Here is a 49,527-nt window from a genome sequence, read left to right as displayed (position 1 = left end):
TAGTATGAATAGAGACAATCCGAGTTGCATCACTTGGATCTAAGCGATCGCTTGCTGCTTTGCCTTCAAACCCAGGTCCTGCTGGATCTAAACCTACTATTTGAGCAAGAGAACGCTCTGTAGATTCACGGTAGAAAGAAATAATGTAATTAATTACTTTCTTACATTTGTATTTAATTACATAATTACATTATTGCAACTGTAACTCAGACTAAAAACCCTGCTTCTTGTGTGAAATATGAACGCTCACAAGATAGAAGTTGTTTTAACTGAAGATGGAACTCTGACGCTACAGGGCTTACCCTGAAATCTTACATCTGGACAGAGCTAATGTCAGGCAATAAATCACAGCAAAAACAGCAGGAGTAACTACTGCGGCAAAACGCCTGACACCAAACGGAAGATGTCCCTCTGGTGCTTCTAGGTCAAAGATGACATCCTCAAAACTTATCCACTTGTGTTTTGCTCTCCAGCCCACACGCTCACCGAAACTGAAAATAGTCTCATAATCAGCATTAGGATTACCACCTACACTTTCCCAAATACGCTTTTGGACACTGAAACCAAACCGCCCATTGCTGTATTTAACCCAAAGTTGGTCGAGCATTTTCAAGTCAGCACAAGGAAAGTATTTCACATGGTCATTGTCTAATATGTCTTGATCAACTCCATCTATATTAATCACCTCAAGCATTAAATCCATCGTTTCTTCATCTGCTTGTTGCCATTGCCCTACTGCTAGTAAATTCTGCAATTTTGTATAATCTACATTACTTAATTTTTGATTATTCATTTTGGGGATTATTAATACTATTGCCGGTTAATCTGGCGCTGAATGCTTGACTGTATCCGTTTTTAGCTCGATGTCGTTTAAACTCCTTTTACCGCCAAAGACCGCGATCACGCGTTGGGCTAATCTAGGGCTGAATGCCTTACAGCCTTTACTTTTGTCCCGATGTCGCCTAACTACTATTAACCGACATTCTCCCTCACTCAATAGATGCTAGAACTTCGCTTGGCACGTTTTTGCTGGTACATCAACTCATCTGCCTGCAATACGAGTTTTTCCAATGAAACATCTTCATTAATAACGCACTCTTGAACTCCAATACTCATTGATAGATGATAACTTCTACCTCGATTCTGATTAAAGAAATCAACGTTAGTTTGCAGGCGAGCAGTAATTACATTCGTATGATCTGAACATTTAGGAATGAATACGACAAACTCATCACCCCCCATCGAGCAATGATGTCAGAATTTCGATAAGTTTGACTTAGTAGCTCTGCTGCGTCAGCTATTACACGATCTCCAACTTCATGTCCAAACGTATCATTGATTTTCTTCAATCCATCTATATCTATAAATAAAAGACAACAGGACTTTTGTAGCCGATGGGCTAGTTTTAATTGCTGATCTGCAAAGAGAAAAAAGCCTCGTCGATTGTACAGTCCAGTTAACTCATCCGTTAGAGATAAGCGCCTAACTTCTGCCTCAACTTTTTGATGCTCCTCTATTTCTTTTTCTAGTGCAGAAGTTCGATTGCGGACTCTTTGTTCTAATTCATTATAAATCTGCACGTTTTCCATTGCGACAGCCGTTGTGTCTGCCAATGCCTGTAATAGCTTTACTTTTTCTCCCGTTAGCTGATGTAAGGTTGCCCAATATGTTCCAATTGCACCGATGGGGTTACACGCTCGGATTGGCACCATTGCCAAGCTTTTTACAAAAGTCGGTTGGTAAGCTGTAAATGGAATCCGTTCATCTCCATAAATATCACTAATCACAACGGGCTGACGGTTTCGCATTGTATGCCCACTAATGCAAATACTCATCGGGAAGCGTTGCCCTTTCCATAAGGGAGCGATCGCATCTTCATCTGCGTAATAACATTGATCTCCATCTCGTAGCACAAAACTAGCCCCATCTGCCCCAGTCAACTCACGCGCAGATTTTCGCACAATCTCCATAATTTGCTCTAGCGTCCGTGCTAGTGATAATGCTTGAACAACCTCAATTAAATGCTCCATCCCCTGAACATAAGATATTTCCGCTTTGACACCATTAGAGTCACAAACGATCGCAGGTGAAGCAGAGCTTTGAAAATTCATGCGCTGACACCGATAAAAAATGATCAAAAATTAGTTGAGACTGCGATCGGGATCACAATGTCCTCATTCTAAAAAATTTCCTATTTTATTCTATTAGAGATATTACGGATTTCTTTAATTATGTATCTAAAGAAAGGTTGCAAAACTATCTTGATATGTTATTAACACAGCCAAGAAGCGGCAATGAGTTCGCCGACTCAACACCTTTATCATCGACTCAAAACAAAATGATGGGGTATATGGGGAATAGGCGATCGCTTCCAGCGGGCAGGTACGCCATCGCGCTTTAGCCCTGCAATGTCTTGGGGTCGCTCTCAGCCAAGCTCATTACAAATCGCCCCAATCAAAATTCAGGAAGCGTCGAGCATTCAGCTTGGTATATTTCTCCGTGTGTTTGATATCGCGGTGTCCCAGGAAGTCTTGAATTTCCCTAGTGTTGTAACCCTGATTCACCAGATAGTAACCGCAAGCATGGCGTCGACTTCTCCTTATTTGCACCTTTGAGACATTTGTCGTAACCAAGCATGTCCGCGTCTAGATGAGTTAGCTCAACGAATTGAGCCATCTGCTAGTTGGAACGACTTGGTATTACCAGACAAAGAGCAGCAAATCCTGCACGAGATTGCTGCTCATGTAGCACAACGGGCAAAGGTGTATAAGAACTGGGGATTTGGCAGTAAAAGTGGGCGGGGACTAGGGATCAGTGCCTTATTTTCAGGGGCTAGCGGTACGGGTAAGACAACAGCAGCAGAGTTGTTAGCTAAGGAGTTGCGATTAGACCTTTATCGTATTGATCTAAGTTCAATTGTGAATAAATATATTGGCGAGACAGAGAAGAATCTGCGACGAGTATTTGATGCGGCGGAAACTGGTGGCGTGATTTTATTATTTGATGAAGCAGATGCTCTCTTTGGAAAGCGATCAGAAGTAAAAGACAGTCATGATCGCTATGCAAATATGGAGGTCAGTTACTTATTACAGCGCATAGAATCTTATCATGGTTTAGCGATTTTAACTACTAACTTGAAAAGTTCAATCGACCAAGCTTTCTTGCGCCGCCTCAGATTTGTTGTGCAATTCCCATTTCCAGATGCCAAGCAAAGAGCAGAGATTTGGCAGCGTGTTTTCCCCAGTCAAACACCGACTGAAGGGCTAGACTTCACCAAGTTAGCCCAACTGAGTGTCACAGGGGGTAATATCCGTAATATTGCTTTGAATGCAGCCTTTATTGCCGCAAATTCTGGCGAGTCATTGGGAATGAAACACATTGATTAATTTAATGTCACATAAGAAACATGAAGCTTACAAACGTAGTCTCCGACAAAAAATGAAACGGACTGGTATGGATAACGATTACATGATTCGAATTCTCAGTTCCGGTTTCATTGACTCTACATTAAATTCCTCTCAGCCCTTATGTCAAGCCTAATTGAGATGCTCTTACCCTGTTTAATTACCCAGTCGCCCAAAAATAGTCACCTTTATCTACGAAGCTACAAGATTTTTCTCCAGAATCTTAATAGGACTAAGGTACTAAAGCCCAATAAACCTAGCTCATTAGTGGGTTCAGGAACAGAGGTTAATTTAAAATTGTCAACTAAAAGTCCAGAATCAAAATCGTTATCTCCCACATCTATAACCCCAAGTCCTAAGGTGTATGTTGCTGTGGTGGGCAACTTTAAGGAAAAAGTGCCAAAACCAGTCTCTTGAAAAAAATCTGTCAGAGAAAATTCCGATGTGGTATCAGTTACATCAGCTAATTCTAATAATGAACTAACTGAATTATCTGAGGAACTGATTGAAACAAAAGAGAAGTCTGAAAAAGTAACTGGTGGTAAGACCTCATTGGTCAAGAAATTCCAATCAAAGCTCAAAATATCTCCAGATTTAGCTGTGAATTGTTGTTGAATAGCGGAGCCTTTAATCACTTCTTCTCCGTCAAAATTATTCAACGAATTATCTTCTAATACCAGAAATTTTTCTATAATTGAACCATCAAATGTAGCACCACCAGTTGACAATAAAGCTTGGAAATTTCCCTCTGTTGAACCACTACCAAATGTTGTGGTTTCAATACTAGTAGATCCTAGTGTTGTCCATCCCGTAAAATTGCCACTTTCAAAGCCACTGTTGGCCAGTGTTACATTCGTTGAAGGGCTGGGAAAAGGAAATGTTTTTAATGAGAATGTATATGAACCAGATTCAAAGTGGTCTCCTCTCAGGAAAATGTCTCTCAAACCAGATACGGCAAAGTTCAGGCTGCCGCTAGTGGGTATCTCTCCGGTTAGTATCGGTAGAACATTTCTATCAGATTGATCATCGTTGATTGCGATGATATTACCAAAATCATCCAACTGGCCTAGAAGTGGATCGAATGATTGTGAATCTACCTCTACAGTAAATAAATTTCCAGTATCCAAATTTGAAAAATTGTAAAAGTCAACGTTTTCATTTTCTAGTTGTCCTTCTACACTACTGATAGCAGATGAGAGAGTGTTTTCGGTAGTAAAATAATTATCAGTTTTGCTTAGGGATACTGCATAAACAGGTGAAACAATACCAAGAAAACAGACGGAAATAGAATAACTATTAATAGCTAGCGTGGAGAGTACTTTCATGAAATTTACCTCAAATTTTACTACTTGATTTATTGAATCAGTAGTGGTCTAAGCTATTACCTCGTAAGGCAACATCATCTCATTGTCCTCATGTCCAAGCATATGGCAGTGCCAAACGTAGGTTCCAACAAACGAGTTGCCGAACGGTAAGTTCTCTGCTGCTTGAGCTCCAAATGGAACGATCAGGCGGGTGACCTCATAGGGATTGACTAGTACTGTATCTTTCCATCCGGCTTCGTTTGCTGCTGGCGGTCTTGCCGGCCCGATCGCAAAAGACGTAGGATCAGGTGGTGGATAACCACCTGGCATCGTGGAGCCACCCATTCCATGACTTGAAATGACTGTACGAGGCCCGGTAGCATAGTATGCTTTGAGATACTTGGTGGGATTAATCTTTTGTCGATTCAATATCTGGAATGGGACTAGATGCAAGTGCATTGGGTGGGCAACAGGCTGAAGATTGATGATGTTCCACTGCTCCACGGTGTCCACTTTCGGCCGCTCCATGAGTTCCGGGTTTTTGAGTGGCTCATCCCAGTAGAGATAGTTCATCAACAATACAATCGGCCCATCTGGCCCTGCAATCTCTACCAGTGTCAGGAACCTTTGGCGTGTAGGTTTAACAACAATTGGTTTTATCGGTGGCTTATACAGTCGCAGTATATTAGGGACTGGCTTGGGAGCAGCAGCACCCGCGTTCACTGTGAATTGCATAATTTCGGGCAATTCGGGACTAAATATGATGAAATTTGCCCTGCCAAATGGATATGGTGAAATGGCATCATTTTCTAGGACAATTTTGTCTCCCGGCAGACTTTTGGAGAAATCGATCAACACATCAGCCCGTTCACCAGGAGAGAGCAGCAGACGGGATAAATACACCGGAGCATTGAGCATACCCTGGTCGGTACCGATTTGGATGATTGGCTGTTTTGATGACAGCTTGAGATTGTAAGTCCGTGCGCTTGAGCCATTGACAATCCGAAATCGGTATAAGGTACGGTCTACATTCAGATTCGGCCACGCTTTACCATTGACAGTAGCGACATCAACGACATACTCTACTAACCAGGGTGGCTGATTGGGGTGAGACACGGAGCCATCGCTGTTGAAAGAACGGTCTTGTATTACCAGCGGTATTTCATAGGGAGCGCCAGCTGGCAAGCCCAGTGGTCCATTGCCACCCACAGGATCGTCAATGTCCCTGATGAAGTAAAACCCAGCAAGACCGGCTAAGACATTCAAACCAGTAATTCCCATCGCATGATCGTGATACCACAGTGTGGCTGCTTCCTGATTGTTGTTGAAGTTGTACAGGTAAGTCTGCCCTGGTGTAAAGGTATCCTTTGGGTATCCATCACTTTTAGCTTCAGTGTTGCTACCATGCAGATGCAACGACATTCTTGGGCTGGTTTTGTCAGACTCTAGAGTACCATGCAACCCCGTGTCAACTGCTTGCAAAAACGGATGGTCTCCAACAACATTGTTAAATACGTTGATGCTAAGGGGTGTGTTTCTTGTAACTTCGATAGTTGGCCCAAGAATAGATAAACCACCATAAGCCAAGGTTGGTCCTGCCCCTAAGTTGCTGTGGAACGAGTGCGAACTCCGGGCGATGGTCAAAGTGCTGGGTGGAGAAGCTGCGAATGGGATGGGTAGAGGTTCGGTAAACTTTGTGATCTCCGCAGGGATGCTTGCATGAGTTCTATTTCCCTTAAGCATGGTAGTAGCAAGGAATGCTGTTCCACTAGCTGCACTTGCAAAGATAAACCGTCTTCTGGTTAATATTGGTACTTTTTTTGTATGGGGGTACATAATATAGGACTCAGATTTTATTTTTGAAAAAATACTAAGACTGAAAAGCCTGATTGATCAGAGTTTCATCTGAAATCCTGTCTTCAAAATAGGGAATAGGGAAAATAAATTTTCATTGCTCCAAGTGATTACAACTCATGGAGTCTCTTGAGGAATCAGGTAGGATTCCTCAAAAATGCCATTTTCTCAATAAGGTTCTATTTTTTCGCTATAAATACTACTAATTGAGAATACATGACATGATTTTTTTACCTTCCATATACGGTTAAAAAATAAGATGAACGAAAAATCTGATATCTGCGTTGAACACACATAGAATTTACGCATTGTACATAAGTAATATAGACAATTTGGTTATTTCAGCCATTTTTAGCATCCAGCGATATCTAAGACGGGCTACGCCTACGCAAATATAAATATGCGAAGAAATTAGGGTTATGCAAAGCGCTTGAAACAACCAAATACCCTAAAACACATTAGGGTTCATTTGTACAGTGCGTAAGTCACTACACAAACAAGGACTTTTGTGGATTTAGTTTTGTTAATTTTAGATGCGTTTGCCCTGTTAAAGGATAAAAGGCGTTTTCAGTTCGCACCTGATGTGAATTAGATTTGAATATAGTTTTCACTTTCAAAAAATTTTTGACCAGATAAGATCCTGATTTTAGGGAAAAACTTAGCAGAGATTTTCACAAGTTAGTAGCGAATTTTGGCGTTGCATCTGGACTCTGGGAGGGCAGGATGAAGCTGACAAAACAGATTCAGTAGAGGGCGTTGCTGAATTCGGGTATAAATTTATCTGATGCAGAGCAGCCACTGCCTTGAGCGGGTTAAGAAACTTTTACCCCTATGGGGAAGCAAGCTAGCAAGAGCGTCTCGCCTTTGCACAAGCAAGTAGCGTCGCGCAGAAACACAGAGAGTAAGAGTTTGAGATATCGAATTTTGAAATTTCATACTTCAATTCGGCAGCGTCCAGTATACTGAAAAACTTTCCAGAAGCCTGAAGAGTCATTCATTTTCTCTTGGGAATACAATCCTAAGAAATCAGCTTTGAATCTGGCTTTCAAGCACCTCTGTTTTGGATGGACTTTAAACAACCTCTTAAGTTAGTCCTTAAGTTATCGATCTTGATTTCACAAAATCTTGTACGACTGCAAGACTCAGTATCAACAAACTTCAGTTTATTTATCAAAGATTATGAATCGTATTATTCTATCTTATAAATGGTGAGTTCTACCCTTCAAAAAGGTCATTACATTCTTATATTAACGTTAACAAAACATTAATTATTCAAGGTCTGTTTGAGATTTACTAACTTTGCAGTTGAAGATTTGTTATTTTGCAATATCTTGAACAGCATAGATTTGCTTCGCAATGACGTAGCTAAAGTTGCAAAAAAATAAAATGTTTACAACTTACTTCCAGAAATTGTAAAGTTATGATAATATCAATAAGTGAGAGAGTACAAATCACAAACAAAGTTTACATCAACTTGAATTAAAATTTTAGTAGTTAAACCTCTTATGCTTAGTCTACAAAATTTTTTCAAGGTGGGAATAATCTCCTCAAAGTCCTCCTTTAATATGAGGATTTAGGAGAATCTAAAGTTTTGGATACCTCGGTTACCACTTTTAAAATAACCTCTAAGAAGCTTGAAAAGCTGTCCTGAAGCTCAGCTATTAATTTGCTGATTGCTGGAACATATTCTATCTTGCTATTGCAGATAAAGTTTGGTGTTCTAGACTTACTTGCAGATATGATGGCTAGTGCTTGCGGATATCAAAATTCGGGTATTGGTGATTAACAGTATGAATTCAGCAACACCAAAATCCTTATCAAGAATTAAAATTCGCCCGATTTTGGAGGTATCTAGGGAAAATAGAGCCATCAAAGTCTCATAGTCAGTAGTAAAGAACTTTTGGACTAAAGACTTTAAAAAAGTACTTTTTGACTTTTGGGCTAAAACCCTTAGAAAGCAGCTAAAGTACTTTTTCAACAATTTTAGAAACTACCTCACCAAGATTTGTTTTAGAGTATGTTTAAAAAGCCACAAAGTATATTACAATTCCCTCTCCAAAACTCTCACGCTAGTTGTTACAACGGGCGGAAAATAGGCAACGGACTGGCTCCCACACTTCTGAGAGGCTTTGAAACCTGCATTCCTTTGTAGGTCTCATAAAGTTGATCGGATAGGTTGGTTTTGGCTTCAGTTATACAAATGTTTGAAACTAACCAAAAATGCTTGTTGGAAGTCGATTTTAGCGATTATTGAGATAATTTACTAACAACTTGATTATTGCTGGGAATAAGTTTCTTTCATCCTATCTGTAATAACCACAACAGAGGAAGCTAATCATGCGTAATGACTTTTTAATTAATACTGAATCGGGCTGTATTCTGCTTGAGGATCTGGCGGTAAAAAGTAGCAACGGCAATAGAATCTCTCAACGTGGTTTTGTGGGAAGTGGCGATCGCACCACCTCAAACATAAGTCATGCAGACACCATAGCTAGAACCCAGAAGCTTTTAGATCGGGCGATCGCCTATGCTTGGCATACAGTCAGGAGCGATCGCAGACCATTTACCTTAACCTTTATGCAATGGGTATGGCAACTGGCAGGTTCTTACCATCTGACTCACTCCTACGTGCAACTTATAGAAGAAGCTTCTCGGCACTTTGCTGCATCCGGCCGCGAAAGTTTGGCACAATGGGCTGCACATAAAGCCACAGAAGAGGCTGGTCACGACCGACTCGCCTTACTCGACATCCAGTCGATGGGATACAACGCTCAGGGTGTAGTGAAAGCACTCATTCCCCCTAGTGCAATAGTTTTAGTGAATTACTTGGCTAGGAGTGTACAAGCTCTAGATCCAATCGGTTGCGTTGGCTATTCTTATACCCTGGAACGGATAGCGATAGGTATTAAAGAAAAGCATATCCGGTCGGTTGAGGGTTTGCTGCCACCAACCATCCGTGCTACCCGGTGTTTGCGAGTACATAGTAGTGTTGGTGGTGATGTGGAACATGTGGAGGAAACTGTTGAGATGGTTGCACAGCTGGCTTATGAAGAGCGCATCCGCGTGGCGATGGCCTGCTACGAAACTGCATTGCTGTACTTCAATCCTCTTGCGGAAGATTATATTTCAGAGGACGAACTGAAAGATATATTGAAACCGCTAGAGTTACGTAGTGATGTACAAGGGAAAGTTGACATTCACTCCTTCACTCGATAACCGAGGACAGTCTTAGGAAGGATACAGTACACCTCTGGGAAAAATATTTCTTAACATACTGAAATAGTTATAAAAGGGGTGTTTTTTGAGGTTTTTAAGTTGCTCAATCCCTTAGTATTTTGCATTTGTGCAAGAACTATACTGTGGGACAAATATTCCATGAATTGATTTACTTTTAACAATTTCATTGAGGATGCTATCCATGTTACCAACTAAACTATTTACTTACATTGCCTCTAGTTTGTTAGCAAATACCTTGATTGTTGAATCATTGCCGCCAGTATATGCTAAGTCATCTGAGACTACTAAATCTGGAAATCCTGTAGAGAGGCTAGCGCTTAATCCATCATCTGCAACATATACAGATAGTAGAACAGAAATTTACTCAACCCAATCCAACCAAGGCGAAGTAATTCCATCTCCCTTTACCTTTAATACTTCGGGTTTAATGACCACCACAACAATTACAGGTATGGGGCGACAATTTTTGATTCAAGATTTTGATAGTACACTTATGGAGAATGATATCGAAGTTTTAAATGCCATTGAACTTGATCTAGATAGTATTTTAGATACTGAGTTTGAACAAAAAGGCGTTATTTTAATTTCAAGGTGCTGCTTGTAGAATGAGCAGATAAAAAATGTGATTGGACAATTATGATGGCGATAGTGAAGCGCAGATCCCACTTGAATTTAATCGTGAAGCGGTAATTTTCCGATTATCAACTTTCCAAAATTTATCGCTCATGATTTTGAAAAAATCCCTACTTGATCGAATGAAACAGCCCTGCCTTTGGGGATTAGAGGCAGGGTCTACTCCATTAACTTGCAATACGCTGTAATTGAAACGTATTCGATTATGATAGGCTTTTTTGGCGTTGGATAAATGCGGGATGATTTTATGGGTTTTTCTTTGCGTCTTTGCGCCTTTGCGTGAGACATTCATCTCCTTATCGCTCTTCTATGACTCTGGAAAGAGAATAATCCAAGCGATTAGAAATCGCGGCTACACAAACAAAGTCCGCCTGCGCGGACTAACGCCAAAATAGGGTTTCAAATTTAATCTGACGAGAGTAATAAAAGAGCGTTATTCAACAACGCTGCTTTTTCAATCAACTGCTCCCAGCACTTTCAAAGTAGCAATAGTTGCTGTAGCTAAACCTGTAACACCGCTAATGTTCATTCGCTCGTAAGGTTTCTCTGCTTTCAGTATTTTTAAGCAATTACCTGTTGTTACATCCCATAGCCTAATTGTCTCATCTTCACCACTGCTAGCCAAAGTTCGATTATCAGGATTAAAAGCGATTGACCAAATCCTGCCTGTATGGCCTTGCAAGGTTCTGAAGCATTGACCCGTATTGACATCCCATAACTGAACTGTCAAATCCTGATTACAACAAGCTAATGTCCGGCTATCTGGACTAAAGGCAGCTAACTGTAACCAACCTGTATTTACCTGCAAAACGTTAAGGCATTCATTAGTGTAAACATTCCAAAATCTTATTGTCCCATCGGGACTAGTACTTGCCAGTAGCTTACCATCTAGACTGAAGGCAACTGACCAAACCCAAGCCTTATGCCCTTCCAACGCTTTTTTGCATTCACCAGTACTGACATCCCATAACTTCACTGTTTGATCATGACTACCACTAGCCAGCGTTCTACCATCTGGACTAAAGGCAACTGACCAAACCGCTGCACAATGTCCTTCGAGAGTTTTCAAAATTTGACTCGTACTTACATCCCACAACCTCAGAGTTTGATCTTCACTGCTGCTTGCCAGTCTTTGACCGTCAGGGGAAAAAGCAATTGACCAGACTAAAGCACGATGTCCCTGAAAAGTTTTGAGCCACTTACCTTCAGTGACATCCCATAACCTCACCGTTTGATCTTCGCTACCACTAGCGAGCATTTGACCATCAGGGGAAAAAGCAACTGACCAAACCGCTGCATGATGCCCCTGGAGTGTTCTCAAAACTTGACCTGTACTGACATTCCACAACCTCACTGAAGAGTTGTGACTGCTACTAGCGAGCGTTTGACCGTCAGGACTAAAGGCGACTGAAAGTATCTGATCAGTATATCCTTGGAACGTTTTGAAGCATTGACCAGTGTGAACACTCCATAGCCTTGCTGTTTGATCGTAACTGCCACTAGCCAGAAGATCACCCTGTGGACTAAAGGCGACGGAATATACCCAACTGGAATGTCCCTGAAAAGTTTTTTTGCATTCACCAGTACTGACATCCCACAACTTCACAGTTTGGTCATGACTGCCACTAGCCAAGAGATCGCCTTGAGGATTAAAGGCAACAGAATATACTTCATTGGAATGTCCCTCAAACGTTTTGAGACATTCACCAGTACGGACGCTCCATAACTTCACAGTTTGGTCTTCACTGCTACTCGCCACCATTTGTCCATCTGGACTGACAGCAATTGCCCGTATGCCATCACGGTGTCCTTGGAACGTTTTGAGGCATTTATCGGTGTTGATATCCCACAACCTAACTGTTTCGTCATCACTGCCACTCAGCAACATCTGTCCATCTGGACTAAAAGCAACCGAGTGTACCCAACTTGTATGTCCCCGCAGAGTTTTAAGGCATTCACCAGTGGGGACACTCCATAACTTAATAGTCTGGTCATCACTGCCACTTACTAGCGTACTACCATCTCGACTGAAGGCTACTGACCAAACCTCACTATCATGTTCTTGCAAAGTGTGCAAGCATTGACCTGTCTCTACATCCCATAGCTTCACAGTGAAATCACCACTACTACTGGCAAAAATTCTACCATCTGAACTAAAAGCAAGTGATATGACCCAGCTATTATGGCTCTTGCAGATGAGGACTTGTCTACCATCCACAACCTGCCGCAAGTGAATATCACCATTAGTATCACCCAAAGCCAAAAGTTTGCCATCATGACTAAAGGCTACCGACATCACGCCGCCGAAGGTTTCAGCAAAAACAGACCGATCAAAATTGGCATTTTGAAAATTGACATCGTGCAATTTCATACACCGCAGGTCTACTTGCCAAATACTCAAATCAGAAAAATCATAGCCAGTGAGGTCAGTCCCCATATGGCAAAGCAGATTCAGGACATTGCCAGCTGTATAACTTTGTTCTAGGGGTGATGTTTGTCGGAGATTTGCCAAGATTTGGGTTAAGTGATATTCTACATTTTTTTTGCTTCTAAAAATACCAAGCAACCCATCTATAACTGGTTGGACAATTAGGCGAATTTGAATATCCCTTACGTAGTCTTTGGCCGTTGCCTTCATCAAGGCATGACACCTGAACAAATCAATATTCTCAGTGGCAATTTCTTCACAAACTTGATCTATCAATCGCTGAGTCACATACTCCATCACTACAGGTTGTAGCGTGAATAGCCCTGCGCTTTTTTCGATGAGCGATCGCCTCACCAAAGACTCCAAAGATTCTAGCAATTTTTGTGGCGGTATTTGTGATACGATATCTTCGCGTATTTTTGATAGCGAAATTGGCTCACGATTGATTGCTAGCCAATAAATTGCATCCTTTTCTAAATTTGACAACCGTGTAAACTGCTGCTCTAAAAGCTCATGAATATCACCAAAAACAATACTTTCTTGTTGTAAAAAATTCGATGTATCACCACAAAATACATCTTGAATAGTCGTAGCAACCACCTTCAAAGCCAAAGGATTGCCTGCATAACGCTCTACCAGTTGCCCAGATTCTGACTCAGAAGCAAAAACTCCCTTGACTTTTAAAATTTCTTGCCCATCCACCGCCTGCAAACCACCAAGAAGAAATGAACGTACACATAGCGTTTCTCCTTCTAATGCTGCTACTTCTTTCGGTTTTTCTCTACCTGTTAAAAGCAAGCAGCTTTGGTGAGTTACTTCTCCCACTCGTCTGAGCAGATCACCATATCCTTCATATCCTTCTCGGTAAAGTCCGGCTCGACTACCACTTTGCAGAATTGACTCGATATTATCTAATATTAAAAGACAGCGATGCTGCCGCAGATAATCAATCAGTCGGGATATTCTCTCACCTATACTTTCTGGTAAAGAAGCTTCTGTTTCTTGCTCATCGGATAAAAACTGGATCAGGCTAGCTAAAATATTTTTGATGGGCGGAGCTTCCCGCAGCGATCGCCATATGATACACTCAAAATTACCTTTAATCTGCTCCGTCACCTTAATAGCTAAAGCCGATTTACCGATTCCTCCCATTCCTAAAACTGCCACTAACTTGCAACGCTCCTGAACAACCAACTGTTCTAATGTAGCTATTTCTTTTGTTCGACCATAAAAATTTGAAACATTAGTCGCTTCTCCCCAATCTTGGTGGTGACATTGGTCGGAATTTGTATAACAATCTTTATCCAATTTGAGATTAAAAGCTTGGAAGAAAAGCTCAATTGTTCGTTTGTCAACTCCGTCTTCACGAGACAGCACCTTGGAGATTGTCGCAGTGTTTATTCCAATCCGCTCACTTAAATCTTCAAGGGTATACCTGTTTCCATAATTTTCGTTGAATTCGGCAGTAAGTTTAGCGCATTGAAGTTTTTGTAATCCTTCTAGAGTTAGAATAAGACCACGTTTACGTTTCTGCTTTGTAAGTTTCATTAAAGCCACCTTTGAAGCCATCAAATTAACGACTTTGGTATATGATTAATTCATTTACTTTCAATGCGTTTTTTTAGGAATTACAATTTTTCAGTTGCTTTTTCACTACAACTGAATATCTTTAATACAAGAGCGTTAAAATCACGTAAGTATGGATAATATATCAAAAATATATCACAAAAAGTACTTGCGGCTCTAAGGACTTAAACAAAAAAAGTTTAAGACGATCTTAAAAAGTTTAAGACGATCTTATGAGTAGGGGGCTGTTGTAATCTGAAACAATAGACCTGCCTTCAAAATAGGGAATAGGGAGTGGCTAGAGACGCGATTAATCGCGTCTCTACGGAGTGGGGAGTAGGGAAAAGAAATTTTTATTGCTTGTTGTGAGTGCAACTGATGGAGTCTCTTACAAAAGTGAGTTTTTACATGTCATTTACTACTTATCACCCTTTTGTTGACTATTTATACAAGAAGTCTAATGAATAAAATTCGATGGAAGAATAATAATGCAATAGATCGAAAAGTTTTTTCCCTAAAGCCAAGGTTCAGAAATATTGTTGTCTGTAATACTTTTGATTCAGCCAATGTTAAATTAGCAGAGCATGTATTGAGTATGATAGCTTCAGAAATCTGCTGCTCATGCTGCGTTAAGGTACTTCCAGAAAATAAATTATCCCAAATTATTTGCACATTTGTAGGGGCGCACAACTGTGCATGGGTGTCAACTTAACGTAAAAACAAATCTAGACAAAGCTTTCAGAGATTGTCTCGTTCCCAGACTCTGGCTGGGAATGCCCTTCGTTGAGGCTCCGCCTCCCTTACTGGCGGCAGAGCCACCAGGGTCAGCATTTCCAGCCAGAGGCTGGAAACTAGGTTTTAAAGGAGTTTTAGCTTAAGTTGACACCAATGACAACTGTGCGCCCCTACTATGGAATATTTTTTTGTTGGAAGTCCCTTAATTACAAGATGAAAATCTTGCATTTGATTTGATCCACTTTACTTTAGAAATAATTGCCAATATGACGAATTTTCTCGAACCACCAAGATTACGGGTTGGTGAAGACATCGAAGAAGAACGACGCACCACCTGGCTAGAACTTTTTTATGATTTGGTATTTGTGGTTGCAGTTTCTCAACTCGCCCACAATCTCAAAGAAGATATTTCGCTATCAGGATTATTTGGCTTTGTAGTTCTATTTATACCGGTTTGGTGGTCATGGATTGGAACCACACTTTATGCCAACCGCTTTGATAGCGATGATGTGGGACATCGGCTATTAATTGGTCTACAAATGCTGACAGCAGCAGCAATGGCTATCAATATCCACCACGGTTTGACTGAGAGTTCTGCTGGTTTTGCTCTTTCCTATGCTCTTGGTCGTGCTGTCTTGGTGATAGAGTATGTCCGTGCTGGAATACATATCCCTTCAGCACGTCCTTTGACTACTCAATATGCCATAGGTTTTGCGATCGCAGCATTTTTCTGGTTAATATCAGCAGCTATACCAATTCCTTGGCGGTTCGGACTCTGGACATTGGGAATGATTATTGACTTTGTCACACCCTTAATCGGAAGTAAGTTCCAAATCAAGTTACTCCCCCACGCATCCCACTTACCTGAACGCTTTGGGCTATTTACCATTATTGTCTTAGGCGAAGCAATCATCGCGGTGGTCGATGGTATGTCTGAGCAGAAATGGGATGTTTTAACCGTGATTACCGCCGTGTTTGGTCTACTTATTGCTTTTAGCTGGTGGTGGGTCTATTTTGATAATCTGGGTGGCAGACCGATTGAGATAGCGCGGACACATGGAAGAATTGGTGTTGTCAATCTCTGGCTTTACACTCATTTACCCCTAGTAATTGGGATTGTTGCAGCTGGAGTTGGTGTAGAACAAATTTTGTTAAATAATCCAACTCTACCACTACCTGATTCCCTGCGATGGTTAATTTGTGGTTCAGTGGCATTATGCTCGCTATCTATCAGTATTCTCCATATATATGGGGTGCTACGCTATTGTCAAATTCGTTCCCAATATCGACTTGCGAGTGCGGGAGTACTACTAGCGATCGCTATTTTGGGTCAAGGTTTGTTACCTGTTGTAGTCATCAGTCTTGTAGCTGTAGTTTCTGCTGTGCAGGTCGTTCAGGATTTATATCAGGCACGTCCCAGTACCCGCTTAGTCGATCCAGAAATTTAATTTGACGGCGATTAAGATAACTTATTTTTAACAGAATGTGGCAAAAAATAGTAATTCGTCTGAAAATTTTATAGGTAATATTATGTTAGGTTAAATACTTATAATACCTCTAGGTTGGGTTGAGGAACGAAACCCAGCATTTTATCTAGATTAATGTTGGGTTTCACACACGGTAAGCCCAACCTACATTGATAGATTTTATTATACCCCTCTTCTGTCACTTTCCGAGAGGGCGATCTCTAGAAGCTATATCAGTCAATCAATACAAGCTATACTATTAGAAAAAAATCGGTCTTGTATTTTTTATTAGAAAATAATCGCGCGTAGGCGTAGCCCGTCGTAGACATCGCTTGCTATACAAAAGCTCTAGATTTTAGAAAAGGCAAATGTTTTCGGAGAGTGACAGAACAGGGGTAAGTAATCACCCGAACTTGATATAAAACTTAAAACCTTAGACCAATTCTGCATGAACCAGGTGGTTTCTCCTTAATTCGGGATTCCAACTCGGTGATGCCTTCCAAATCACAAACTATTTTTTCTGTCAGCATTTATATAAAATTGAGATGCTACCTCCATTTGTAGCCATTGCTCGATGAGTACATGTAAAGTAGAACGTATCGTGATTCGTTTCTGAGTACAGAGCAATTTAAATTGATGTTTTAAAGATTTTGGTACATATGCTTTAACATCTTCCAATTCCTGATTCAACCAATCTACAGACAATTCAATAACAGGGGTATCTGTTTGTATCCAACGCTTGATTAAATTCTCCAATACTTCACTCATCTCCAACTCTTTTTGTACACAAACAACCTTAAATTGAAGCTTTAAAGCTTTCGGTATAGCTCCCTTAATAACTACAATTTCTTCACTATTATTTTTCGTCACGAAATTACCACTTATCTAAAAACTAATGTTTAAATAGTTGATTGTTATTTATCCGTAGTTTTCCCGAATTTGGGATTTACTGGAATTTTGATCATCGCACGGTTATCAATTTTATCTATGTTGAGATATTTAGAATATTTTGACAAGGGAAGAAAGACAAATTAAGAATGAACTTAGTAGACCTCAGCGCAAAAAACGGTCGGAAATCAAAATTGCGATCGCACCAGACACTGTAGATTTTAAAAGTTAATTTTGTAGCTGATTGATGTAAGGTGTACTGAGAAATTTACTAGCCGCATAGCGAAAACCCCCAAAAACTGAGGGCTGTTCGCAACGATAGCAGTAGCGAAAACTAGAACCGAACACCCAAGGTGTAATTTTTATCTCCCACAAGCAGAAGCTTGCAATTAATCTGACAACACCTGTTCTGCACACTGCTGGATTAATTTGGCAATTAAACCTGTCCAACCAGTTTGATGACTAGCACCAATACCAGCACCATTATCTCCGTGAAAGTATTCATTGAACAAAATCAGATCGCGCCAATTCGGATCAGTTTGGAATTTTTCGACTCCACCATAAAAAGGTCGTTTACCAGAAGCATCTGTGAGAAAAATTTGGATCAGCCTTTGAGCTAATTCAATTGCTACTTCCTTGAGTGTCATCATTTGTCCAGAACCAGTAGGACACTCAACTTTGAAATCGTCACCAAAGTAGCGATAAAACTTTTGCAGCGATTCTAACAGTAAATAATTAATCGGAAACCAAATTGGCCCCCGCCAGTTGGAATTACCGCCAAACATAGCTGTGCTAGACTCAGCAGGTTCGTAATCTACTCGATACTGCTGACCATCTACGGTCAAAACGTAAGGATGGGACTCATGAACTTTAGAAACAGAACGAATACCATAAGGACTGAAAAATTCTGTTGCATCTAACATTTTTTCTAAGATGCGACGGAGTTTATCTGGATAAGCGATCGCTAGCAGGCGACGCTCACCAATTCCTTGTTTCTGCATACAAGCGATATTTCGGGTCAAGTCAGGGCGATTTTGCAAAAACCATTGCGTCCGTTGTCTAAAGCCTGGTAGCTGATCCAAGATTTCTGGTTCTAAAATGCTCACAGCACATAATGGAATTAACCCCACCAGCGATCGCACTTTCATCGGGAATTGATGACCATCAGGTAAATGTAAAGCATCGTAGTAAAAGCCATCAGTTTCGTCCCAAAGTGCTATTTGGGCATCACCAACGCCATTCATGGCATCAGCAATGTATAAAAAATGCTCGAAAAACTTGCTGGCGATGTCTTCATAGGTGGAATTTTCCTTTGCTAACTCTAGGGCGATGGTCAGCATATTCAGACAATACATTGCCATCCAACTTGTGCCATCTGCTTGTTGCAAATATCCACCAGTTGGTAGTTGAACACTACGGTCAAACACACCAATATTATCCATACCTAAAAAGCCACCCTGAAAGATATTTTTGCCCTCAAAATCTTTCCGGTTAACCCACCAAGTAAAATTCAGCAGTAATTTCTGGAAAACACTCTCCAGAAATTTTTTATCCGCACGACCATAAATTTTTTGCTCAATCTGATAAACTTGCCATGCAGCCCAAGCATGAACCGGTGGATTCACATCACCAAAAGCCCATTCATAAGCTGGTAGTTGACCGTTAGGATGCATATACCACTCCCGTGTCAAGCGGCTGAGTTGCAGTTTGGCAAAATCCGGGTCAATCATGGAGAGTGGAATTACGTGAAAAGCTAAATCCCAAGCTGCAAACCAAGGATATTCCCATTTGTCAGGCATGGAAAGTATGTCATCGTTAAATAGATGAACCCACTCATGATTTCTGCCATGAAGTCGTGATGCTGGCGGTTGCAGTCCAGCCGGATCGCCTTTGAGCCATTGGTCAGCTACATAGTAGTAAAATTGTTTGCTCCATAGCATTCCAGCAAATGCTTGCCGCTGCACATTCCGCCTGTCCTCTAACAACGGAAACGGACAGATTCGCTGATAAAATTCATCTGCTTCACGCTTACGTTGTTGGCAAATTGTGTCAAATTCAGTCCCAAATGGTGCAATTAAATTTTGCACGTCACTTAACCGCAACCGTACTATCTTAGTTTCGCCCGCAGCGATTTTTAACTCATAACGAGCAGCAAACTTAGTACCAATTCGATTGGGATTGACAGCACCTTTTTGCCCATTCACTACATAATTATTTATTCCATCTTTAACGTATGGCGAAGCATTGCTGACCCCAAACAATCTTTGATTATTAGTCTCATTTTCTGTAAATAGTAGTTCTGGAGTTTGATTACAATACAGCCATTGGGTTTCTAAAGAAGGGTGATAAGCTTCAATGGTACTGAGTTCAGAGTTAGATTGGCTAATTTTCAACCACGGCTTTTCTTCACCAGAAGTCCAAGACCAGGTATTGCGAAACCAGAGCGTTGGTAGTAAATGCAGCGTTTTTGCTTCCGGCCCTCGATTAATTACACTGATTTGAATCAAAATGTCTTCGGGTGAAGCTTTAGCATACTCAACGAATACATCAAAGTAGCGGTCTTGGTCAAATATACCAGTATCGATTAGTTCAAACTCAGGACTTTGGCGGCCTCTGCGCCGATTTTCTTCTACCAGTTGGGTGTAGGGGAAAGTAGCTTGGGGATATTTATAAAGATATTTCATATAGGAATGAGTAGGGGTGTTATCCAGGTAGAAGTAGTATTCTTTAGCATCTTCACCGTGATTACCCTCATTCCCTGTGAGACCGAAAAGTCTCTCTTTGAGAATTGCATCGTTACCATTCCAGAGAGCGATCGCAAAACACAATCGCTGATGATTATCAGAAATTCCAGCAATTCCATCCTCTCCCCAACGATAGGCGCGGGAGCGGGCATGGTCGTGGGGGAAAAAGTCCCAGGCGCTACCATCAGCGCTATAGTCTTCTCGCACCGTTCCCCACTGGCGTTCACTCAGATAGGAACCCCATCGTTTCCAGTAGGCAGTGCGATCGCTGTCTGCTGCCAATCTTGCTTCTTCTTGGGTCATAGCTATTTTGTGTATTGAATTTTGGGAGTTGAAAGAGTTTTGAGTGCCTTATCTTGAAGTAGATGAACAAAAATATGAAGCTATCCCACTATTCTAAAAATTCCTACTTCTTTTGGGAAAATGTGCTTGAAAATCTTGATTTTTTATTTTTAGCACAAATCTTATTAGAGGATGTTTGAAAAGTGGTTAGCTGTATCTTTGCACTTGTTGATCCCCACTAGCTACCCTTTTTAAGGGGGGAAATAGAATCAAAGTCCCCCAATTTATCGGGGGATTTAGGCGGATGTAAAACGTTTTGCTACCGACAAGAGGATTTTTCAAACATCCTCTTAGTGGGATAGGTTGCTAAATCAAATCGGACTGCTATATGGGATTTAAATGCGTAAAAGCTTACCTACTGTTCATGATAGTTCCGGCTAAGCCCCCCATCTACATAAAAGGTTGCGCCTGTGATATAGTCGGCATCAGATGAGGCTAAAAAAGCAACTATCGGTGCGATATCCTCCGGCTTGCCTAAGCGAGCCAAGGGAATGTTCTTCAACAGCGCCCCTAATTTTTCAGGATCGTTTAATAGCTTACTATTGATTGGTGTCTCAATTGCTCCTGGAGCCACATTGTTGATTGTGATTCCCAAAGGACCAAGTTCAACTGCTAAATTACGCATCATCATCTTCACACCACCCTTACTAGCACAGTAGGAAGTGAAGTGAGGAAACGCTATTTCCTCATGGGTAGAGCTAATGTTGATAATTTTGCCAGTTCGTTTGGTTTCGATCAAGTATTGTACTATCGCTTGAGTAGCAAAAAATGTGCCTTTCAGGTTGAGATTTAGCACCGCATCATAGTCAGCTTCAGTGATGTCCCAGAAATCTGCATTCTTGCCGTCAATACCGGCATTGTTTACTAAAATGTCGAGTTTACCAAAGTATTGAATACCTTCGTTTATCAGCTGGCGGATGTCGCTAATGACACTTAAGTCAGCTTTGACAATTAAACCTTTGCGTCCAGAAGCTTCTACTTTTGATAGAGTTTCTTCAGCCCCTTCGAGATGAGAGCGATAGTCAATCACAACATCTGCACCTTCTTGAGCGAGACGCACAGCAATAGCTTGACCAATTCCGCTGCTGCTGCCAGTTACTAAAGCTACCTTACCTTGAAGTTTATTCATTGACTTTCTCTTGATTTTGATATTTGTTTGACCTGAATCCTTGCATGAAAATAAAGTAAATTCTGTGAATAGGTGTAACGTTAAATCTAGTACTGTTTCTTCAGATGTGGCACTTTAACGTTTTTGAAAATGCAAGGATAATGGGGAACGTGAAAAAGTTTACCTGTTAAAACTTCGCGTTCACCCATAGCTATTAATCGAAATACTCCTACACCAATCAATGCCCCTAATGGTGGTGCAATGCAATAAAGCCACTGGTCTTGCCAGAACCATGAAATCAAAGCAGGCCCCATGCTGCGTGCCGTATTCAAACTAGTACCAGAAATTGGCGCTCCTAACCAAACCATAGTTGCTACAAGAAGCCACACCATTAAAGGTGTCCAGCGTAATAACTGATGATGGCTTAAGAAAATAAATACACACAAAACTAACAGAAATGTCATGAAAACCTCAGCCAAAAATACATACCAAAGGGGGTAAATTTTACCAGGCAAGGTGATGCAATTATTCACGCTTAGAGCATACCCACCCCACAATTTTGTTACTAAAAATGTGCCAATAATTGCACCCAAAAATTGACTAATTATATATCCAATTAGGTCACGTCCATGCATTTTTCCTTGTATCCAAAAAGCCAGTGATACGCAAGGATTGAGATGAGCACCACTTAGTTTTCCCAATGGGGAAATAGTAAACAATGCCCCACTTCCAGCAAAGATTAAGCCATTAATCAGTAAACGAGGACTCTCTGGAGGGATGAGGCGCTCCATAGGTAAACCTTTACCAAAATTGAAAGTAATTATACTGAATCCAACCAACAGATTGAATGCAGTTCCAAGGAATTCTGCACCATATTCAGACCAATTAAAACTTTTCCAATTTATGAAGCTATTCATAAGTTTATAAGTTCAAAAATCAAAGTGGACTTAGAGGATGTTTGAAAAGTCTTGTTTTTGGTAGCAAAAAGTTTTAGATCCCCCTAAATCCCCCTTCAAAAGGGGAACTTTAAGAAGTTTCCCCCCCCCTGTTTTGAAGGGCAGGGCTGATTCATTCGATCTCTTAGGGATTTTGTCAAGAGTATGAGTCAGAAATTTGCTTGAGTGGGAAAAAGAAAAACTACCACCCCAACCAGAAAATTTAAGTGCATTCACCATTTTCTTGCCCAATCAGATTTTTTATTCACCTGTTTTTTTTGCTTGAAACGCTTGTAAATCAGCGCCTTTTAGGGAATGAAACAGCCCTGCTTTTGAAAGGGGGATCAATAGGTGCAAAGATACAAGCTAACCACTTTTCAAACAACCTCTTAATAAACCGCCACCAAATTGCTATCAAATTTAATTCAGATGAAAATGATTAACACAGATAGATTTATAAAACCCAGATGCACAAAGCAATTCCCAATCCCAAATAGTATTAGTAGCCTTAGTGCATCCGGTTTAGAAAATTATCAAAAATTTAGTAAAGCTTCAGCAATATGTTTGCTACATTCTTACCTAGTTTCTCAATAGATTCTTGCTGTTGGGGATCTCTTAAGCTGCCATCGGTGTTGAAGGCTTCATAAGCTTTAGGTACGGCTACCTGAGCGGGAAGTACCAAAACTCCTATGTTTTGCAGGATAGCCCGCAGGTGGGACAACCCCCGCAAACCACCAAGACCGCCAGGTGAAGCACTCATAATTGCAGCAACCTTATCTGCAAAAGCAGTCAATGGAGCTTCATTTGCAGATGGACGGGATGCCCAGTCAATGGCATTCTTCAAAACTGGTGTGAGTGAACTGTTGTATTCAGGCGAAGCAATCAGCAATCCTTGATGAGAAATCAGTAAATCCTTGAGAGTGCGGGCGTTTACAGGTAAACCTTCTTGAGCTTCCAAATCCTCATCAAAAAGAGGTAGTGGTAAATCGCGTAGGTCTAAATAAGTCACTTCTACTTCTGCTGCTTGAGCGCCAGCCGCCGCAATTTTGACCAATTTTTTATTGTAGGAATCAACGCGGGTGCTGCCAGCAAAGGCCAGGATTTTAGGTGTAGATGTCATAAGTATTAGTTGTAACAGAGTGTTCGTGAATTATACGGTTGTTGCTACGACAAAAGCGATCGCAACAGTTTTGTTTTGTGAGTGCAGATATAGAGCTTTTAGAGAAATAGCCTCTATGATCAAGATTTATTATGCTTGTAAGTTGCTGTGAGAAACAGCTCGTCCATAAATTTCAGTCATGGTTTTCAGGCGATCGCGCAGCTGTTTTGTTAAAGCCGCAGATTCATAGCGCCATCCCCAATTACCTACACTTTGTCCAGGTAAATTCATCCGAGCAGAAGTATTCAATCCCAAAATATCTTGTAGAGGAATAATCGCTTGATTAGCTACAGAACTATATGCTAAGCGAATTAAATCCCAGTGGATATCCGCAGAATTGGTACAACCTAAATAGTGAAAAACTGCTTTTGAATCTTGGTCTGCTAGTTGATTAAACCAGCCTACTGTTGTGTCATTGTCGTGAGTGCCAGTATAAACCACACAGTTGCGGGGATAATTGAATGGTAAAAACGGATTATCAGCGCCAGAATCAAAAGCAAACTGCAAAATTTTCATCCCAGGAAATTCAAACTGGTCACGCAAAGCTTCTACATCGGGTGTGATTTCTCCCAAATCCTCGGCGATGATTGGTAACTTGCCTAACTTTTGGTTGAGTACTTCAAAGAAAATCTCCCCAGGAGCTTGAATCCACTCACCATTAACAGCCGTTGTTTCCCCTTGTTTTACCGCCCAGTATGCTTGGAAGCCCCGGAAATGGTCAATTCGAATCAAGTCTACATAATCAAGGATGGTTTGGAAACGCTGTACCCACCAATCAAAGTCTTCTTTTTGTAACTGCGCCCAATTATAGACCGGGTTACCCCATAATTGACCAGTGGTACTGAAGTAGTCTGGCGGTGTTCCTGCCATCAATGCAGGTGAACCTGTTTGTTCATCAAGACAAAAGATTTGGGGATGAGACCAAACATCAGCGCTATCGTAAGCCACATAAATTGCAATATCTCCGATGATTTGGATGCCACGTTGATTGGCATAATGCTTTAAGTTTGACCATTGATAGAAAAACTCAAACTGAAGATATTTGTAGTAAGAAATTTCATGGCTTAATCGTTGTTGCCATTGTTGAACTGTATCTGGTTCACGTTCGGCTAAAGCTGGTTCCCAACTATTCCATTTGGCATCCCCATGAACATACTTCAGCGCCATAAATAACGCATAGTCATTTAGCCAGTAAGCCCTAGTTTGACAAAACTGTTCAAATTCCTTGTGCTGAATAGATGAAGCATAGGCTTTAAAGTTCTTAAAGGCTTTTTGCAGCAAAGGCATTTTGGTTTGGATGACCCGCTCAAAATCTACTGTTACAGTGCTATATTCTGGCAGATCGAAAAGGTCTTCTTTAGCTAGCAAACCCTTTTCTACCAGGAGTTCGGGACTAAGTAACAATGGATTTCCTGCCATTGCTGAATAAGATGCATAGGGAGAATTACTATCTCCCGTAGGTCCTAATGGCAATATTTGCCAAAGCCCCTGTCCACTGTCTGCCAAAAAGTCAACAAACCGATAAGCTTCAAATCCCAAGTCACCAATACCAAACCGACTTGGAAAAGAAGTGGGGTGTAATAAAATACCGCTAGATCTAGGAAAAGGCATATCAAGACCCTATGGTTAAGCCAAATCTACGTTGATCAAATATTTCCTGGAACTGGGGAGTGGGGAGAGGACTGGCGACTGGCGACTGGAGACAACACCAAAGACTTCTTACAATTTGTCTCCCCATCTCCCCACCTCCCACCTCCTGTCTTAGGCAGTCTTGATTAACTTCAGCAGTTCATTGGGAGCAAAAACATCGCGGTAGAACGTCAATTGTTCTGTTTTGAGATAGCATCCGCCTCGATGGCCACGTCGAATCCAGGTAACATTTCCCTTGGCGAGTGTTTCGTTGGTTTCATCATCGACACACTTCCATTCAAAGTAGGTAACTTCACCATGAAACATGACAATTGGCCAGCACATGGTCACACCTGGTTGAGCAATTAATGCCCACCAATGCTGTTCGCGCTCTTTTTGTTGTTCTAAGCCTTGATAGGGGCCATCCTGACAGAAATAAACTAAATCATCTCGATATTCACCTGTTAATATATCGCCACGTCCCTGTCTCAATGCCTCACAATGGGTAGGCCACCATTCTTTATTTTCTTGTTCAATTTGTTCTAGAGTGTAATAAGGACTAATTTCTGGCAAAGTTCTTTCTTTCATTGCCACAATTTTTTCAGCATCCTCTATGAGTTTTTTTGCTACATAAGCACTCACAAGTCCTGGTCGAGAATAATCTGCGGCTAAATCTTTGTAGTAGTTAGTTCGTTTATTAATCAATGTGTTGGTTGTGTTGGTGTTTTGGTGACCATTCGACTGACCATTTGAGTAAGAAATGAGTTTCTGCTCTAACATAAGACTAACTACGTCCTCCTTGAGTTGATTAGTTGCGCCAATATTTGCAATCAATTCTGCTACTGTAGAACTGCGCTGACCTGCTAGAGTCATTTTGCCGTCGTAAACAAAAGTGTAAGCACTTCGTTCGGGAAATGGTAAAAGCCGCTGCACATATTTAGCTTGGTCTTTAACAGCGATCGCATATTCTTTGGAAGCAAAAAATGTTTCCATTTCCAAAGGATTAGCAAAAGCAATTTCAAACGCAGCTTGATACTGTTTTTCTGGGGATTCGTAATGAGAAACTCCAGCTGCATCTGGGCGAGAATTATCTACTTGCTCAAACAAATGTAGGCGGAATTTGAGAACAGAATCACTCTGGATAACAGCTGGTGCAAAGCTATTTGTGAGATATCGGCGAAAATCTTCCACACTCACGGCATCAGATTTTTTCACCATAACGTGAAACTTAATTACACCTAATTGACCGTTAGGATCTCCTGTGGTAATGCTATCAAAATAAGTTTGAGAATTACCAAAACTAGTGTTGTAACCGATGGCTTTCCTGAATACATTATGCTCATCATCCATGAGGATGGCAGCAGATTTAAACCAGAGATCCCGTTCGGCTGCTGTCTCAAAGGTTAATTCGGCAATACCATTAAATTGATCTTCTTCTGGACAAGTGTATTCAATGCCGTTAATGGTTGGCCATAGACCACCTTCATTTGCAGCTACGTGAAACTGCCAGTATTGATTCTGTCCTGGTAGTCTGGCGCAAACTGGGCCGTGAACGTCTCTCCAATAGTCATCAAAAAGTTCTAGAGAAATTCCTTTACGTTTCCACAAGAGAACATAGAAGGATACTTTACCTTTTTGATCCCTGACTGCATAATCGAATTTTCTACTTGTTGCTAACATTACTGCTTTCCTTTGCTACATCTACTATTTTGATTGAGATGAAAACTTAATCCTTAAACTTGTTTGATGTTTCAATTTTTCCAGAATAACCTTAATTGATTACATACATGTGCAACGTTTAAAAACTAAAAGAGTGGCAAGTGAAAAGATTGCGGCCACATAAAAAACACTACTAATTCCAAACATGCCAAAAGATATTCCCATTAATAGTGGTCCTAAAGTTTGCCCAAATCCTAAAAAGGTTCCATTTATCGACATAATTGCAGCTAGATATTCCTTGGGTGCCATCTCTGCTAAGAGAGTTTGAATACTAGGGAAGCCGATGCCAAGGCCTACGCCAAAAATCATTGTTGAAATTAATAGGAACCAAAGACTGTGAATCAAGGGAATTATTGCTAGAGCGATCGCAAAGAGTACAAATGATGCTCTCACCAAACTTTTTTTTGAGAACTTTTTTGTTAATTTTCCCAATTGCAGTGATGTGAGTGTAATTGTAACAGACATACTTGAGAGAATAATGCCAATCGTAAAAGCAGAGGCATTGAAGGAATTTTTCATCACAATTGGCAAATAGGTTACATAGGCTCCATAGAGGAGCATGAAAGTTGCAACCGTGCTGAAAAAAATTCCAAAAAATTGTCTATTTCTCACACTTCCCCATGCATTTCTCACATACTCAAGAAAATTCTGCTTGCTTTTTGGTTCCGGATTTTTGAGTGAAAACAAAACAAGCAGTCCTATAGGTATGGCCAATATGGGAAGCATAAAGGGATAATTCCATCCCATCACCGCAGTTGCTCCGCCAATAGTTGGATAAGTTGCAGTACCTACACTACTGACACTGGCGTTGTAGCCCATAGCAGTGGTGCGTTCTTTACCTGAATATAAATCGCCAATCAGCGTCACATTCAGAGAATTTAAGGAAGCTGCACCCATACCCTCAATGAAACGCAATATTAATAACAGATTAAAATCACGAACAAAGGCACATGCTACTCCGGCAATTCCAAATAACATCAGTGAGGGAACAAGTATTTTTTTTCTGCCTAATCGGTCTGCCAGGACACCGAGAACAGGAGTTAGTAAGATACTAGGAAAGGTGAATACCGTCACCAGTAATCCAACATCTTGAGGTGGTACATTTAATTCTTGGGCTAGCTTTGGAAAAGCCGGAGTCACACTGGAAACTCCTAGTATACCCATCAAAGTAATACCAAAAATAATCAGAAGATTTTGATCAAGATAGACTGGACTACGGTTTTTACCGTGACTGATATGTTCAATTGAATCCATATTTAGGCTTCCTTATTATTAATAGTGAACAGTAAAAAAGTGTTGTATTTCTCCCTGTCTCTAAATACAAAATTTCATTAATTCGTAGCGAATTCTCTGCGTAACTTTGCGCTTACCTCTGCGATCCTCTGCGTTTAAATTTCAACCCTCATTTCGCTACGATTTTACGCAAAGCTGTTCACGCAGAGGCGCAGAGTTGCTCCAGAGTAAGAGTTGAGAAGAGTTGATTTTTGAATTTCATATTCAAATTCAGCAACGCCAGCTTTGAGGTTAATTTGCGGATATTTCTAATAATAGGAGCGCAGATTCTAGAAAGAAAAGACAGTCCGCACAGTACCAGTGATAATCGTGCCGTTAATGTTCTGATTACCAGGGTCGATGATTACCTGTACCAATGGCGTAACTCTGATGTTGTCGCTAATTGGTAAGTTATAAAACGCTTCAATATTAGTTTGGGTGGCATTTCCTACTGTATTTTCAATGAATGGTTGACCAGCAGCAATACCAGCTAAACCTCCTGGTACAAACAAATCCCGGAAAGCGATACCAGCCATCCAATAGTTGGGGTTAATGTCACCTTGGAATGTGTTGCTGTAGTCGCCATAACCATAACGACCAAAGACACCTATTGTTTGTGAGAGTGCTAGTTCAAAGTTGACTCCGAAAGCATTAAAGCGGCTATCTAATACTTCACCGCCAGCGTATTGGAGACGCACAGCAAAAGCTTTGCCCTCAGAGTACTCTAGTTCAATGATGCCTTGGTAAGGATCTGCGAACAAACCACCATCACCACCACGGTTAGGAAATATCAATATAGGAGCTGATGGTCCACCAATAAATCTCTGGCTATCAGAGTTTAAACTAGCTCCATTTGCAGCTACATACACTGCCCGTAGCTTAAATGCGCCTCCTCCCGGATTCCAGTTAATGACTGCACCAGATCCAGCCGGACGGGGGAATAGGATAAAGTTATTGATCAATGCTTGGGTTGAAAAGTCCAGAAAACTTGTATTAGCGTAGGCGTTTTTATCTACAAAGTCTGTAGCAACGATCGCTGCTCCCAGAGTTACACTCAGATCCTTAACAGGGGTGAAAGTGTAGAACAGACGACCGATACCTAACTGGTCGTTCCTACCAGGAACAGAAAAGTCTAGGACACTGCCAAAGTTGGGTTCCAAAAATCCGGCGGCGTTATCATTGGAACCATCGCTGCCTGAAAGTAAGCGGATTTGTAACAGATCGGTGCCGTTAAAACTGGTGTTCAGATTTAGAGAAGCCCGATAGATAAAGGTAGCATTCGGGTTTTCATCGGCAATCACTGCCCCTGTGGGAGCAATGATGCGATCGCCACTAAATCCGCCCATATTCACGGCAAAAATTGCTTGACCAATGAGCTTTGTAGTGGTAGTAAATTGACTAGCTGCTACCTCTGCCGTGCGTGCTTCTAAACTATCCACACGACCTCGCAAGGTGGCGAGTTCTGGTGAAAATTCAGTTTGCAAACGCTGCAAAGTAACTAATTCTTCTTGTGTTACTAAGTCTGCTGTCGCTGTGGCAATCTGCTGATTAACTCGGTCTAAACAAGCATTTAAATTAGCAGCAAATTCATAGCGGGTCAAAGCTTGGTTGCCACGATAAGTGCCATCGGCATAACCGGTGATACAACCATAGCGTTGAATTAAGGACTGCAATGCTTGAAAAGCCCAGTCAGTAGGCTGCACATCTGCAAACTGCGATACAGAGGTGACTGAATCCATTGAGGCAGGCGTGGAAACAGTTTCACCCTGGAGAGTAGCATCTGGGGCTAGTTGGGCTATGAAAGTGGTGGTAGGTGGAATGGTTGTAGCTGTCGTGGTTTTGTCTGTTGTTCTCCAAACGTCAAACTCAGGAGTAATTAACCATTCTCGGCTAACAGCAGTAGACTCAGACTGTCCGGCTAATGCAGAAGTACTCTGGGCAATTAGTCCCAGGATGCTGAGGCTACCGATCAAGTGCAAATAAATTCTTCTCACCACTGGTAATTTGTAAAATACTTTAACAAATCAATTTCCTTGCCCCAAGAGTATTAGTCTATACCGCCCCGCCGCCAGCTTGGATATTTTGTCCTGTGAGCCAGCGTGCTTCTTCACTGACCAAGAACGCAACGACATCGGCCACGTCAGCAGGTTGCCCCAGCCGACCCAAGGGAGACATCTTCAGTCCCTTTTCTTTCAATTGGGGATTGCTAGCGAGCATTTCCGTATCCGTAAATCCTGGTGAAACAGCGTTAACTGTAATACCCCGTTCTCCTATCTCCTTAGCAAGTACTTTTGTAAACTGCTCGACTGCTGCTTTACTTCCAGCGTAGATGGAAGCGGTAGGGCTAGGCGAAACAGTGCCACCTGTTGAAATGCTGACGATGCGGCCGTTGTCCGCCATCCACCGCGCTGCTTCCTGCAAGGCGAAGAAAGTACCCCGAGCGTTGACCGTAAAGACCGTATCAAATTCTTCCTCCGTCAGTTGCACGAATGGCTTATAAATGGCGAGTCCTGCATTGTTGACTAGGATATCCAAGCGACCGAAGTGATCGATTGTTGCTTGGAACAAGTGTCGGATATCGTTAACTTTGCTGATGTCAGCTTGTAAGGCAAGGGCTTGTCCGCCTCTAGCTTCGATACCTGCGATCACTTCTTTAGCTTTGGCAGAATTGTTAGCGTAGTTTACCACGACGGACGCACCGTCTTCAGCTAACCGTTCTGCGATCGCCCGTCCAATACCCCGTGATGCTCCAGTCACAATTGCGACTTTTCCGACAAGTGTTCCCATATTGTTATTCTCCTTGATTTCGCTGATCAGTTTAGCTGAATCTCTATAGATGACTGGAGTTTAGACTAAGCAACAAGAAACTACTTACCAACGCTGAGTTTAAAACAAAGAGGTTTCAGGCATCAGAGTTGGGCAAGTCCTCAAGTAATTAAGTTCGGTTCATCACAGATTCTTAGTTACTCTGGGTTTGAAAAACTGGCTAATTTCTGCTGTTTCTGCTTTTGTTTCAACACTAAAACCGTACCAAATCCCAATACACCCAACCAAGAAGATGGTTCGGGGACAGGAGTCGGGGTACGAAGGAACAGCGTCCTTGCCTGGGTGTTTCCAAGGTTTTGAAAGCTGTAAGGTGTGTCTTCGGGAAGATAAACAAAGGTTCCGGGCTTGGCAACAAAGCTTTGGTTTTCCAACTCGAATGTCAGCTCCCCTGCTAGCACATAGAACGATTCAGCATCCTTAGAGTTGCTCTGTAGCAGTCCACCCTCAACTTGCGGTTGAACGGAAACATCAAATAGCGAGAACAGACCGCCAGTCTCGTTGCCAGTTGCTAAAGAAGTATACCTGTTACCCCCAATTAAAAATGACTCACGATTTGGTGCCCCAGGCGGCACTACTACGAAATCTAAAAGTCCATCTGTTGGGGGGAGTGTGGTTCCAGGTGGTATAGGTTGTAGACCGTAATTCGGGCCTTCTTCGGCAAATCTTCGGAGATCCTCTTCAGTGATGGGAGGTGGCGGAACATTTCTGTCGGTAACTGGTATGCCTAAGTTAATGAATAAATTCTCAAGTCCGGCGGGAGTAGTGAGCGATAGCGTCCTCACCAGCGTTGATGTATTGTTTATAAATGAGTGAGGTCTACCTTTAGGAAGGTAAATGAAGGTTCCGGGGGTCGCAACCATGCTGTTGTTACGGTCTCCCATCTGAACCGTCAACTCTCCCTGTAAAATAAAGAACGACTCAGCTTCACGACCGTGGACGTGTAGATCAGGCCCGCCCCCAGGTGGAACGTCAAAATTGAATAGCGAGAACAGTTGCTTGGTTTCTTTGCCAGTTGCTAAAAAGGTATACAGGTCGCCCGATGCGTAGAATGCCTCACGACCTGGGGCTTCTGGTGGTACAACTAAAACATTCTCTGGTTCTTCTTCATGCCCACTATGTGCGTATGCAGCTTGTAGCCCTAAACAAAAACCTGAAATCACCGCTCCAGCGACGAGCATTGATAACTTTTTTTTAGTAACCATATACAGGTGGCTCTTTAACTCAAAATCTACAGTTTTGACATCCCAACAACAACTCTGTTAACTAAGTAGAAGGACTGAATTAAACTAAAGTTCGTAGTATGGGCTTTAGCCCTTAAAACCCCTGTTAACAGCGATAAATCGCTGACTACGAACAAAGCTCGAATCTTACATTTAATTATGTCTATCTACTTAACTGTTACCTGCTCAAGGCAACACTGGCAGAATATTTATTTTCATTGCCATTTGTTTGGGCTTGTTGTTCTTGGGAGTTAGTTTGATAAAAAGGCAAAATATCTGCATAAACTCGCCATTCACTCACTTGGTTGCCTCTCAAGCGGTAAATATCACAACAGGCTATGGTCAAATGTCTTTTATCCTGCACAGTGATGTATTTGGCATCCATTTCTACAACAATAATGCCTGGTTCATTCCAAATTTTTCGGACGCTATGCCCTGTAAATTTGGCGGTATTTGTAAACAAAGAAGATAAAAAATTCACCACAGCTTGTTTACCATAAACCGGTTCAGATGAACCAACTTTATAAAAGATGTCATCAGTGAGAAATCCCTTGGCTTGTTCCCAATCTTCATTCAGTACGAAGCCTGACAGTTGTACAACAGCTTCTAACTGTTCTGAAAGTAACTGTTCTGACATAATTACTCCTTCCTTATTTTAAGCACTATTACTTATTGTCAAGTTGTTGCTGACCTGAAAATGTCGCCCTTTGAGCCTCACAGGGTGTTCCACGGAGACATATCTGCATAAACCCGCCATTCACTCACCTGGTTTCCTCTCAGGCGATAGATGTCGCAGCAGGCAATAGTAACATGCTTTTTACTTCCAACTAACTGGTATTTGGCATCCATTTCTATGGTGATGATGTCTGGCTCTTGCCAAACTTTCCGAACCTCATGACCATAAAACACCGCAGTATTGTTAAATACTTGCTTAAAGAAATTTACAACAGCTTGAGGCCCATAAACAGGTTCACCTGAACCTACTTTGTAAAAGATGTCAGGAGTTAAGTAAGTTTTGACCTTTTCCCAATCTTGATTCATTACGGACTGAGCTAATTCACCCACAGCTTTTAACTGTTCTGATGATTTGTCATTAGCTTTATTTTCAGAATCAATTGACCATTTAGGCCCAGCGATTGACCATTTGGGGACAAATCCATTTTTGACTCTTTCTTTTCCTTCGGGATGTTCTGCGAAGTGCTTCCTCATTGTTCCAGGAGGTAATAATTGCTTTCCTTCTTTTGCAGTCAACACAGAAGCAGATTGAGGAACAGGAAGGGTAGTATCAAATACAGGATTCACATCCATGAAAATCCGCAGTTCACTGAACTTATCTCCTTCGACGCGGAAAATATCTGTGCAAGGAAGAGAAACCAGCGAGCCATCTTTGCGCCAGTAGAGAACATCCATTTCTACAAAGACCAAATCTCCTAGTTCCCATATCACCTTGATTTCGTGATACACCGCCGAGATTTGATTGAAGAAGTTGTCCGCCGATTTTTTTATCGATTCTTTATCTAAACAGACTTCAAAATTGCCAAACTGATATATTGGATTTTCGGTAAAAAAGGTAATAAATCCTTCTGAATCAAAAGCTTCACCTCTAGAAAACAAGCGCTTTACTAAGTCTACATTGGTTCCAGAAATTTTTTCTATTGTCGGGGTTTTATCGTTTGAAGCAGATGCTCCTGCCATTAACTCATCCATCATTGATAGAACGACTTCACCAAAAACCACATGTACTGTACCAAGTGATTTGGCTAATTCTTCTTTAGTAATTTCATAGCCATTTTCAGATGCTATTTTAACGAAACTTTCGGGAGTATTAGCTGAGTGAAGTTTCTGTTGCAAGCTAGGATTTTCAAACGCAGATGCTAATAAACTAATTACTTTTTGTGACATGATATAACCTCATTTTGTTTCTATAATTTGTGGAATTCATAGCCAATTTTTGAGAAAAATCTCTTTGGTTAAGCTTTCTATGAGCAGATGGTTGATTGAAACCTACACACCGATCAACTAAAAATATAGGACTCATATTTGATTGTGTGAAAAAACTGCGTATACTCAAACAGCCTTTTTTCCTACTCCCCACTTTGCACTCCGCACTCCCGGACTACGCAAATAATTTCACAAATCAAAGCGGATGACTATATATGTAGCGATCGCTGCATTCGCTGTCTAGAAAAATTAACCAAGGAGAACATAATTCATGACCCGAAAAATCTTCGCCTGATAGTGGAAATCAATTTGATGTGACTATTTCAATCCAACACTGGAAGTATATTTATTTCCATTACCATTGGTTGGAGTTGGTTGTTCTTGGGGGCTAGTTTGATAAAATGGCAGAATATCTGCATAAACCCGCCATTCACTCACCTGGTTGCCTCTCAAGCGATAAATATCACAACAGGCGATCGTCAAATGTCTTTTATCCTGGATAGTGATGTATTTGGCATCCATTTCTACAACAACAATGCCTGGTTCTTGCCAGATTTTTCTGACTTCATGATTGATAAATTTGGCAGTATTTGTAAACAAAGAAGACAAGAAATTCACAACAGCTTGCTTTCCGTAAACTGGCTCAGATGAACCAACCTTATAAAAGATATCATCAGTCAGAAAATTCTTAGCTTGTTCCCAATTTTCCTTGAGTACGAACTCAGACAGTTGCACAACAGCTTGTAACTGTTCTGATAAATTTACTTCTTCCTGACCTATGGACCATTTCGGCCCATCTATTGACCATTTAGGAACAAATCCAGCTTCCACCCTGTTTTTACCTTCAGGATGTTCTGCAAAATGCTTCCTCATGATACCCGATCCAGCAAGTTTGTTGCCTTGGCTGATAGTAAATACCGAAGCTGTGGGAGGGACAAAAATTGTTGGGTTAAATACAGGATTTACATCCATAAAAATCCGCAGTTCCGAGAATTTATCGCCCTCTACGCGGAATATATCAGAGCAAGGTAGTGTGACTACAGAACCATCCTTGCGCCAGTAAATCACATCCATTTCCACAAATACCACATCTTCGATTTCCCGAATCATCTTGATATCGTGGTATACAGCAGAGATTTGGCTGAAGAAATTTTCCGCAGATTTCTTAATTGCAGCTTTATCCAAACACACTTCAAAGTTACCAAACTGATAAACTGGTGTGTCAGTAAAGAAAGTAATAAATCCTTCAGCATCAAAGGCTTCGCCTCTTGAGAACAAGCGTTTTACCAAGTCTGTTGTTGTACCTGGGAGTCTTTCTATATTAGCTTGGTTGAAATTGGCGATCGCAGTTTCTGCTTTCCCATTGGAAACAGGGATAGATATTCCATTCGACATATTATATTCCTCCTGTGCTTTATCAAAATGTTCTTTAGCCTTACGGGTGACTTGATTGAATTCAAGCTGTTCTCCATTGGGGCCTTTACAATAAAACAATGCCCAGCCTTCAAATTCACCAAATTCTGTTTCTGCTTCACCCTCTGCTAATAAATCTGGCTCATTCCAAAATTTATTAGAATTGTATTTCAGGGCAATATTTCTTCTTTCTTCTGCGGATTTTACTCGAAGTACACGATTAAAAACAACATTAGTTAGCCCTCGTTTTTGACACTCGTCTTCCAACATTTTGGCGAAAACATTCAAATCGATATCATCTTTCACATGGAAAGAGATATGCATTGCATTCACATTGCCAATGTGAGAAGGAATGCTGTTTTTAGAAGAAACTAAAGCATTTGGTGTCGCAGCATCTCGGAAATATATCAGTTCAATACAAGTGTTACCAAAAGAGATAAATTTAATATCCAATGCATCTTTTTCATCTCTGAGGTTGGGAATGTCAAAATTTTCCGGGTCAATTCTTTGAAAAATTGCATCTATCTCTTCTTTTTGAAAAAGAGTGTTTTGCATCCCATCACCCATCAAACCATTTTCTGAAAGAACTAATTTCCCTCCTAACACTTCTAAATAAAATTCGAGGGATTTTTCCATGTCTTGAACTGTAACCCCGACATGTTGCATTCCTTGCAGATAATGACCCAATCCAGACTTAACATTTTGCTTACCATTCATGAGAGAAACTATATTCTCCTGCAATTGATTGGTTGCTCCGATTTTTGTGATTAATTGTGCCACTTTAGAACTCCGCTGACCTGCTAAGGTCATCTGACCGTTGTAGACAAAAGTGTAAACACTCCGTTCTGCAAATGAATTGATTTGTCTAACATATTTGGCCTGTTCTTTGACTGCTATTGCATACTCTTTCGAGGCAAAGAATCTTTCCATTTCCAAAGGATTGGAGAATGCAATTTCAAAAGCCGCCTGATACTGTTGCTGTGGTGGTTCATTATGAACTACTCCTGCTGCATCAGGACGCGAATTATCTACTTCCTCAAATAAATGCAGTCTAAATTTGAGTACCAAATCATTCTTGACGATAGCTGAGGCAAAGCTATCTGTCATATATTTACGGAACTCCTCCACACTCACGTCATCAGATTTTTTCACCATGACGTGGAACTTTAGAATACCCAGTTCTCCGTTAGGGTCTCCTGTGGTAATGGTATCAACATAAGTTTTGGAATTACCAAAGCTAGTGTTATATCCAATTGCTTTGTGAAATAAGTTATATTCATCATCCATTAACACAGCCGCAGCCTGAAACCATTTCTGCTGGTCTGCTTCTGTCTCAAAGGTTAATTCGGCAATACCATCAAATTGATCTTCTGGCTGGGAGTTGTAGTCTATACCATTACTCACTGCCCACAAATCACCCTGATTATGAGATAAATGAAACTGCCAGTATTGATGTTGGCCTGGTAGTCTAGCGCAGACTGGACCATGAACATTTCTCCAATAGTCATTAAAAAGGTCTAGCTTTATTCCCTTTTTTTTCCATAAAAGAACGTAAAATACTAATTTGCCTTTTTGATCGCGGATTGCATAATCGGCCTTTCTGATTGCTGAGATCATTTGTCCAACTCTACTTTGTTCAATAATTTGATTAAGAGTACCAAAACAACCTGCAACCTTATTGAATCCTGCATAAACGCACATGAATAAAAAAAGTTCTTCAATTTCTGCGGAAGTTGCTCCTTGTTTGAGAGCCATATTCACATGTGCTGAAAAAGGATTTCCTGAACCTACATGGTCTTGATTGGCTACATCAACTGCAAGTGTGATTAAAGCCTTAGTCTTTTGGTTAATTAATGGTAAACCCCATGCTTCTCCTGCTACACGAGTAACAAAATCACCAAACTTGGGATTGATACCTTTTAAACTTTCTTGGAGTTCTTGATCATCCAGAACTGCATTTTCGTACACCTTTTCATATGTCATTTTAGGCTGCAACCATTAACTTCAGTAATTAGTTAGGGGCAAAAATCTCACGAAATTAAGTCAGTTATCCAGTTCTGAGATAGCAAACATTTCTTTGTCCATATCTAATTATGAATTACATTCATGTTAGCGATCGCTTAGTGATTATATACGTCTAAGTATTTATTTTTGCGAAATATACTTAGACTCAAAAGCCTGTTTGAAGAAAGTTTAGCCTCAAATCTTGTTCAAAAATCAGATAGAATTCCTATATCTTATTAAATTTATTTGTCAACACGAAGAAAGTGATAAACGCACATCTGCTAACCAGTTGTTAGTCTGAGTCTGTTCAAATGTTTCAGTACGAAATAATTGTTTACTTTTTTTTAAGATTTGAGTATAGAAGATCGATAAATTAAGGATCAATTTAAGAGTATCACTGGAGAAAGTTTTAACATCCTCCCACAGCTTCAAGGCGTGGGATTCCAAAAATCACTTCTTGGGCTTCCTTTTTGGCATTGTAGGGGCACACAGCTAGCTATGCGCCCCTACTGCAAATTGCAATAAACGATTTTTATCAAGAAGGCTCAGGGGGAAGGGGAAAAGATTTTAAGCTAGTAGAATTGTGGCCGCGTTGAGTTTATCCCTTTTCCCTTTTCCCTTCGGCTTTATACTTTAGATACGTTTGCCCTGCATAAATCATGCGGGTGGACTTGCTGACTTTGTTTTCTACAGTCATAAGTGCCTTAATTTGCTGAAAACAAGTACAGCTATAAGCCAGTGATTATATTTTACGGATAGTGCCTTAAGCAAGAGTATTTTTACAAAATTATCCCTGTAGGTAGTATAAAAGCTTAAGTTTAGTCTTAACTTAAAGATATTAGCTGGCTGATACTTTCTGAAATTGTTAAAAAGAAATAAAGAAACAAGTTTCCTTGATTCATCAGAATCCAGTACAAAGAAGAGTGCTTCTTAAGTACCTATAGGAATCCTATCTGATTTCTCAACAGGATTTGAGATGAAACCCTGATCAAACAGGCTTTTCAGTCTCAGTATTTTTTCAAAAATCAAATTGGAGTCCTATATTATGCTAATTATTAGCTTGTTGCGTCCTAAGGTTGTGTTGCTAATTAAGAGTATGAATCTAGTATCACACAAAGGCTAGACAATGCGTTCCAGAGAAATTAAGAGAGAATATTAGCTGAGACGCCTGCTATTAGTGCATTGTGAATAATGATGAAACAATTTAGGATAATTCGTACTGAACAACCAGAAAAATTATCAGTATAATTCCATTAGTTCAATCGATGGAAATCTAAATTAAGCTATTCATCAAAGTTTTTGGTATTACAGCAATCCTCAATTTTTTGTGAACACTTCTCTGTTTTCTTTTTTCTCTACGAGACGCTGCGGGAACATATAGTTTCGATACTTTACGGTTTATCCTGATTTTTTTTCGTTCACGATTTATCTGGGACTGCTGTATTACACAAGCATAGCACTGAGTGGATCTTTGCATTCTCAAAAAAATTTTGCAGTACAAGAACAAAATCTGTGTAATAGATGGAGAAAAACTATGAGTCCAACGAATCATACAGCATTGGAGCAAAATGGCAAGGCAACACTATATAAAAATGCTGTTTTAGATGATATAAAACTTCAAGATGCTTTAAATAGTATCAATCCGAAGTTTGGGGATTTTTGTACTCGTGTAGCAGGTGAAGCATGGGGTCTGCCGTTAATCGACCAAAAAACCAAGGCTTTAATCACAATTGCTATTGATGTTGTCAATCAAGATCAAGTCGGGACTGGTAGTCCTTTTGCAGCGCACGTCAAGATGGCTATGCAACAAGGTGCTACACGTGCAGAAATAGAAGAACTTTTTTTGTTCATGTGCGTTTACGCAGGATTTAATAAGGCCGCGGGCTGTTTTGGTACTCTAAACGATATTCTTAATTCCAATCAATAGCACACTGATGTAGTGCCAGACAATAACTTGAGCGCCAAATTACACTTCATTTCAGGTATTGAGTTTTTGATTAGTGAGTAGAAAGTGTACGTTAATTCTAACAGTACAACTTCTATGTTGTAAATATGTACAAATCAAATGAAAGGCAAAATCATGGTAACTACTGGTACTAAAAATCAGGGTAAAATAGGTGTACTCATTGAAGAACACTTTGATGAAATTGAGTTTCGAGCTTTTAATAGTTTTTTCCCATCTCATGGATACGAGATCGAATATATTTCTCATCTTTGGAATCAAGAACAATTGACTTTTAAGGGTGTTGACTTAACAGAAGAAGTCACTGTTACAGTAGAAGTAAACGATATTCAACCTACTGATTATCAAGGCATTATTCTCATTGGTGCATACGCTATGGATCGTCTGCGCTATGAAGAATATCCTCAACAAGGGCAATCCAATCAATCTCCCGCTGTCAAATTTCTCCGCAAAGCTGTAAAGGCTATGGATGCTGGAAAATTAAATATTGGAACTATTTGTCATAGTCTTTGGTTATTTTGTGCTGATCCAGAATTGTTGAAGAATCGGGAAGTAACTTGTGCCCATAACATCATTTGTGATGTCAAAAATGCTGGAGGCATAATTATTTTTGATGGCGATGGAACTACGAATATACATATTAATGGCAATCTGATTACAGCAAAACATCCGAATGTAGTTGTCGAATTCATGGAAGTTTTCTTAAAAGCAATTAATGAGCAGAGATTGCAGCTAGCTACCAAGTAAGCAACTAGGATGAAAAATTCGAGTCTGTCATGTGGGAAAGAAAAGCGCTGCTAATTTCTGACCAGTCTGGTTGGATTGTCTGCAATTACGTTAACGCTACTAGCCAGATTCAGGTACTTCGGATCGCAAATATTCCTAATTGGTACTTTGAGCGAGTTCTTTTCCCAAAACAACGTTTTCGTTTTGAAGCACCTGCCGATGCCGATCTGGAAATTCATACGGGCACTATAGCTAGTGCAATTCTCTCAGATAAGATTCAGTGCGATCGCTTACGCATTAGCTAGAACATCAATTAATTTCTCAAGCCGAAGCTTAGTTACTCCTATTGGTAAAAACTAGGTTTCTATGATTAATGAATTTATGTTTTAGAACATATGCTTGTTCCTCACAAACTGTTGCGGAATTGTTCAGTCAATTATCAATTAATTTTTCAGGTGAGAAGAAAGAGAAAATGATTGCAACAACATTTCAATATCAAGCAAAAACTACAACCAATTACCAACTAGAGTTGGGACGCACATATCCTTTGGGTGCAAAACCCGACAAATATGGAGTCAATTTCTCAATCTTTTCAGAACATGCCACATCTGTGGAACTTTTGTTATTTGAGACACCTGACGACGCAGAACCGATACAAATCATTGAGTTAGACCCAAAGCTGAATAAAACTTTCTTTTTGTGGCATATCTATATCAGAGGCTTAAAACCTGGTGCTGCTTATGCTTATCGCATTGATGGACCTAAGGATTTACACGGCAAAGGACATCGCTTCAACAAAAATAAAGTACTGATTGATCCTTACTCAAAAGGAAATAGTACTACGCTGTGGAAGCGCACTGATGCTTTAGGGTCTATAGATAACTTGACTACTTCAATGCGTAGTGTAGTCATAGATATATCAGATTATGACTGGGAAGGCGATCGCCCTTTGAACCGACCCATGAATGAAACCATCATTTATGAACTACACGTTCGCGGGTTTACTAAATCACCTTCCTCTGGCTGCAAGCATCCTGGTACTTTTTCTGGAGTGATCGAAAAAATTCCTTACCTACAAGAATTAGGAATTACAGCTGTTGAATTATTACCAGTATTTGACTTTGATGAAACAGAAGTTTTGCGAGAAGTCAATGGCAAACAACTCAAAGATTACTGGGGATATAACCCACACAGTTTTTTTGCTCCAGAAACTTCATATTGTGCTTCTCCCCATGAGAAAAACCCAATTACAGAGTTTCGGGATATGGTTAAAGCCTTGCATAAGGCAGGAATTGAGGTCATCCTAGATGTAGTCTTTAACCACACTAGTGAAGGAAACCATCAAGGCCCAACTATTAACTTTAAGGGATTTTTCAATAGCATATTCTATCACCTTGTACCATTCGATAAACAATACTACATGGATTACTCAGGGTGTGGGAACACGATTAACTGCAACCATCCCTTAATCCAGAAGTTAATTGTTGATTGTTTAGAGTTTTGGGTGCAAGAGATGCACGTTGATGGCTTCCGGTTTGACGAAGCCTCTATCTTATCCCGCGACCAAAGTGGAGTTCCAATGGTTCATCCGCCAGTAGTTTGGCAAATTGAAACATCCGAAGTCTTGGCGGAGACAAAAATTATTGCTGAAGCTTGGGATGCTGCTGGATTGTATCAGATTGGTTACTTTCCAGGCTATCGTTGGGCAGAATGGAACGGACGCTTCCGAGACGATGTTCGGCGCTTTATCAAAGGAGATCCAGGACTGGTAGGGGCAGTGGCTTGGCGCATGTCTGGAAGTGCTGACCTTTACCAATCAAGCGGACACCTACCAATTAATAGCGTCAACTTTATTACTTGCCACGATGGATTCACTCTCAATGATTTAGTTTCTTACAATCACAAGCACAATGAAGCTAATGGCGAAAACAATCGGGATGGAATTAGTGACAATTTAAGTTGGAATTGTGGTGCTGAAGGAGAGACTGACAACTTACATATTGATGCACTGCGGCGGCGACAAATTAAGAATTTTACAACTATTCTTTTGCTCTCCCAGGGTGTGCCGATGATTACATATGGTGATGAAGTCAGGCGTACTCAAAACGGCAATAACAATGCCTACTGCCAAGATAATGAAATCAGTTGGTTTGATTGGAATCTTGTAGACAAAAATATTGATATATACAGGTTCTACAAACTGTTAATTAGTTTTCGTAAATGCTATTGTCATGAATCCTTGCACCGCCGCCACTTCTTCAATGGTGAAGTTAATGAGCGGGGTTTGGCAGACATCTCTTGGCATGGCTTACATCTGCATAAACCGGCTTGGGGAGATTCTCATGCTAGAGTTCTCGCTTTTACATTAGCAGGCTTTAAAGGAGCAGCAGATATCCACGTCATGTTTAACATGTACTGGGATACTCTGAAATTTGAAATTCCTTCTCTTTCAGATAGAAAATGGTACAAAGTTATCGACACTGCTCAGCCTTCTCCTATGGATATTATGGAACCTGGGCAAGAGATTTTAATTCCAGAGAATTTCTCTTTAGTTCAAGGCCGTAGTAGTGTTGTTTTGATTTCCAAATAGTTTCCTGGTCAACGAAATTAAATTTTTGGAGATAATTCCATGAACCAAGTAAGTTTTCCATTTTCAGATTTAATTGCTGGGTATGTTACTAAATTTAATTCTCAAAAGGGAGCTTTTGGAAGTTTCAATCTGAAAACCACCGATGGCAGAAAATTTGAGGTAGCACTGTCCGCAAACACCTATGCAGAACTAGTGCGGAACTTGGGTGAGCCTTACTATGATTGCACTCTGCAAATGAGAGAAATGTTAGTTGCAGATCGCTACCTTTTTGTATATGGCACTTTTTATCCAGAGGATGGTGAACACAATTTTGAAGGTAAACATATTGTGTTCCTTGGCAAAACCGAAAGTGAGTATGCATTTGAAAAGCAAGACTGGTGGGTGAACCAAGTACGAAATCTCGCCAATTTTTACTTAAAAGTGCAGTTTGAAGATGGAGAAATTGACTATGGGAAATATCGCACTAATTTAGGCTTGGTTGGTACAAAAGAAATCAGTACTAGACAAGAAACTGACACGATTTCGCGTCTGGTTTATGGTTTTGCTACAGCCTTTTTGATGACTGGGGATGACCGTTACCTAGAAGCTGCTGAAAAAGGCACTGAATACTTGCGCGACCACTTGCGTTTTCTGGATGAAGGTGAAGGAATTTGCTATTGGTATCACGCAATTGATGTTCAACCAGATGGTAGAGAACAAAAAATATTTTCCTCAGAATTTGGGGATGATTATGATGCCATACCAGCTTATGAACAGATTTATGCACTAGCTGGCCCAACCCAGACTTATCGGGTGACAGGCGATCCCAGTATCTTGAATGACATTGAATTGACTTTAAATCTGTTCAATCGCTATTTTCTAGACAAAACAGACAAAGGAGGATTTTACTCACACATTGATCCGATTACTCTGAGTCCCCACAGTAGTACCTTGGGCCATAACCGGGCGAAAAAGAATTGGAATTCGGTAGGTGACCATGCCCCAGCATACTTAATCAATCTTTGGCTGGCGAGTGGTAAAAAAGAGTATGCTGATTTACTTGAGTATACTTTTGACACAATTGAAAAGCATTTTCCTGACTACGACTCTAGTTCATTTGTGCAAGAGCGTTTTCATGAAGATTGGAGTCATGATACAACATGGGGATGGCAACAGAACCGAGCAGTTGTAGGTCACAACCTCAAAATCTCTTGGAACCTGATGCGGATGCACCACCTCAAACCAAAAGAGAAGTATGTTGCCTTAGCTGAAAAAATTGCAGACATCATGCCTGCTGTTGGCAGTGACCAACAACGTGGAGGGTGGTATGATGTTGTAGAACGGATATTAGAACCAGGTCAAAAAACACACCGCTTTGTTTGGCACGATCGCAAAGCTTGGTGGCAGCAAGAACAAGCCATACTAGCCTACCTGATCCTGGCTGGTTCACTTAACAAATCTGAGTATCAAAAACTAGCGCGGGAATCAGCAGCTTTCTATAACGCTTGGTTCCTCGATTACGCAGATGGCGGTATCTACTTCAATGTTTTGGCTAATGGAATTCCCTATTTGCTAGGAACTGAAAGGGGCAAGGGTAGTCACTCCATGAGTGGTTACCACTCATTTGAACTGGCGTATTTAGCTTGTGTGTATACTAATTTATTGGTGACTAAGAAGCCAATGGATTTGTATTTCAAGCCAAAACCAGGAGCTTTTAAAGATAACATCCTCCGGGTTCAGCCAGATATCTTACCACCAGGCAGTGTCCAAATTGGCGAAGTTTGGATTAATGGCCAGCCTTATGCCGATTTTGATGCCGAAAACCTAACAGTCAAACTGCCATCAACTCAGGACGAAATCAAAATTAGAGTTCGACTGCTTCCCACGCAAGTATTTTTCAATGCAACTTTGTTAGAAGTCAGCGGAGGTACTGCCAAACTATCTTTAAGTGGTTTACTTGACGCTAATGCTATTGGACTACTTGAGGAAGAATTGCAAAGAGCAACAGCCCAATCTATCAAACGCCTAGTGTTGCAACTAGAGGATTTGAAATGTATAAGTGCGGCTGGTTTACGATATCTCATTTTCACCAAGCAAAAACTGGGTAGTAAGGTTGATATCTATTTAGTTGGCGCGAATGAGAATGTATTGGGTTTCTTGAGGAAAGGCGCATTCTGTGAAGGTGTCACTGTTGTAGAGCAGTATGAGGCTGTTGAATTAGCCACTGTCTAGGTAAGCACAAAACCTTTTTTAGCTTGCCACTAGTGGACTATCGCCAAAGTTTTGATAGGTTTGGTTTGTAGTAAGAATATGAAGATTGGAATTGAGAATATTTCAGAAATAAAGTTTTTACTACAAACGCATTTTTCCTTAACAATTAGTGCGATAGTTCACTAGCTGACACCTTTAATTTGCATATTGTATTCAAAGAAAATTTTTGTGGATTTGGTTTTAGAGCTTGTTTATCCTATGCAACTTAAAAGTTCATGAACTTAAACTCACATAAATAACTGTGAGGAAACTCAATAAACACGAACTATAAAACACAATTGTGTCGTTTGCTGGATGTTGCTAGAAGCAGCATTTTGAAGAAATTATGGCTAAACCTGTGATAGTGGCATTAGATGATGACTTGGAAGTTTTGCAAGCGATCGAGCTTGACTTACGTAAAGAGTATGGCAATCGCTTCCGGGTGGTACGATCCAACTCGCCTAAGACGGCTTTAGAGGTACTGCAAAAGTTAAAGTTGCGTAACGAATCAGCAGCGCTGTTTCTTGTAGATCAGCGAATGCCACAAATGAGCGGTGTGGAATTTCTAGAACAGGCAATTGAAATCTTTCCTTTGACCAAACGTGTCTTACTCACAGCATATGCAGACACTAATGCAGCTATCCATGCTATCAACAAGGCTAAGATTGATTATTACCTGTTGAAGCCTTGGAACCCCCCTCAAGAGCGTTTATATCCCATACTTAACGATTTGCTAGAGGTTTGGCAAGCTTCTTTCCGTCCACCTTTTGAAGGTGTGCGCGTTGTTGGTTCTCGTTGGTCGCCTAGATTGCATCAAATCAAAGATTTTTTAGCCCGCAATCATGTTCCTTATCAGTGGCTAAATATTGAGTCAGATGAGGGCGATCGCCTTGTTAGTTGCGCTATTAATTCTGATACTAGATGTCAGGCGTTAGTTATTTTCCCTGACGGTTCACATCTTGTAGAGCCGACAAATATGGAAATTGCCGAAAAAGTAGGGCTAAAAACACGCCCCAAGATGCCGTTTTATGACTTAACTATTGTGGGTGCTGGGCCTGCTGGTTTGGCAGCAGCTGTTTATGGGGCCTCTGAAGGACTTCGCACTGTGTTGATTGAACGAGAGGCACCAGGAGGACAAGCAGGTACTAGTTCTCGGATCGAAAATTATCTTGGTTTTCCGGGTGGTGTGCATGGGGGAGATTTAGCTAAACGTGCTGTCACACAAGCTCAAAAGTTTGGAACAGAAATTCTTTCACCGCAAGAAGTGACTAATGTTCGTGTGAATGGTCAATATCGATTGATCACGCTAGCAGATGGTTCCGAACTTAGCACCCACACCTTGATTATTGCAACAGGGGTATCTTATCGCAAGTTCAACATCCCTGGAAGTGAAAAACTCACAGGTGCTGGTATCTACTATGGCGCTGCTATGACCGAAGCACTGACTTGCAAAGGCGAAGATGTGTTTATTGTGGGTGCGGGTAACTCGGCTGGACAAGCAGCTGTTTATCTTTCTAAGTACGCAGGCTCCGTTAACCTGATAGTTCGGGGCGACTCACTGAAAAAAAGTATGTCTCAATATTTGATTGCTCAGATTGAAGAGATTGATAATATCAACGTCAAGCTATTGACTGAGGTGAAAGAATTTATCGGAGAAGATAAGTTGGAGGCGATAACCATTTTTAATTCAGTAACAGGTGAAATTGAAACTATTCCCACCAATGCTTTGTTTAGCTTTATTGGTGCCAAGCCGCGTACCGATTGGTTACAACATATTGTAGAGCGTGATGAACATGGCTTTATTCTTACCGGAACTCACACAATCCGCAATGGAATGTCACCGAAAGGATGGACAATAGAGCGCGATCCTTTCTTTTTGGAGACTAACGTGCCTGGTATTTTTGCCATCGGCGATGTGCGTTGTAACTCAGTTAAACGAGTCGCTTCCGCAGTGGGTGAGGGAGCGATTGCTGTTCAATTAATTCACCAATATTTAGCATCTGTGTAGCGATATTTCGGGTAATGACCATGTTTGAGACATTGCGTAAGATATCGGTTTTTGAACACTTGAATGAAAACGAACTCAAGTGTTTTCTCAATGGTACGGAATTATGGTTCGATTCAGGACATATGCTGTTTCACCAAGGAGATCCTGTAGAGTATTTCTATATAGTATTTGAAGGAGCAATCCAGCTTTCACGAGAGATTGTTAACCAAAAAATCCTATTAGCTACATACGGTAGTAGTTCATTCTTTGGTGAAGTTCCTCTACTTGCAGGTACACCTCACCTTGCAAGCGGTGAAGTAGTGCGTAGAAGTCATATGTATTGTCTGCACGAGAATGATTTTTGGCAAATGATTACTATTTGCCCAAATATTAGAAAAATTGTTCTCGGCCATATGGCTTCTCGAATGCAAGAGTTACAGTTGTTATCTCAGCAACACGAAAAGCTCGTTGCTTTAGGTACTTTGTCTGCTGGTCTTGCCCATGAACTAAATAATCCAGTATCCGCAGCACATAGAGCTGCAAGTCAATTGCAAGACACAGTTAAGTCATTGGATGATGTTACTTTCAAAATGATTGGGCAAAATCTCACAGAAAGTCAACTCAAACATCTCTTAAGCTTTAGGCAAGATGCTATTGAACACATTGCACACACTGATACACAAAATTCTTCCGACACACTGTTTCAGATTGATCAAGAAGATGAATTAACGCAATGGTTGGAGTTACATAATGTGACTGACGGGTGGAAACTTGTTCCTACCCTCGTTGCTGCGGGAGTCAACGATCAGAAGTTAGAAGCCATTAGTGAGCATTTAACAACTAAGACCTTTACTGATGTGCTAGTTTGGCTGGAAGCAACGCTGTCAATAATCGGGCAGTTGAAGGTACTGGAACAGGGTACTACTCGTGTCTCCGAAATAGTCAAGGCGATTAAAGACTACTCGTACATGGATCGGGCTTCACTATTGAAGATAGATGTACATGAGGGTCTGGAAAATACTTTGACAATTCTGCACTATAAATTGCGGAAGCACAATATTGTGGTGACACGCGAGTATGACAAAAATCTACCATCAATTCAAGCTCATGGCAGTGCATTGAATCAAGTGTGGACTAATCTGATTGATAATGCGATCGATGCCTTAGGTGAACAAGGCGACATTTTAGTACGTACTTGCAAAGACAAAGACTATATTGTTGTCGAGATTATAGATAACGGGCCAGGAATTCCCCTTGCAATTCAATCTCGAATTTTTGAGCCATTTTTTACAACCAAGGAGGTTGGTGCTGGTACTGGGTTAGGTTTGGAAATTTCATATCGAATTGTAGTGACTCAGCATTACGGAGAAATTCGCTGTTTTTCTGAACCTGGCCAGACACGCTTTCAGATTCGTTTGCCTATCATTCATTCGTAAAGTACTGACCGAATAATTACTAAGTAAGTCGGGGAGGAAATTTATAAGTATGTAACAAAAAATTCAGCAGAAGGATTAGAGTTAAATCTTACACGTTGCGTACTGTATTTTCCTTTTTCTCCTCTTGTTTGAATTCCATCGATGACAGCATAAACAAGGTCTAATTCATCCTCAAAAGTTTTCGAGGCTAGGGCGTGTTTTCAAACTCGTTATATCCTGAAAAAGGAGGCGCTCAGATTACTGTAATCATGAACCGAGGAGACTTAAGCAACGAACAGTGGGAGAGGTTAAAACTTTTACTACCACCACAAAAACCTCTCACAGGCAAGCCAAATAATGACCACCGCACAGTTGTGAATGGCATTCTCTGGATACTGAGAACTGGGGCACCGTAGCGGGATATGCCAGAAAGGTATGGAAAATGGGAGAGTGTAGCAACGCGGTTTTATCGTTGGCAAAAAGCTGGACTTTGGAATCAAATCTTAAAAAGTCTGCAAGCGATCGCAGACAAAGATGGAAACCTTGATTGGGAGGTTCATTATGTCGATGGAACAGTTGTACGCGCCCACCAGCACGCGGCTGGTGGAAAAAAGGAGGTGAAGAAGACGAGAAACTAGGTCGAACACGCAGGTGGTTTGTAATGAAGGGTGGTAAGTCGAAAAAGTTGTCACCTGGACAGATGAGCCGACCTTAGGCATCAAGTAAAAATAACTTGAACAATTAGGGAGAAATTTTGGGTTTGATAATATAGTTCCACTCACCATGAAAA

Annotated in this window: 29 protein-coding genes and 4 pseudogenes; 12 read left to right on the top strand and 21 right to left on the bottom strand. The window is 40.8% G+C overall.

Annotated features, from left to right (window positions below):
- The 4 genes and pseudogenes from ACEYW6_RS26935 to ACEYW6_RS26920 all read right to left on the bottom strand — a co-directional run.
- Positions 1-142: hypothetical protein (locus ACEYW6_RS26935; protein WP_412982163.1), on the bottom strand; the 142-nt coding region annotated here is incomplete at its 3' end.
- 156 nt (positions 143-298) lie between these two features.
- Entirely contained in the window at positions 299-793 is a 495-nt protein-coding gene (locus tag ACEYW6_RS26930) for a GUN4 domain-containing protein (protein WP_412982160.1), read from the bottom strand.
- 200 nt (positions 794-993) lie between these two features.
- Positions 994-1,970 (bottom strand): annotated as a pseudogene (locus ACEYW6_RS26925) (diguanylate cyclase).
- 468 nt (positions 1,971-2,438) lie between these two features.
- A complete protein-coding gene (locus ACEYW6_RS26920) occupies positions 2,439-2,609 on the bottom strand; it encodes a tyrosine-type recombinase/integrase (RefSeq protein ID WP_412982159.1) in 171 nt (56 codons plus the stop codon).
- 6 nt (positions 2,610-2,615) lie between these two features.
- Here ACEYW6_RS26920 and ACEYW6_RS26915 point away from each other — a divergent pair.
- A pseudogene (locus ACEYW6_RS26915) lies at positions 2,616-3,380 on the top strand (ATP-binding protein); the annotation flags it as partial.
- A 224-nt stretch (positions 3,381-3,604) separates the two neighbouring features.
- On the opposite strand, the gene ACEYW6_RS26910 reads toward ACEYW6_RS26915, so the two are convergent.
- Complete coding sequence (locus tag ACEYW6_RS26910; protein WP_412982158.1) at positions 3,605-4,729, bottom strand: hypothetical protein; 1,125 nt, start codon at positions 4,727-4,729, stop codon at positions 3,605-3,607.
- A 48-nt stretch (positions 4,730-4,777) separates the two neighbouring features.
- On the bottom strand, positions 4,778-6,544 hold the full coding sequence (locus ACEYW6_RS26905) for a multicopper oxidase family protein (protein WP_412982157.1): 1,767 nt from the start codon (positions 6,542-6,544) through the stop codon (positions 4,778-4,780).
- Positions 6,545-8,899: 2,355 nt separating this feature from the next.
- Here ACEYW6_RS26905 and ACEYW6_RS26900 point away from each other — a divergent pair.
- Positions 8,900-9,778 carry a hypothetical protein gene (locus ACEYW6_RS26900; RefSeq protein ID WP_412982156.1) on the top strand — a complete coding sequence of 293 codons (879 nt, stop codon included), beginning with the start codon at positions 8,900-8,902 and terminating at the stop codon, positions 9,776-9,778.
- A gap of 202 nt (positions 9,779-9,980) precedes the next feature.
- Entirely contained in the window at positions 9,981-10,403 is a 423-nt protein-coding gene (locus ACEYW6_RS26895; RefSeq protein WP_412982155.1) for a hypothetical protein, read from the top strand.
- 483 nt (positions 10,404-10,886) lie between these two features.
- Here ACEYW6_RS26895 and ACEYW6_RS26890 read toward each other — a convergent pair whose 3' ends face one another.
- Positions 10,887-14,408: an NB-ARC domain-containing protein gene (locus tag ACEYW6_RS26890; protein WP_412982154.1), complete on the bottom strand. Its 3,522-nt coding sequence runs from the start codon at positions 14,406-14,408 to the stop codon at positions 10,887-10,889.
- A 1,019-nt stretch (positions 14,409-15,427) separates the two neighbouring features.
- Here ACEYW6_RS26890 and ACEYW6_RS26885 point away from each other — a divergent pair.
- Positions 15,428-16,609, top strand: coding sequence for a low temperature requirement protein A (locus ACEYW6_RS26885; protein ID WP_412982153.1), 1,182 nt, complete (start codon positions 15,428-15,430; stop codon positions 16,607-16,609).
- Between the two features lie 522 nt (positions 16,610-17,131).
- Here the strand turns inward: ACEYW6_RS26885 and ACEYW6_RS26880 are convergent.
- From ACEYW6_RS26880 to ACEYW6_RS26815, 14 genes are all read right to left on the bottom strand, one after another.
- Positions 17,132-17,497 (bottom strand): hypothetical protein, encoded by a 366-nt coding sequence (locus ACEYW6_RS26880; protein WP_196508504.1) that lies wholly within the window; start codon positions 17,495-17,497, stop codon positions 17,132-17,134.
- A gap of 407 nt (positions 17,498-17,904) precedes the next feature.
- Positions 17,905-20,562 (bottom strand): MGH1-like glycoside hydrolase domain-containing protein, encoded by a 2,658-nt coding sequence (locus ACEYW6_RS26875; RefSeq protein ID WP_412982152.1) that lies wholly within the window; start codon positions 20,560-20,562, stop codon positions 17,905-17,907.
- A gap of 394 nt (positions 20,563-20,956) precedes the next feature.
- On the bottom strand, positions 20,957-21,730 hold the full coding sequence (locus ACEYW6_RS26870; protein WP_196508508.1) for a glucose 1-dehydrogenase: 774 nt from the start codon (positions 21,728-21,730) through the stop codon (positions 20,957-20,959).
- An 86-nt stretch (positions 21,731-21,816) separates the two neighbouring features.
- Positions 21,817-22,626 carry an MIP/aquaporin family protein gene (locus tag ACEYW6_RS26865; RefSeq protein ID WP_412982151.1) on the bottom strand — a complete coding sequence of 270 codons (810 nt, stop codon included), beginning with the start codon at positions 22,624-22,626 and terminating at the stop codon, positions 21,817-21,819.
- Positions 22,627-23,185: 559 nt separating this feature from the next.
- Positions 23,186-23,764, bottom strand: a complete 579-nt coding sequence (locus ACEYW6_RS26860) for an NADPH-dependent FMN reductase (RefSeq protein WP_190894519.1) — start codon at positions 23,762-23,764, stop codon at positions 23,186-23,188.
- 129 nt (positions 23,765-23,893) lie between these two features.
- A complete protein-coding gene (gene malQ / locus ACEYW6_RS26855) occupies positions 23,894-25,414 on the bottom strand; it encodes a 4-alpha-glucanotransferase (protein WP_412982150.1) in 1,521 nt (506 codons plus the stop codon).
- Between the two features lie 150 nt (positions 25,415-25,564).
- The gene (locus ACEYW6_RS26850; protein WP_412982149.1) at positions 25,565-27,112 is read right to left on the bottom strand and encodes an EthD domain-containing protein; all 1,548 of its coding nucleotides are present in this window, start codon (positions 27,110-27,112) and stop codon (positions 25,565-25,567) included.
- 99 nt (positions 27,113-27,211) lie between these two features.
- Positions 27,212-28,405 carry an MFS transporter gene (locus tag ACEYW6_RS26845; RefSeq protein WP_412982148.1) on the bottom strand — a complete coding sequence of 398 codons (1,194 nt, stop codon included), beginning with the start codon at positions 28,403-28,405 and terminating at the stop codon, positions 27,212-27,214.
- Positions 28,406-28,713: 308 nt separating this feature from the next.
- Positions 28,714-30,408 carry an iron uptake porin gene (locus tag ACEYW6_RS26840; RefSeq protein WP_412982162.1) on the bottom strand — a complete coding sequence of 565 codons (1,695 nt, stop codon included), beginning with the start codon at positions 30,406-30,408 and terminating at the stop codon, positions 28,714-28,716.
- 67 nt (positions 30,409-30,475) lie between these two features.
- On the bottom strand, positions 30,476-31,210 hold the full coding sequence (locus ACEYW6_RS26835) for an SDR family oxidoreductase (RefSeq protein WP_412982147.1): 735 nt from the start codon (positions 31,208-31,210) through the stop codon (positions 30,476-30,478).
- Positions 31,211-31,386: 176 nt separating this feature from the next.
- Complete coding sequence (locus ACEYW6_RS26830) at positions 31,387-32,451, bottom strand: cupin domain-containing protein (protein ID WP_412982146.1); 1,065 nt, start codon at positions 32,449-32,451, stop codon at positions 31,387-31,389.
- A gap of 196 nt (positions 32,452-32,647) precedes the next feature.
- The gene (locus tag ACEYW6_RS26825) at positions 32,648-33,106 is read right to left on the bottom strand and encodes a nuclear transport factor 2 family protein (RefSeq protein WP_412982145.1); all 459 of its coding nucleotides are present in this window, start codon (positions 33,104-33,106) and stop codon (positions 32,648-32,650) included.
- A gap of 77 nt (positions 33,107-33,183) precedes the next feature.
- Complete coding sequence (locus ACEYW6_RS26820) at positions 33,184-34,371, bottom strand: Nif11-like leader peptide family RiPP precursor (RefSeq protein WP_412982144.1); 1,188 nt, start codon at positions 34,369-34,371, stop codon at positions 33,184-33,186.
- A gap of 357 nt (positions 34,372-34,728) precedes the next feature.
- On the bottom strand, positions 34,729-37,806 hold the full coding sequence (locus ACEYW6_RS26815) for a nuclear transport factor 2 family protein (RefSeq protein ID WP_412982143.1): 3,078 nt from the start codon (positions 37,804-37,806) through the stop codon (positions 34,729-34,731).
- A 1,555-nt stretch (positions 37,807-39,361) separates the two neighbouring features.
- Between ACEYW6_RS26815 and ACEYW6_RS26810 the strand changes: the two genes are divergently transcribed.
- The 8 genes and pseudogenes from ACEYW6_RS26810 to ACEYW6_RS26775 form a co-directional block, all read left to right on the top strand.
- Complete coding sequence (locus ACEYW6_RS26810; RefSeq protein WP_190894511.1) at positions 39,362-39,754, top strand: carboxymuconolactone decarboxylase family protein; 393 nt, start codon at positions 39,362-39,364, stop codon at positions 39,752-39,754.
- A gap of 153 nt (positions 39,755-39,907) precedes the next feature.
- Positions 39,908-40,537, top strand: coding sequence for a DJ-1/PfpI family protein (locus tag ACEYW6_RS26805; RefSeq protein WP_412982161.1), 630 nt, complete (start codon positions 39,908-39,910; stop codon positions 40,535-40,537).
- A gap of 29 nt (positions 40,538-40,566) precedes the next feature.
- Positions 40,567-40,818 (top strand): annotated as a pseudogene (locus ACEYW6_RS26800) (DUF1830 domain-containing protein); the annotation flags it as partial.
- Positions 40,819-40,988: 170 nt separating this feature from the next.
- Positions 40,989-43,106 carry a glycogen debranching protein GlgX gene (gene glgX, locus ACEYW6_RS26795; RefSeq protein WP_412982142.1) on the top strand — a complete coding sequence of 706 codons (2,118 nt, stop codon included), beginning with the start codon at positions 40,989-40,991 and terminating at the stop codon, positions 43,104-43,106.
- A 39-nt stretch (positions 43,107-43,145) separates the two neighbouring features.
- A complete protein-coding gene (locus tag ACEYW6_RS26790) occupies positions 43,146-45,317 on the top strand; it encodes an STAS domain-containing protein (RefSeq protein ID WP_412982141.1) in 2,172 nt (723 codons plus the stop codon).
- Positions 45,318-45,681: 364 nt separating this feature from the next.
- Positions 45,682-47,343, top strand: coding sequence for an FAD-dependent oxidoreductase (locus ACEYW6_RS26785; RefSeq protein WP_190894506.1), 1,662 nt, complete (start codon positions 45,682-45,684; stop codon positions 47,341-47,343).
- Positions 47,344-47,363: 20 nt separating this feature from the next.
- Positions 47,364-48,758, top strand: a complete 1,395-nt coding sequence (locus tag ACEYW6_RS26780) for an ATP-binding protein (protein WP_412982140.1) — start codon at positions 47,364-47,366, stop codon at positions 48,756-48,758.
- A 248-nt stretch (positions 48,759-49,006) separates the two neighbouring features.
- Positions 49,007-49,351: pseudogene (locus tag ACEYW6_RS26775) on the top strand (IS5 family transposase); the annotation flags it as partial.
- Positions 49,352-49,527 lie beyond the last annotated feature (176 nt).

Origin of the sequence: Nostoc sp. UIC 10607 (assembly GCF_047228265.1) — a bacterium.
GTDB lineage: Bacteria > Cyanobacteriota > Cyanobacteriia > Cyanobacteriales > Nostocaceae > Nostoc > Nostoc foliaceum_A.
Note: the sequence above shows the minus strand (reverse complement) of the source record. Positions and strands in the feature narration are given on the sequence as shown.

Excerpts from the sequence above, each read along its gene's own strand:
- ACEYW6_RS26930 (WP_412982160.1), bottom strand. The coding sequence starts at position 793 with ATGAATAATCAAAAATTAAGTAATGTAGATTATACAAAATTGCAGAAT.
- ACEYW6_RS26910 (WP_412982158.1), bottom strand. The coding sequence starts at position 4,729 with ATGAAAGTACTCTCCACGCTAGCTATTAATAGTTATTCTATTTCCGTC.
- ACEYW6_RS26905 (WP_412982157.1), bottom strand. The coding sequence starts at position 6,544 with ATGTACCCCCATACAAAAAAAGTACCAATATTAACCAGAAGACGGTTT.
- ACEYW6_RS26900 (WP_412982156.1), top strand. The coding sequence starts at position 8,900 with ATGCGTAATGACTTTTTAATTAATACTGAATCGGGCTGTATTCTGCTT.
- ACEYW6_RS26895 (WP_412982155.1), top strand. The coding sequence starts at position 9,981 with ATGTTACCAACTAAACTATTTACTTACATTGCCTCTAGTTTGTTAGCA.
- ACEYW6_RS26890 (WP_412982154.1), bottom strand. The coding sequence starts at position 14,408 with ATGAAACTTACAAAGCAGAAACGTAAACGTGGTCTTATTCTAACTCTA.
- ACEYW6_RS26885 (WP_412982153.1), top strand. The coding sequence starts at position 15,428 with ATGACGAATTTTCTCGAACCACCAAGATTACGGGTTGGTGAAGACATC.
- ACEYW6_RS26875 (WP_412982152.1), bottom strand. The coding sequence starts at position 20,562 with ATGACCCAAGAAGAAGCAAGATTGGCAGCAGACAGCGATCGCACTGCC.
- ACEYW6_RS26870 (WP_196508508.1), bottom strand. The coding sequence starts at position 21,730 with ATGAATAAACTTCAAGGTAAGGTAGCTTTAGTAACTGGCAGCAGCAGC.
- ACEYW6_RS26865 (WP_412982151.1), bottom strand. The coding sequence starts at position 22,626 with ATGAATAGCTTCATAAATTGGAAAAGTTTTAATTGGTCTGAATATGGT.
- ACEYW6_RS26860 (WP_190894519.1), bottom strand. The coding sequence starts at position 23,764 with ATGACATCTACACCTAAAATCCTGGCCTTTGCTGGCAGCACCCGCGTT.
- malQ (WP_412982150.1), bottom strand. The coding sequence starts at position 25,414 with ATGCCTTTTCCTAGATCTAGCGGTATTTTATTACACCCCACTTCTTTT.
- ACEYW6_RS26850 (WP_412982149.1), bottom strand. The coding sequence starts at position 27,112 with ATGTTAGCAACAAGTAGAAAATTCGATTATGCAGTCAGGGATCAAAAA.
- ACEYW6_RS26845 (WP_412982148.1), bottom strand. The coding sequence starts at position 28,405 with ATGGATTCAATTGAACATATCAGTCACGGTAAAAACCGTAGTCCAGTC.
- ACEYW6_RS26835 (WP_412982147.1), bottom strand. The coding sequence starts at position 31,210 with ATGGGAACACTTGTCGGAAAAGTCGCAATTGTGACTGGAGCATCACGG.
- ACEYW6_RS26830 (WP_412982146.1), bottom strand. The coding sequence starts at position 32,451 with ATGGTTACTAAAAAAAAGTTATCAATGCTCGTCGCTGGAGCGGTGATT.
- ACEYW6_RS26825 (WP_412982145.1), bottom strand. The coding sequence starts at position 33,106 with ATGTCAGAACAGTTACTTTCAGAACAGTTAGAAGCTGTTGTACAACTG.
- ACEYW6_RS26820 (WP_412982144.1), bottom strand. The coding sequence starts at position 34,371 with ATGTCACAAAAAGTAATTAGTTTATTAGCATCTGCGTTTGAAAATCCT.
- ACEYW6_RS26815 (WP_412982143.1), bottom strand. The coding sequence starts at position 37,806 with ATGACATATGAAAAGGTGTACGAAAATGCAGTTCTGGATGATCAAGAA.
- ACEYW6_RS26810 (WP_190894511.1), top strand. The coding sequence starts at position 39,362 with ATGAGTCCAACGAATCATACAGCATTGGAGCAAAATGGCAAGGCAACA.
- ACEYW6_RS26805 (WP_412982161.1), top strand. The coding sequence starts at position 39,908 with ATGGTAACTACTGGTACTAAAAATCAGGGTAAAATAGGTGTACTCATT.
- glgX (WP_412982142.1), top strand. The coding sequence starts at position 40,989 with ATGATTGCAACAACATTTCAATATCAAGCAAAAACTACAACCAATTAC.
- ACEYW6_RS26790 (WP_412982141.1), top strand. The coding sequence starts at position 43,146 with ATGAACCAAGTAAGTTTTCCATTTTCAGATTTAATTGCTGGGTATGTT.
- ACEYW6_RS26785 (WP_190894506.1), top strand. The coding sequence starts at position 45,682 with ATGGCTAAACCTGTGATAGTGGCATTAGATGATGACTTGGAAGTTTTG.
- ACEYW6_RS26780 (WP_412982140.1), top strand. The coding sequence starts at position 47,364 with ATGTTTGAGACATTGCGTAAGATATCGGTTTTTGAACACTTGAATGAA.